The organism is Superficieibacter electus (genome assembly GCF_002915575.1).
Taxonomy (GTDB): Bacteria; Pseudomonadota; Gammaproteobacteria; order Enterobacterales; family Enterobacteriaceae; genus Superficieibacter; species Superficieibacter electus.
The window spans coordinates 230348-288018 of record NZ_PQGD01000005.1 but is presented as its reverse complement, the minus strand read 5'-3'; the positions used below and the strand labels follow the sequence as shown (position 1 = coordinate 288018).

The 57671-nt window shown below is 53.5% G+C and carries 52 protein-coding genes (2 of these 52 running past the window's edge); 25 read left to right on the top strand and 27 right to left on the bottom strand.

Translation table 11 applies throughout. The features are described from left to right. Positions 1 to 1114, bottom strand: partial view of a cysteine--tRNA ligase gene (gene cysS / locus CHU32_RS08150; protein ID WP_103675009.1) — the 5' portion only. 272 nt of this gene lie to the left of the window's left edge; the window shows 1114 of its 1386 coding nt (coding positions 1-1114); it begins with the start codon at positions 1112 to 1114; its stop codon lies off the left edge, out of view. Positions 1115 to 1290: 176 nt separating this feature from the next. Between cysS and ppiB the strand changes: the two genes are divergently transcribed. The 4 genes from ppiB to purK all read left to right on the top strand — a co-directional run bounded on the left by ppiB (position 1291) and on the right by purK (position 4205). Beyond that, positions 1291 to 1785: a peptidylprolyl isomerase B gene (ppiB, locus tag CHU32_RS08145; RefSeq protein WP_103675008.1), complete on the top strand. Its 495-nt coding sequence runs from the start codon at positions 1291 to 1293 to the stop codon at positions 1783 to 1785. Between the two features lie 3 nt (positions 1786 to 1788). Beyond that, positions 1789 to 2511, top strand: coding sequence for a UDP-2,3-diacylglucosamine diphosphatase (lpxH, locus tag CHU32_RS08140; protein ID WP_103675007.1), 723 nt, complete (start codon positions 1789 to 1791; stop codon positions 2509 to 2511). Positions 2512 to 2631: 120 nt separating this feature from the next. Next, positions 2632 to 3141: a 5-(carboxyamino)imidazole ribonucleotide mutase gene (purE, locus tag CHU32_RS08130; RefSeq protein WP_103750821.1), complete on the top strand. Its 510-nt coding sequence runs from the start codon at positions 2632 to 2634 to the stop codon at positions 3139 to 3141. Continuing rightward, positions 3138 to 4205: a 5-(carboxyamino)imidazole ribonucleotide synthase gene (gene purK / locus CHU32_RS08125; RefSeq protein WP_103675005.1), complete on the top strand. Its 1068-nt coding sequence runs from the start codon at positions 3138 to 3140 to the stop codon at positions 4203 to 4205. Before purE ends, purK begins: the two co-directional genes overlap by 4 nt. 312 nt (positions 4206 to 4517) lie before the next feature. On the opposite strand, the gene CHU32_RS08120 is transcribed toward purK, so the two are convergent. The 4 genes from CHU32_RS08120 to CHU32_RS08105 are packed head-to-tail and all read right to left on the bottom strand — an operon-like array spanning position 4518 to position 9170. Then, positions 4518 to 5411 (bottom strand): carbamate kinase, encoded by an 894-nt coding sequence (locus CHU32_RS08120; protein ID WP_103675004.1) that lies wholly within the window; start codon positions 5409 to 5411, stop codon positions 4518 to 4520. Between the two features lie 3 nt (positions 5412 to 5414). Further along, positions 5415 to 6224: an oxamate carbamoyltransferase subunit AllH family protein gene (locus CHU32_RS08115; protein ID WP_103675003.1), complete on the bottom strand. Its 810-nt coding sequence runs from the start codon at positions 6222 to 6224 to the stop codon at positions 5415 to 5417. A gap of 9 nt (positions 6225 to 6233) precedes the next feature. Further along, entirely contained in the window at positions 6234 to 7493 is a 1260-nt protein-coding gene (locus CHU32_RS08110; protein ID WP_103675002.1) for a YlbE family protein, read from the bottom strand. 9 nt (positions 7494 to 7502) lie between these two features. Then, entirely contained in the window at positions 7503 to 9170 is a 1668-nt protein-coding gene (locus CHU32_RS08105) for an acyl-CoA synthetase FdrA (protein ID WP_103675001.1), read from the bottom strand. 315 nt (positions 9171 to 9485) lie between these two features. Here CHU32_RS08105 and allD point away from each other — a divergent pair, with 315 nt between their 5' ends. The 3 genes from allD to allE are packed head-to-tail and all read left to right on the top strand — an operon-like array spanning position 9486 to position 12587. Then, positions 9486 to 10535: an ureidoglycolate dehydrogenase gene (gene allD / locus CHU32_RS08100; protein WP_103675000.1), complete on the top strand. Its 1050-nt coding sequence runs from the start codon at positions 9486 to 9488 to the stop codon at positions 10533 to 10535. Positions 10536 to 10556: 21 nt separating this feature from the next. Next, positions 10557 to 11792 (top strand): allantoate deiminase, encoded by a 1236-nt coding sequence (gene allC, locus CHU32_RS08095; RefSeq protein WP_103674999.1) that lies wholly within the window; start codon positions 10557 to 10559, stop codon positions 11790 to 11792. Positions 11793 to 11801: 9 nt separating this feature from the next. Continuing rightward, positions 11802 to 12587 carry a (S)-ureidoglycine aminohydrolase gene (gene allE, locus CHU32_RS08090; protein WP_103674998.1) on the top strand — a complete coding sequence of 262 codons (786 nt, stop codon included), beginning with the start codon at positions 11802 to 11804 and terminating at the stop codon, positions 12585 to 12587. A gap of 149 nt (positions 12588 to 12736) precedes the next feature. On the opposite strand, the gene glxK is transcribed toward allE, so the two are convergent. From glxK to allA, 9 genes are all read right to left on the bottom strand, one after another. Further along, positions 12737 to 13882, bottom strand: coding sequence for a glycerate 3-kinase (gene glxK, locus CHU32_RS08085; RefSeq protein ID WP_103674997.1), 1146 nt, complete (start codon positions 13880 to 13882; stop codon positions 12737 to 12739). A 22-nt stretch (positions 13883 to 13904) separates the two neighbouring features. After that, positions 13905 to 15206 (bottom strand): uracil/xanthine transporter, encoded by a 1302-nt coding sequence (locus CHU32_RS08080; RefSeq protein ID WP_103675060.1) that lies wholly within the window; start codon positions 15204 to 15206, stop codon positions 13905 to 13907. 58 nt (positions 15207 to 15264) lie between these two features. Beyond that, the gene (allB, locus tag CHU32_RS08075; RefSeq protein ID WP_103674996.1) at positions 15265 to 16626 is read right to left on the bottom strand and encodes an allantoinase AllB; all 1362 of its coding nucleotides are present in this window, start codon (positions 16624 to 16626) and stop codon (positions 15265 to 15267) included. 73 nt (positions 16627 to 16699) lie between these two features. After that, positions 16700 to 18154, bottom strand: coding sequence for an allantoin transporter (locus CHU32_RS08070; protein WP_103674995.1), 1455 nt, complete (start codon positions 18152 to 18154; stop codon positions 16700 to 16702). A gap of 107 nt (positions 18155 to 18261) precedes the next feature. Further along, a complete protein-coding gene (glxR, locus tag CHU32_RS08065; protein ID WP_103674994.1) occupies positions 18262 to 19140 on the bottom strand; it encodes a 2-hydroxy-3-oxopropionate reductase in 879 nt (292 codons plus the stop codon). 98 nt (positions 19141 to 19238) lie between these two features. Further along, the gene (hyi, locus tag CHU32_RS08060; RefSeq protein WP_103674993.1) at positions 19239 to 20015 is read right to left on the bottom strand and encodes a hydroxypyruvate isomerase; all 777 of its coding nucleotides are present in this window, start codon (positions 20013 to 20015) and stop codon (positions 19239 to 19241) included. 12 nt (positions 20016 to 20027) lie between these two features. Continuing rightward, positions 20028 to 21809 carry a glyoxylate carboligase gene (gene gcl, locus CHU32_RS08055; protein WP_103674992.1) on the bottom strand — a complete coding sequence of 594 codons (1782 nt, stop codon included), beginning with the start codon at positions 21807 to 21809 and terminating at the stop codon, positions 20028 to 20030. A gap of 82 nt (positions 21810 to 21891) precedes the next feature. Further along, positions 21892 to 22710, bottom strand: coding sequence for an HTH-type transcriptional repressor AllR (allR, locus tag CHU32_RS08050; protein WP_103674991.1), 819 nt, complete (start codon positions 22708 to 22710; stop codon positions 21892 to 21894). Positions 22711 to 22799: 89 nt separating this feature from the next. Beyond that, complete coding sequence (gene allA / locus CHU32_RS08045) at positions 22800 to 23282, bottom strand: ureidoglycolate lyase (protein ID WP_103674990.1); 483 nt, start codon at positions 23280 to 23282, stop codon at positions 22800 to 22802. Between the two features lie 213 nt (positions 23283 to 23495). Between allA and allS the strand changes: the two genes are divergently transcribed. Together allS and mnmH are read left to right on the top strand one after the other, a co-directional pair. After that, positions 23496 to 24413 carry an HTH-type transcriptional activator AllS gene (gene allS, locus CHU32_RS08040; RefSeq protein WP_103674989.1) on the top strand — a complete coding sequence of 306 codons (918 nt, stop codon included), beginning with the start codon at positions 23496 to 23498 and terminating at the stop codon, positions 24411 to 24413. Positions 24414 to 24481: 68 nt separating this feature from the next. Then, the gene (gene mnmH / locus CHU32_RS08035) at positions 24482 to 25564 is read left to right on the top strand and encodes a tRNA 2-selenouridine(34) synthase MnmH (protein WP_245880196.1); all 1083 of its coding nucleotides are present in this window, start codon (positions 24482 to 24484) and stop codon (positions 25562 to 25564) included. A 39-nt stretch (positions 25565 to 25603) separates the two neighbouring features. Here mnmH and CHU32_RS08030 read toward each other — a convergent pair whose 3' ends face one another. The 6 genes from CHU32_RS08030 to ybbA form a co-directional block, all read right to left on the bottom strand. Then, positions 25604 to 27619, bottom strand: coding sequence for a M48 family metallopeptidase (locus CHU32_RS08030; RefSeq protein WP_103674988.1), 2016 nt, complete (start codon positions 27617 to 27619; stop codon positions 25604 to 25606). A 657-nt stretch (positions 27620 to 28276) separates the two neighbouring features. Next, positions 28277 to 28936: a methionine ABC transporter permease gene (locus tag CHU32_RS08025; protein ID WP_103674987.1), complete on the bottom strand. Its 660-nt coding sequence runs from the start codon at positions 28934 to 28936 to the stop codon at positions 28277 to 28279. Next, on the bottom strand, positions 28929 to 29945 hold the full coding sequence (gene sfbB, locus CHU32_RS08020; RefSeq protein ID WP_103674986.1) for a virulence-associated ABC transporter ATP-binding protein SfbB: 1017 nt from the start codon (positions 29943 to 29945) through the stop codon (positions 28929 to 28931). The genes CHU32_RS08025 and sfbB overlap by 8 nt, the downstream gene beginning before the upstream one ends. Before the next feature lie 24 nt (positions 29946 to 29969). Further along, positions 29970 to 30803 (bottom strand): MetQ/NlpA family ABC transporter substrate-binding protein, encoded by an 834-nt coding sequence (locus CHU32_RS08015; RefSeq protein WP_103674985.1) that lies wholly within the window; start codon positions 30801 to 30803, stop codon positions 29970 to 29972. Between the two features lie 211 nt (positions 30804 to 31014). Further along, positions 31015 to 33429 carry a putative ABC transporter permease subunit YbbP gene (ybbP, locus tag CHU32_RS08010; protein WP_103750820.1) on the bottom strand — a complete coding sequence of 805 codons (2415 nt, stop codon included), beginning with the start codon at positions 33427 to 33429 and terminating at the stop codon, positions 31015 to 31017. After that, the gene (gene ybbA, locus CHU32_RS08005; RefSeq protein WP_103674983.1) at positions 33426 to 34112 is read right to left on the bottom strand and encodes a putative ABC transporter ATP-binding protein YbbA; all 687 of its coding nucleotides are present in this window, start codon (positions 34110 to 34112) and stop codon (positions 33426 to 33428) included. The genes ybbP and ybbA overlap by 4 nt, the downstream gene beginning before the upstream one ends. Between ybbA and tesA the strand changes: the two genes are divergently transcribed. The 6 genes from tesA to CHU32_RS07975 all read left to right on the top strand — a co-directional run bounded on the left by tesA (position 34083) and on the right by CHU32_RS07975 (position 39096). Continuing rightward, on the top strand, positions 34083 to 34706 hold the full coding sequence (tesA, locus tag CHU32_RS08000; RefSeq protein ID WP_133159230.1) for a multifunctional acyl-CoA thioesterase I/protease I/lysophospholipase L1: 624 nt from the start codon (positions 34083 to 34085) through the stop codon (positions 34704 to 34706). The genes ybbA and tesA overlap by 30 nt on opposite strands. Next, positions 34696 to 35505, top strand: coding sequence for an SDR family oxidoreductase (locus tag CHU32_RS07995; RefSeq protein WP_176691631.1), 810 nt, complete (start codon positions 34696 to 34698; stop codon positions 35503 to 35505). Before tesA ends, CHU32_RS07995 begins: the two co-directional genes overlap by 11 nt. A 56-nt stretch (positions 35506 to 35561) precedes the next feature. Continuing rightward, on the top strand, positions 35562 to 36416 hold the full coding sequence (locus tag CHU32_RS07990) for a co-chaperone YbbN (protein ID WP_103674980.1): 855 nt from the start codon (positions 35562 to 35564) through the stop codon (positions 36414 to 36416). A 72-nt stretch (positions 36417 to 36488) separates the two neighbouring features. Next, positions 36489 to 37406, top strand: a complete 918-nt coding sequence (locus CHU32_RS07985) for an SPFH domain-containing protein (RefSeq protein WP_103674979.1) — start codon at positions 36489 to 36491, stop codon at positions 37404 to 37406. Continuing rightward, a complete protein-coding gene (locus tag CHU32_RS07980; RefSeq protein ID WP_103674978.1) occupies positions 37403 to 37867 on the top strand; it encodes an NfeD family protein in 465 nt (154 codons plus the stop codon). The genes CHU32_RS07985 and CHU32_RS07980 overlap by 4 nt, the downstream gene beginning before the upstream one ends. Before the next feature lie 35 nt (positions 37868 to 37902). Next, on the top strand, positions 37903 to 39096 hold the full coding sequence (locus CHU32_RS07975; protein WP_176691630.1) for a hypothetical protein: 1194 nt from the start codon (positions 37903 to 37905) through the stop codon (positions 39094 to 39096). Here the strand turns inward: CHU32_RS07975 and cueR are convergent. After that, a complete protein-coding gene (gene cueR / locus CHU32_RS07970; protein ID WP_103674977.1) occupies positions 39093 to 39497 on the bottom strand; it encodes a Cu(I)-responsive transcriptional regulator in 405 nt (134 codons plus the stop codon). The two genes, CHU32_RS07975 and cueR, sit on opposite strands and share 4 nt — an antisense overlap. A gap of 109 nt (positions 39498 to 39606) precedes the next feature. Here cueR and copA point away from each other — a divergent pair, with 109 nt between their 5' ends. The 8 genes from copA (at position 39607) to CHU32_RS07930 (ending at position 48025) form a co-directional block, all read left to right on the top strand. Beyond that, entirely contained in the window at positions 39607 to 42108 is a 2502-nt protein-coding gene (copA, locus tag CHU32_RS07965) for a copper-exporting P-type ATPase CopA (RefSeq protein ID WP_103674976.1), read from the top strand. Between the two features lie 68 nt (positions 42109 to 42176). Further along, complete coding sequence (locus tag CHU32_RS07960; protein WP_103674975.1) at positions 42177 to 42971, top strand: TraB/GumN family protein; 795 nt, start codon at positions 42177 to 42179, stop codon at positions 42969 to 42971. 195 nt (positions 42972 to 43166) lie between these two features. Further along, entirely contained in the window at positions 43167 to 43646 is a 480-nt protein-coding gene (ybaK, locus tag CHU32_RS07955; protein ID WP_103674974.1) for a Cys-tRNA(Pro)/Cys-tRNA(Cys) deacylase YbaK, read from the top strand. Between the two features lie 278 nt (positions 43647 to 43924). Beyond that, positions 43925 to 44794, top strand: coding sequence for a metal ABC transporter substrate-binding protein (locus tag CHU32_RS07950; RefSeq protein ID WP_245880199.1), 870 nt, complete (start codon positions 43925 to 43927; stop codon positions 44792 to 44794). 3 nt (positions 44795 to 44797) lie between these two features. Beyond that, complete coding sequence (locus tag CHU32_RS07945) at positions 44798 to 45625, top strand: manganese/iron ABC transporter ATP-binding protein (RefSeq protein ID WP_103674972.1); 828 nt, start codon at positions 44798 to 44800, stop codon at positions 45623 to 45625. Then, a complete protein-coding gene (sitC, locus tag CHU32_RS07940; protein WP_103674971.1) occupies positions 45622 to 46479 on the top strand; it encodes an iron/manganese ABC transporter permease subunit SitC in 858 nt (285 codons plus the stop codon). Before CHU32_RS07945 ends, sitC begins: the two co-directional genes overlap by 4 nt. Then, a complete protein-coding gene (gene sitD, locus CHU32_RS07935; RefSeq protein WP_103674970.1) occupies positions 46476 to 47306 on the top strand; it encodes an iron/manganese ABC transporter permease subunit SitD in 831 nt (276 codons plus the stop codon). The genes sitC and sitD overlap by 4 nt, the downstream gene beginning before the upstream one ends. Positions 47307 to 47335: 29 nt before the next feature. After that, entirely contained in the window at positions 47336 to 48025 is a 690-nt protein-coding gene (locus CHU32_RS07930; protein WP_103675057.1) for an RluA family pseudouridine synthase, read from the top strand. A gap of 10 nt (positions 48026 to 48035) precedes the next feature. Here the strand turns inward: CHU32_RS07930 and CHU32_RS07925 are convergent, their stop codons facing one another. The 4 genes from CHU32_RS07925 to ushA form a co-directional block, all read right to left on the bottom strand. Continuing rightward, positions 48036 to 48512, bottom strand: coding sequence for a cold-shock protein (locus tag CHU32_RS07925; RefSeq protein ID WP_103674969.1), 477 nt, complete (start codon positions 48510 to 48512; stop codon positions 48036 to 48038). A 189-nt stretch (positions 48513 to 48701) separates the two neighbouring features. Further along, positions 48702 to 49592, bottom strand: a complete 891-nt coding sequence (locus CHU32_RS07920) for an oxidoreductase (RefSeq protein ID WP_103674968.1) — start codon at positions 49590 to 49592, stop codon at positions 48702 to 48704. A gap of 274 nt (positions 49593 to 49866) precedes the next feature. Next, positions 49867 to 51036 carry a hypothetical protein gene (locus tag CHU32_RS07915; protein ID WP_133159228.1) on the bottom strand — a complete coding sequence of 390 codons (1170 nt, stop codon included), beginning with the start codon at positions 51034 to 51036 and terminating at the stop codon, positions 49867 to 49869. A gap of 6 nt (positions 51037 to 51042) precedes the next feature. Continuing rightward, positions 51043 to 52695 (bottom strand): bifunctional UDP-sugar hydrolase/5'-nucleotidase UshA, encoded by a 1653-nt coding sequence (ushA, locus tag CHU32_RS07910; RefSeq protein WP_103674966.1) that lies wholly within the window; start codon positions 52693 to 52695, stop codon positions 51043 to 51045. A 169-nt stretch (positions 52696 to 52864) separates the two neighbouring features. Between ushA and CHU32_RS07905 the strand changes: the two genes are divergently transcribed. Beyond that, positions 52865 to 54085 (top strand): MFS transporter, encoded by a 1221-nt coding sequence (locus CHU32_RS07905; RefSeq protein ID WP_103674965.1) that lies wholly within the window; start codon positions 52865 to 52867, stop codon positions 54083 to 54085. Positions 54086 to 54317: 232 nt separating this feature from the next. After that, entirely contained in the window at positions 54318 to 56003 is a 1686-nt protein-coding gene (ybaL, locus tag CHU32_RS07900) for a YbaL family putative K(+) efflux transporter (protein WP_103674964.1), read from the top strand. A 210-nt stretch (positions 56004 to 56213) separates the two neighbouring features. Here the strand turns inward: ybaL and CHU32_RS07895 are convergent, their stop codons facing one another. Both CHU32_RS07895 and hemH read right to left on the bottom strand, forming a co-directional pair. Next, positions 56214 to 57518 (bottom strand): inosine/guanosine kinase, encoded by a 1305-nt coding sequence (locus CHU32_RS07895; RefSeq protein WP_103674963.1) that lies wholly within the window; start codon positions 57516 to 57518, stop codon positions 56214 to 56216. 64 nt (positions 57519 to 57582) lie between these two features. Then, positions 57583 to 57671, bottom strand: the final stretch of a protein-coding gene (gene hemH, locus CHU32_RS07890) for a ferrochelatase (protein ID WP_103750819.1). It continues 874 nt past the right edge of the window; the window shows 89 of its 963 coding nt (coding positions 875-963); its start codon lies beyond the right edge, outside the window; the stop codon is at positions 57583 to 57585.

Sequence of the window (57671 nt, the reverse complement as noted above, 5' to 3'; positions counted from 1 at the left end):
CCGTTTTCAGGCGGTTAACATCACGCGCCATATCAAACAGCACTGAATAAGCTTCCGGCGTGTTGAAGTCGTCGTTCATCGCCTCAACAAAGCGCGCTTCAAACGCCTCGCCGCCCGCAGCGGCAACCGATGCGTCCGTTCCGCGCAGCGCGGTATACAGGCGCTCCAGCGCCGAGCGCGCCTGTTTGAGATTCTCTTCGCTGTAATTCAGCTGGCTACGGTAATGACCAGACATCAGAAAGTAACGCACGGTTTCGGCGTCGTAATACTTCAGCACGTCACGCACGGTAAAGAAGTTGCCCAGCGATTTAGACATCTTCTCGCGATCGACCATCACCATGCCGGAGTGCATCCAGTAATTGACGTATTCCCCGTCGTGGGCGCAGGTAGACTGGGCAATTTCGTTTTCATGGTGCGGGAACATCAGATCCGAGCCGCCGCCGTGAATATCAAAATGCGACCCCAGTTGCTTGCAATTCATCGCCGAGCATTCAATATGCCAGCCCGGGCGTCCTTCACCCCACGGCGAGTTCCAGCTCGGCTCGTCCGGCTTAGACATTTTCCACAGCACGAAGTCCATCGGATTGCGCTTTACGTCCGCGATTTCAACGCGCGCACCAGCCTGAAGCTGATCCAGATCCTGACGCGACAGCTTGCCGTAATCTGCGTCGGTTTCGACTGAGAACATCACGTCACCGTTATCCGCTACGTAAGCGTGGCCGCGCTGGATCAGGCGCTCGACAATCTCAATGATTTCAGGAATATGCTGAGTCGCTCGCGGCTCGCTGTCCGGACGCAGGATGTTCAGCGCGTCGAAATCGGTGTGCATCTCTTTCACCATGCGATCGACCAGCGCAACAAAACTTTCCCCATTCTCGTTTGCACGCTTGATGATTTTGTCGTCGATATCGGTGATGTTACGCACGTATTTCAGCGTATAACCCAAAAAGCGCAGGTAACGAGCCACGACGTCAAACGCGACAAACGTGCGGCCATGCCCGATATGACACAGATCGTAAACGGTGATACCACACACGTACATGCCCACTTCCCCGGCATGAATAGGTTTAAATTCCTCTTTTTGGCGCGTCAGAGTATTAAAAATTTTTAACATCGATGATTCCATGTAGTAGACGTGTGTGGATCGTAAAGACCGTATAATACCTATAATTTAGCCATGAAGCAGCACACTTTGCGGGATGATCGAACCTCTCGCTTATGCTATAACATGCCTCTGGCTGTGGCCCGCTGTCGGGTCAACGCACCACTATAACGGAACAGGATGCAAAAATGGTTACATTCCACACTAATCACGGCGATATCGTAATCAAAACCTTTGATGATAAAGCGCCTGAAACAGTTAAAAACTTCCTGGACTACTGCCGCGAAGGTTTCTATAACAACACTATTTTTCACCGTGTGATCAACGGCTTTATGATTCAGGGCGGCGGTTTTGAACCTGGCATGCGTCAGAAAGAGACCAAAGAAGCTATCAAAAACGAAGCCAATAACGGCCTGAAAAACACCCGTGGCACGCTGGCCATGGCGCGTACTCAGGCTCCGCACTCCGCTACCGCACAGTTCTTCATCAACGTCGCGGATAACGACTTCCTGAACTTCTCCGGCGAGAGCCTGCAAGGCTGGGGCTACTGCGTGTTTGCCGAAGTCGTTGAAGGCCTGGACGTGGTTGATAAAATCAAAGGCGTTTCTACCGGTCGTAGCGGCATGCACCAGGACGTACCGAAAGAAGACGTGGTTATCGAAAGCGTGGACGTTAGCGAGTAATTAGTGGCGACACTCTTTATCGCAGATCTGCATTTGTCTACTGAAGAACCGGCGATCACCGCCGGTTTTCTGCGTTTTTTAGCCGCTGAAGGGCGTGAGGCCGATGCGCTCTATATCCTGGGCGATTTGTTCGAAGCCTGGATTGGCGATGACGATCCTGTTCCGCTGCATCGTAACATCGCTACCGCCATAAAATCTCTGGTGGATTCTGGCGTGCCCTGCTACTTCATTCACGGCAATCGCGATTTTTTACTTGGCAAACGCTTCGCCCGTGAAAGCGGCATGGTTCTGCTGGCGGAAGAAGAAGTCCTCAACCTGTATGGTCGCAAGGTGCTGATTATGCACGGTGATACGCTGTGTACCGATGATACTGGCTATCTGGCATTTCGGGCAAAGGTTCACCAGCCATGGCTACAAAAACTGTTTCTGGCATTGCCTCTGTTCGTACGCCAGAAGATCGCAGCGAAAATGCGCGCCAACAGCAAGGCAGCAAATAGCACTAAATCGCTTGAAATTATGGATGTGAATCCGCAGGCGGTGGTCAACGTTATGGAAAAACATCGTGTCCAGTGGCTGATCCACGGTCACACTCACCGCCCCGCCGTGCATGCGCTTACTGCCAATGAGGAGCCTGCGTTTCGCGTGGTATTAGGAGCCTGGCATAACGAAGGTTCGCTGGTTCGGGTAACGCCCGATGATGTGCAACTGATTTATTTTCCATTCTGATATTCTCCCCTTCCTGGCGCGCTTTCTCGTCCACGCAACCGTTTTCCTTGCCGTTTTTCCATGGTATTCTTGATGGTCTTAGCAGTCGTGTGCAGCACACCCACAGGAGTTTTCAGACGCATGTCTTCCCGCAATAACCCGGCGCGTGTCGCCATCGTGATGGGGTCCAAAAGCGACTGGGCTACCATGCAGTTCGCCGCCGAAATTTTTGATTCCCTGAACGTTCCACACCATGTCGAAGTTGTCTCCGCTCATCGCACGCCCGACAAACTGTTTAGCTTCGCCGAAGGCGCGGAGGCGAATGGCTATCAGGTGATTATTGCAGGTGCGGGCGGCGCGGCGCATCTGCCGGGGATGATCGCGGCTAAAACGCTGGTCCCTGTGCTTGGCGTGCCGGTGCAAAGTGCGGCGTTAAGCGGCATTGACAGTCTTTATTCTATCGTGCAGATGCCGCGCGGGATTCCGGTCGGTACGCTGGCAATTGGTAACGCCGGTGCGGCGAATGCCGCGCTGCTGGCGGCACAAATTCTGGCGCAGCATGACGCTGAGCTGCATCAGCGGTTAGCCCAGTGGCGCAAAGCACAGACTGACGAGGTACTGGATAACCCGGACCCGCGGGGTGCGGTATGAAGCAGGTATGCGTGCTGGGCAATGGTCAGTTAGGACGCATGCTGCGTCAGGCCGGTGAACCGCTGGGCATCCCCGTCTGGCCAGTGGGGCTGGACGCCGAACCGGAAGCGGTGCCGTTTGCACAAAGCGTAATTACCGCTGAAATTGAACGCTGGCCGGAGACCGCCCTCACCCGCGAGCTGGCGCGACATCCGGCGTTTGTGAATCGCGACGTTTTCCCGATTATTGCTGACCGCCTGACGCAAAAACAGCTGTTTGATAAGCTGGGTCTGGCTACCGCGCCCTGGCAGTTGCTGGCCAACCGCGATGAATGGCCTGCGGTGTTTGCGCGTCTGGGCGATCTGGCAATCGTCAAGCGCCGGGTCGGCGGCTACGATGGCCGTGGTCAATGGCGCTTACGCGCAGAAGAGACAGCGCAGCTACCGGACGACGGCTATGGTGAATGCATCGTCGAACAGGGAATTAACTTCAGCGGCGAAGTGTCGCTGGTCGGCGCACGTGGGCATGATGGCACCACAGTATTTTATCCGCTGACGCATAACCTGCATCAGGACGGTATTCTGCGTACCAGCGTCGCATTTCCTCGCGCCAACGCTGAACAGCAAGCGCAGGCTGAGACGATGCTTTCCGCTATTCTGCACGAGCTGAATTATGTTGGCGTGATGGCGATGGAGTGTTTTATTACTCCAGGCGGATTGCTGATTAATGAGTTGGCTCCACGGGTGCATAACAGCGGACACTGGACGCAGAACGGGGCTTCCATTAGCCAGTTTGAGCTACATTTACGGGCGATTACCGGGTTGCCGCTGCCACAGCCGGTGATCGACAACCCGTCGGTGATGGTGAATTTGATCGGCACCGACCTCAACTACGACTGGCTGAAACTACCGCTGATCCATCTGCACTGGTACGATAAAGCGGTGCGTCCGGGCCGTAAAGTGGGGCATCTGAATTTGACCGACAGCGATACGGATCGCCTGAGCGCCACGCTGGAAGCCTTAATGCCGCTGCTCCCCCCGGAGTATGCCAGCGGGTTGACCTGGGCGCAGGGGAAACTGGCGTAAGCCGGGTACGCGTAATGCCTGGCGGCGCTGCGCTTGCACAGGCCTACGTACGGATGTGATACCGGTGGAGGTAATGCCTGGCGGCGCTGCGCTTGCACAGGCCTACGTACGGATGTGATCCCGGCGAACGTAATGCCTGGCGGCGCTGCGCTTGCGCAGGCCTACCTACGGATGTGACACCGGTGAACGTAATGCCTGGCGGCGCTGCGCTTGCGCAGGCCTGTGGATATGGTTAACTACCTGATATTGATGATCTTGTAGGCCGGGTAAGGCGAAGCCGCCACCCGGCAATATTGGCTCAATGGCTGGAAATTATAAACGAATACAGGTCCCCGCCTGCCCCGCCAGCGTATCGTCAATCCGGGCTAGCGAGCCGATCCAGGCGGGTTTTCCCCGGCGCTGCACGTATCCGTTGACGGCAGCGACTTTGGGTCCCATCGATCCGTCCGCTTTTGCAAACGGAGCCAGTTCATCCGGCGTAGCCTCACGAATTGCCCGCTGTTGCGGCGTTCCCCAGTTTTCATAGACTGCATCTGCATCCGTCAGAATAAGTAAGCCGTCAGCATTGATTTGTTCTGCCAGCAATGCCGCCGCCAGATCTTTATCAATCACCGCCTCTGTGCCCTCTCCACCTTGTGCCACCGGCACGCCGCCACCGCCGCTGCAAATCACCACATGTCCTTCTTTCAGCAGCAGTTCAATCGCAGGACTCTCTTCGATACGCTTCGGCATGGGCGAAGGAACTACCCGACGCAAATATTTACCATCCCGTTTCATCTGCCAGCCATAGGTCGCCTCCAGCTCGTCCTGCCGTTCGGGCGCGTAGACCGGGCCGATGAATTTTTCCGGTGAACGGAAGGCCGGATCGTTTCTGTCAACCTGAATGCGGGTTAATACCGTGGTCACCGGCGGCATATCAGGCTCCCGGCCAAGCCGCTGCGCCAGCATATAGCCGATCATGCCCTGGCTTTCTGCCACCAGCACGTCCAGCGGATACGGCGCGACCTCTTTCCATGCCAGATTTTGCAGCGCCAGCAACCCCACCTGCGGACCGTTGCCGTGCACAATCGCCAGCCGATACTGCCGCGCCAGACGCGCCAGCGCCGGAACGGCACTTTCAATATTGCGGTACTGATTTTCCACGGTCAGCGCTTCCCCGCGCTGTAACAATGCATTGCCACCAAGGGCAACGACCAGCGTTTTCATGGTTTATCCTTTAATAATTTGTTGGCCAAGCCAGAAACCCAGCAGCGTGTCAGCGCCAGATGTATGCCCCAGCCCGAGCAGAGTCCGCACCGCGTCAGAGCACCGGTGGCGATGGCCTAATGCGTGAGTAAAGTGAAGCAGTGGCGAAGCGAAGCAGCCCAGGGCGGCATGGCGTAAGTAGCTTACGCTCACGAACGTCGTCATCCCGGACAGATCCCCACAGGCGCAAAAAAATTGCCGACTAACGGCGGCCGTTAGTACGCCAAAATACCAGCCCGCCAGTAACATTCCCGTCAGCGTGTCGTCATGACTGGGTGTCAACCCCGGCCCCTTTCCCAGCCACGGACGCCAGTCAACCCGCTCTCCGGCCAGTGCAGCGGCAAACCGCCGCTGAAACTGTGCCAGTTCAGGCTCCAGCGGCAGGCTAATAACGTGATCCAGCCGACCAAACAGCCCGGTCTCTTGCGCGTGCATCAATAGCAGCGCAGGCAGCCGCGGCGGCTGAGCGTAAGGTGTCAGACGCAAAGAACAATATTTGCGTGGCTGGCGCAGAAGAAATTCTCCTGACCGAATCCCCTCTGCGCTGGCCTGCAATTTTTCGTTGCTGCCTGACGCCTCACGAAGCGCGTCAAAATCCTGACAACGCAGTACCCATCCTCCGGGGCTGATCCCACTGCCCCGTCGGTGTAAGGTCAACAGCTCGCCGCTTGCGCTGCACAGATTTATTGACCGTCGCCAGACGCCCGCCAGATGCCACGCCTGGTGATAATCCGGCGCATGCTGGCTGGCAAGAATGGGTTGAATAACGTTCATCACGCGCCCTTAATTAACGCCCATGGCCTCAGCCAGCGCTTCCAGCGCCTGCTCAAAGCAGGCCAGCGGCGCACGTACTGTGCCTGCACCAATCTGGCCAATACCGGCGTCCTTATGGGCAATACCGGTATTAATCAGCGGTGTGATCCCGGTTTCCACCACCCGACGAATATCCAGCCCCAGGCACGCGCCCTGGAAATCCCAGCCGGGGATTTGCAGTTGCATATTGCGCTCAAGGAAAATTTCCGCCATCTCTTCGCAGACCGATTTTGCAGCTTCCATACCGCCCGCGCCGACGAAGCGGGTTACGCCCGGCGCGGCGATCATGGCTGCGCCACCGATGCCGAATGTCTCAGTAATGGCGCTGTCGCCCATGTCCGGGTTGGCCTGATCCTGAGTGAAACCGGTGAAAAATAACCCCTGCGGTGTATTCACAGGCGCGGTAAACCAGCGCTCGCCCAGGCCGCTTACCCGGATGCCGAACATATTGCCGTTACGGGTCATTGCCGTGACAATACTGCCCGCCCGGATTTGTGCCCCGGCATCCATCGCTGCTTTACAATAGGCCATCGCCAGGTTGAGAAAGAACTGATCGGTCACGCTGAGGAAATCCATCACCTCGGCAATCTGCTCTTTATTGTGCTCAAGTCGCGCGATATGCGGCGCGAGGGCACGCATCAGCAGCGCTGAGGTGGCGATGTTACGCTGATGGAATTCATCGCCCATGGTAATGCCCTGCCCCATCATGGCCGTCAGGTCGATGCCATGTTCCATCTTGTTCAGGGCTGCGCTCAGAACTGGCATTAACACATCACGCATCCAGCGCAAACGCACCTGTACATCCTCACCATAGGCACCAAAGCGCATTACCTTGCCAATACCTTCATTGAGGTTGCAATACGCCCGGTTGCCGTCGGTCGCATTCTCCACCACCAGCATTGGCATGCTTGCAGAGGTAATCCCGCCCATCGGCCCAACCGCATTCACGTGATGACAGGGAACAAACGTGACGTCGCCTCGTTCGAGCATATCCAGCGCGGCATTTTCATTGTCAGCCCAGCCTTCAAACAGGGCAGCGCCAATGCAGGCTCCTTTCATCGGGCCGGTCATGTCCGTCCAGCGCATCGGCGGACCCGCATGCAATAAGGTTTTTCCCTGATTTAACACGCTAATCAGCGAACCTGCGGGCTTTACATCCAGCCAGTGCGGACGCGCACAACGAATTTTTTCAATTACTGCGGCATTAGCTTGCGCCATTGATGTATACATAGGGACCTCTTATTGCAAACGTTCTAATAAACGAGCCAGTTTTTTATTGCCACCCGCGATGGGTGCCCACTGATAATGAATTACCGGCGTTCCGGCAGCCTGAAGATCAAGCGCAAAGCTGCGCAACCCGGCGTTTATCACCGCCACGCCTTCCAGCAATTTGGCAGGTTTGCGAGCAGGCGCACACAGAGGCAAGCGGATGAGTTCAACGGCCAGCAACGTGGCCTCAGGGAGCGAATTGACAACTACAATGCCAGCGTCTTCCAGGGTAGCGATTTGTTGTGAACGACTTTGCGGGTCGCTCTCGGTACCGGTTACGGTCGCGATGGCAACCAGCGGTTGTTCTGCATCACGCCCGGCGCAGGCGCGCTGGAATGCGTCGACCAGTGAAGCCGCAGGATCGGCCGTCGCGCCAAATCCGATCACGACATCCAGCAGCAGTACGCGCACCTGCGGTTTAAAGGCCAAATCGGCGATCAGTTGATTACGCAGCGAGGGGTCAATCATCGGATGCGGACGCCCCACCGTATAAAAATCATCGCCCAAATCCACCACCTGATGACCCGCCCAATCCAGCATCATGCCGTGAGGATGCGCAGCGTCGGTGGTAGCATTCAGATAGTCTGCCAGCAATCCTGCGGCTTCTGCCGCCAGCGTACCGCCGGTATACAGGCCACGGACAACGCCTCCACTAACCTCCGGGAGAGCCTGACGGCGATCTGCCACCCTCGCCAGCAGGCAGGCAAGGCGTGCCGCTTCATCCAGCGTTGTCGCAAACCAGACGTTCTCGTCACGCGACACGGGTGAGCGATAGCCAAGGAACAACGCCACGACAGGCTTACCGCTCGCTTTCATGGCGGTAATAATCCGCTGGCGTACCGCCCCGGCCGGTGGTTTGGAGACAAAGGCCAGCACGCGGCTTTTGTCATCTGCCGTCAGCATCTCCAGTGCCGTCAGCGCGCTAATACCGCCAACTTCCGCACTCAAATCGCGCCCGCCAAGGCCAATTGCATGGGTGATCCCTTCTTCATTAAGGGCAATTTGCGAGGCTAGTTCCTGGATACCGGTACCGGATGCGCCAATAATGCCGATGCAGCCTTCCGGCATGACATTCGCGAAGGCCAGCGGGGTTCCGGCAATCATCGCCGTGCCGCAGTCGGGTCCCATCACCAGCAGCCCCTTATCGCGTGCCCGGTTTTTAAGCTCTATTTCATCGTCAAGCGAGACGTTATCAGAGAAGATCATGACATTTTTGTCATGATCAAGCGCCTGATGCGCCAGCTCTGCAGCATACTCACCGGCGACTGAAATCAGCGTAACATTAGCCGTACTGAGCTTCTGGCAGGCACTTTCCCAGCGTCTGACCTGCTGAAGTGACTGTTCACCGCCCGTCCCCTGTGCCAGCGTTTTCAGCGCATCCTCCAGTTGCTGAAGAATGGTCTGCATAATCATTGTGTCGTCACTATCCGTTCGGACCGCAATACAAATATCGTTTGGTGTGGCAGAGGCAAAATCCGCGTGCCAGAAACCGGTGGTATCCAGCAGAGATTTATTCGCTGGCGTTCCCATCATTACCGATACATCATCAACGTTTTCCGATTCACTGAGTTTACGTGAAATAATCATTAAACTGACTGAATCCTGAAAACACCCTTTTTTTATAAAGGCATGGATCATAACGACTCCCCAATAATTGCACTCATTGCAATTGAACGAGCATTGTTAATGTGCATTCACGGTATACAGCTCAAAAAAGTAAGAAAGTGATTAACATCACACTCATTTTATTGGCAAAAGGATTTGAATAGTCATCTGACAATTGATGATTGTTTTTTAAAAATAGTGATTAGTTTAAATTCTCTACAAAACCTAAAACGATTATTAAATTAATTCTAACTATATTTATTTGCCTGTCTGGATCACATATTTAGTTTATTTTCCCGGTATGTTTACCGCAGTCATGCTCTACACCGTCGTAAAAAAGGAAGACAGATGAAAGTCAGTCGGGAAACACTCCATCAGCTTATTGAAAATAAGTTGAGCAAAGCAGGACTCAAACGTGAGCACGCCGCTACGGTGGCGGATGTACTGGTTTATGCTGATGCACGAGGTATTCACTCTCATGGCGCGGTACGCGTGGAATACTATGCGGAACGCATCTCGAAGGGGGGAACAAACTGTAATCCCACATTCCGTTTTGAACAATCCGGGCCCTGTACCGGCACGCTGCATGCCGATAACGCGGCTGGTCAGGTTGCCGCAAAAATGGGGATGGAGCACGCCATCACGATGGCACAGGAAAATGGCGTGGCGGTTGTGGGTATCAGCCGGATGGGTCACAGTGGTGCCATTTCTTACTTCACACAAATGGCGGCTAAAGCGGGCTTCATTGGCCTCTCTTTTTGCCAGTCAGATCCGATGGTTGTGCCGTTTGGCGGCGCGGAAATCTACTATGGTACCAACCCACTCGCCTTTTGTGCGCCGGCTGAAAATGGCGAGATCCTGACCTTCGATATGGCGACCACGGTTCAGGCGTGGGGCAAAGTACTTGATGCTCGTTCACGTAATGAGAGCATTCCGGAGAGCTGGGCGGTGGATATCCATGGTCATCCCACAACAGATCCTTTTGCCGTACATGCGCTGCTGCCAGCTGCTGGCCCGAAAGGGTATGGCCTGATGATGATGATCGATGTGCTTTCCGGCATTCTGCTTGGCTTGCCTTTTGGCCGCCAGGTCAGCTCAATGTATGATGACTTAAGCACTGGCCGTAATTTAGGTCAGCTTCACGTAGTCATTAATCCGGAATTCTTTGGCTCTGGCGCATTATTCCGTCAGCATTTACGCCAGACCATGCAGGAATTAAATGACATCAGCCCGGCCCCTGGCTTTAAGCAGGTATATTATCCTGGGCAAAATCTGGACATTAATGAAAAGCAATCTGATATAGAAGGTATCGAGGTTGTTAATAGTATTTATGACTATCTGGTTTCCGACGCGCTGTATCTGCGCTCTTATGAAACCGGAGATCCGTTTGCACAATAATGGCTGAAACAGGAATGCTACATGTTGAATCATTTTCGAAAAGCTATCGGAGAAACGTTGCCCTGGCTTTCATCAATGGGAGCCGATCCAACGGGAGGAATGACCCGGTTACTTTATTCCCCCGAATGGCTGGAAACCCAGCAGCAATTTAAAAAGCGGATGACTGAAAGTGGCTTTGAAACGCGCTTTGATGAAGTGGGAAATTTATATGGTCGACTGACCGGAACACAATTTCCCGATGAGGTCATTTTAAGCGGCTCGCACATTGATACTGTGGTCAACGGCGGCAATCTGGACGGTCAATTTGGCGCACTCGCCGCCTGGCTGGCGATGCGCTGGTTAAAAGAGACGTACGGTGCGCCACTACGCACGGTAGAAGCGGTGGCGATGGCGGAAGAAGAAGGCAGCCGTTTCCCGTATGTGTTCTGGGGTAGCAAGAATATTTTTGGCCTCGCCAGTCCGGCGGACGTGAAAAATATCAGCGATGCTCACGGCATTAACTTTGTGACGGCAATGAACGAGTGCGGTTTTACGCTCCCCGCCGCGCCGCTGACCCCGCGTCAGGATATTAAAGCCTTTGTTGAATTACATATTGAACAGGGCTGCGTGCTGGAAACTAACGGACAGGCGGTTGGCGTGGTGAATGCCATTGTCGGTCAGCGCCGCTATACCATTACGCTGAATGGCGAATCGAACCACGCGGGCACCACGCCGATGCGCTACCGCCGCGATACCGTTCACGCTTTTAGCCGTATCTGCTGCGAATCCATCGCCAAAGCTAACGCACACGGCGATCCGCTGGTGCTGACCTTTGGCAAAGTAGAGCCGCAGCCGAATACGGTTAATGTCGTGCCGGGCAAAACGGTCTTTACGATTGATTGTCGCCATACCGACCAGCAGGCATTGCACGCCTTTACCGGGGAACTGGAAGCGGACATGCGCGCCATCTGTGCAGAGATGAATATCGGTATTGATATCGATTTGTGGATGGATGAAGCGCCGGTGCCAATGGATGCGACGCTGGTAGCGCAACTTACCGCCCTGTGTGAAAAAGAGCGGCTGAATTATCGCCTGATGCACAGCGGTGCTGGCCACGATGCGCAGATTTTCGCACCACGCGTGCCGACCTGCATGATTTTTATGCCCAGCATAAAAGGAATAAGCCACAACCCGGCAGAAAGCACTTCTCTCGACGATTTGGCTGAAGGCGTTAAAACGCTGGCGCTCATGCTGTATCAACTGGCCTGGAAAAATTAAGGATCACTCATGGGATATCTGAATAACGTTACGGGTTATCGTAACGATCTACTGGCAAATCGTGCCATTGTTAAACATGGTAACTATGCGCTACTTACGCCTGACGGGCTGGTGAAAAATAGTATTCCCGGCTTTGAAAATTGTGATGCGACCATTCTGTCAACGCCAAAACTGGGAGCCACCTTCGTTGATTATCTGGTCACTCTGCATCAGGGCGGAGGTAATCAGGCGGGATTTGGCGGCGAAGGCATTGAAACCTTTTTCTATGTCATCTCCGGAAAAGTCACTGCCCAGGCCGACGGCAAAACTTTTGCCTTGACCGAAGGCGGTTATCTGTATTGCCCGCCGGGCGTTATCATGACGTTTACTAACGCTCAGAGCGCCGACAGCCAGATTTTCCTGTACAAACGCCGTTATATTCCGGTGGCAGGACATGCACCTTACCTGGTGAGCGGAAATACCAGCCAGCTGGAGCAGATTCATTACGAAGGTATGGAAGACGTGATCCTGATGGACTTCCTGCCAAAAGATCTGGGCTTTGATATGAACATGCATATTCTGTCATTTGCGCCTGGGGCCAGCCATGGCTATATCGAAACCCACGTTCAGGAGCATGGCGCTTATATTCTTTCCGGCCAGGGCGTTTATAATCTGGATAATAACTGGGTGCCAGTGCAAAAAGGCGATTATATCTTTATGGGTGCCTACTCTTTACAGGCTGGATATGGCGTTGGGCGCGGTGAAGCGTTCAGCTATATCTACTCAAAAGATTGCAACCGCGACGTTGAAATTTAATACCCCACAGTTTTGCGAGTAAAAGGTTTAGTTTAGCTATGTTGGATTTTGCCACGGTGAATACCGTGGCTTTTTTTTATCCGGGATATAACAGCGGTAAAAAAGCGGCTTTCCTTGTAAAGTACTCGCCGCAAACAGGAGATGATTAATTATGCCTGAAGGATATGGCCCATCTTCACCGCAACAGCAATATTACGGGCGCACTGTTTAAGATTGGTCTCTCCACTAGCCAGTACCTCAGACAACGGAGCCAGTCGCGGGAGAATACTGAACACCGCGTCAATACCATGCTGATGGATCACTTCCACGCCATCGCCCAACACGCCCGCAATTCCAATTACCGGAATATGATAGCGTTTAGCCACCTGGGCAACGCCGACGGGCGCTTTGCCCCCCGCCGTTTGTGAATCGATTCGCCCTTCGCCGGTGATCACCAACGTGGCGTCACGCACTGCTCCATCAAGGTTAACGGCATTCAGGACGATCTCAATACCCGGTTTTAAGACTGCATTGAGAAACACACCGGCCGCCACGCCCATGCCACCTGCGGCCCCGCCACCGGGGATCTGCGAAACATCACGCCCGGTCAGTTGCTGCACAACCCCGGCAAAATTGACCAGTCCGCGCTCCAGTGTATCAACCATCGCGGGCGTCGCCCCTTTTTGCGGGCCAAACACCGTCGCCGCACCGCGGGGGCCAATCAGTGGATTATCTACATCGCAGGCGACTTCAATCAGGCATTCATCAAGACGTGGATCGCGATCGCTCATTTCAATACTGGCCATCCGGATCAGCTCGCCACCACCCGCAGTCAGTTCGCATTTATGGGCATCGAGAAAACGAATGCCCAGCGCCTGCGCCATGCCGATCCCGCCATCAACGGTCGCGCTGCCGCCAATACCGAGAATAATGTGGCGGATGCCTGCATCCAGCGCATGGCGGATCAGCTCCCCGGTGCCGTAACTGGTTGCCAATAACGGGTTGCGGGCTTCAGGTGCCACCAGCATCAGTCCGCTGGCCGCCGCCATTTCAATGACGGCGGTTTTCCCATCTCCCGTCAGACCGTAAAATCCGTTGATCGGGTGCCCCATTGGGCCGGTCACTGGCAGAGTAATAAGGCGACCTCCCGTTGCCGCGACCATGGCGTCTACCGTTCCTTCCCCGCCGTCGGCAATGGGTAAGCAACAATATTCCGCATCGGGGAAAACCTCAGAAAAACCGTCTTTAATTGCCAGCGCACACTTCTGCGCGCTTAAACTTTCTTTAAATGAATCTGGCGCAATGACTATTTTCATTTTGCATCCTTTTAACATGAAATCAGGGGAGCCGCTGCCACGGAATAAGATTTTCCATCGCGACCGCCAGTAAAATGCCCACCAGCAGCCCATTGCTCAGTAATGGGCGTAGCGTCAGAGGTAAATCCTGTAAATAGACGGGGGAGAGCCCCATCAGAAATATTCCGCTAAATAGCGGTAGTGCCAGCCGGTAAATATTCCGGCTGGTCAAGGAAATCTGCTGGCTAAACGACAGGCTTGAAAAAAGTAACGGTAAATAAGATACCAGCATGACGGCGCTGCTAACCGGCAGCGGTAGCGTACAAAAAAGTTGGGTTAAGGGGGCAATAATACCGACCAACAGACAACATACGCTGCCCAGCACAAACGCGCGTCGTGAGCTGTCGCCAGTTTGAGTAATCAACCCAATGGAGGAAACAAACGGTGAAAATGGCACAACGCTGAGCGGCACCGTTATCAGGGTAATTAGCCCCGACATAATAAAACTCCCCCGCCATGTCTGACGCGTGGCGGGTGCCGCTGAATAAAAACATTCCGTGCCGCGAATCGCGCCGTAGGTATTGGAAATATTGACCAGCCCGGCCAGAACCGCTGTCAGAATAATGCCTGGACGCAACGCCCCGCCGCTTCCCAGCGGAAACCACTGCCAGTGAACCTCACCGGTCAGCGAGAGCGGAATCGGAAAGCAAAGGCGGTATAACGCCCAGCCGACCAGGGTTCCTATCAGTAGCGCATAGCGGCTTGTTCTGGCGGGTAAAAAAACGATCATCGCAATGACCAGCAGTGCCACCGCCGCTGCCAGCGCAAAGTGTGACATCTGCACGGTCACGCTGCCACTGACCACACCAAACGGCAGGCCCAGCATGCCTTTAAAAAAGATGGTTGTTAGCTGTGCCCCCAGCAATAGCATAAACACCACCATGACCGCCGGACTGAACAGGCGCGCCAGCCGCCCACCCAGGCCGCTGATGCCAATGGCAATGGTGATGATGGCCGACAGCGCAATTCCTGCCGCCAGGCTTGACGCGATACTGGCAATCGGTGTTCCTCGCGCCGCTTCTGCCAGAGTGACCGTCAGGATAGTCCCCCACCATAAACCGGTAGGCCCCTCCATAATGGCGCGCCTGTGGCCGAAAAAAGCCTGTGCCAGACAGGCAACGCCGGTGGTAATAAATGCATATTGAGTCAGGGTAAAAAGCGCATCAGCGGGTAATTGAAAAGCAGAAACTAACGTGGGTGGAACCACAACGGTGTTGCAGAAGATAAAGAAAAACCATTGAAAACCTGAAAATACGCCCTCACGGCTACCAGAAGAGGCGAGCATAAACATCCCCAGTAATAAATAATGCCCGTCCATAAGACGGGCATTGATTCACAGTAACTTACTGTTTGTTCTTAAGAATGAACTGGCCTTTCGGTGCAGCCGCAAAGCCTTGTTCGATGTCATAAATCACATCGCCGCGCAGGATGGTTTTAGCAATCCGCGCACCAATGGTACGGCCAACGTACGGGCTGACTTTGTGACGATATTCAAGATCTTCATTTTTCAGCACATAGCTGCTGTTTGGCTGAATGAAGACAAAGTCAGCATCTTTCCCTGGGGCGATGCGGCCTTTGTTTTCCAGGCCAAAAATATCGGCAGCGTTGGTGGCCATCAGTTTGGCAAACATCGGCAGTGACATGCCACGCTTCTGTACCGCTTCATCAAACATCACGTCCATGCAGCTCTGCAAACCGGCAATACCGCCCCACGCCTGCATGATGTTGCCTGCTTTCATATCCGGTGGGCACGGAGAGTGGTCGGAGACCAGGCAGTCGATTTCACCGTTAAACAGTTTTTCCCACAGACCTTTCTGGTTTTCCAGATCGCGGATCGGCGGTGAACATTTTGCCAGGGTACCAATCGCTTCGAACTGATCGGTATCCAGAACAAAATAGTGCGGGCAGGATTCGCAGGTTACGTCCTGGCCTTCCTGACGTGCACGAGTGACTTCCGCCACACCTTCCGGGCTGCTGACGTGGCAAACGTGCAGGCGGCAACCCGCGACTTTTGCCAGGTAGAGTACGCGACGGATGGCTTCCACTTCGGTGAATACCGGACGTGACGCCACATAATCGTGCGCGGTAACGCGACCTTCACGTTTGGCTTCCTCGCCCAGTTCGTCACAGATCAGCGCGTTTTCACAGTGCACCAGTACCGGCTGGCCCAGCTCAGCCAGTTTTTGTGCACCTTTGAAGAACTGCCAGTCGTTAACATCACGGAAATCGTTATCAATACCGCGATCGCCACAGGTGGCGACAAAACATTTGAAACCGACAACGCCGACCTCATCCAGCTCGTGCAGGCGATCGAGGTTATAAGACACCAGGCCGCCCAACTGCGCTGCATCAATGGTCAGTTTGCCCTTTGCCGCATCAAATTTAAGCTCAATGCTGGCGCGGTCAACCGTTGCCGGAAGCTGGTTGAGCGGCATTTCGATCATGGTGGTGATGCCGCCTTTTGCCGCTGCGCGAGTTCCGGTTTCATACCCTTCCCAGTGAGAACGACCTGGTTCGGAGATATGCGTATGCGCATCGACCATTCCCGGAGAAACGATCAGGCCAGACGCATCCATAACCTTCTTCGCATCGCCAAGATTCGCGCCAATAGCAGCGATTTTTCCACCCTGAACGGCGATATCGACCACCCGGGCTTCATTTTCTAAAATAACCGTGCCGTTTTTAATAATCAGATCAAAAGACATAATAAATACTCCATGTATAGATACAGTTTTTGACTACGGGTCGTCCGTGAATTAAAAAATCCCTGGTAAGACGTTAAATTGCATTGTTTTGCGGATGATTATTTACCGCAACGTTACGCTTTTTCAGCAGAGCGTAAGCCGCGAAAGCGAAAATAACACCAACAAACCATGACACTCTGGATAATGGCTCCATCACCGGGATGAATTTCCCGCCGAGTGAAAGCACAACGGCGACCAGCGTGACTGAAAATGCGGTCAAATTAAAGCCGTTATCGTAATATTTAAAATCACCTGCTGCGGTATACAGTTCATCAAGGTTAATTTGACTGCGCATGACCACAAAGTAATGCGCCATCATTACCCCAATAACCGGACCTAACATACCACCGATAATATCAAGGAATAAATAAATACTATCCTGGTTTTCCATGAGTTTCCATGGACAAATAATCAGACTAATAATACTGGCAATTAATACACCATTTTTATAAGTTAATTTCGTTGGCGCAATAGCGGCAATTTGATAACCCGCAGGAATAATATTACCGGTTGCGTTAGTGGAAATGGTTGTCATCAAAATCACCAGTACGGCGAAGAATGAGGCGAAAAGGCTATCCCATTTCTGGACAATATCCAGCACGTTCCAGGTATCCATACCATAATGGATACTGGCCCCGGCGATAATGCAGACCCCGGCGATGGCAAACAGAACATACGCTACGACCAGACCCAGCGTTTGCCCCCATGCCTGCTCGCGGAAAGATCGTGCGTTCTGCGTGAAATCGGAGGCGCTTACCGCTGGTGCCGCCCAGACGGCAACTACCGCATTAATGACCACCAGAAACAGAAAACCACTGTTCTCAGACTTCTGCACGCCGGAAGGCAGATAGTCCAGGATAGGACCAATACCGACCAATGAGATTGCCCAGATAGCCATGCCACCAAAGACGATATAGATGCACGGATTCAGCACTGCGGTAAATTTATTCAGTACCTTGCCGCCACCAAAACCAATCCCGACATTGATGAGCCAGAAGATCAGAAAGGCAATGAGTCCCGGTAACGATAATCCCAGCAGATTAAAATCACCACCTAACGTCAAAAATGCAGGCCAAATTTTTCCTAATAATATCAGGAAAGCTAACGACCCCGCATAGCATTGCAAGCCAAACCACATAATGGCCGCAATACCACCGCGCAATAACCCCGGAAATAAAGCGCCACGGACACCATAGGAAGCTCGCAGGATCATGGCGAAAGGGACACCATATTTACTGCCAGCAGCACCATTCATTACCATTACGAATGCAATAAAAAATGCACTCAGAATGATTGCCAGCATAATACTAAATGTTGACAGGCCGAGAATAAAAAAGCCACCTACCATAACGTAGTTAGGTACGTTATGTACCGATCCCATCCATAACGTAAAATAGTTAAATGTTTTCCAGGTTCGTTGTTCCTCTATCTTGGGTAGTAAATCTTCACTGTAACCGCGTTGTTTATAAAGTGTTCTCTGGTGTTCCATAATTCCCTCTTTTCACGTATCGAAATAACGCTTTATAGGTTCAGCTATGAGGAACAAAAAATAATTCTTATGTAAATTCCCGCCGTCATATTGCGGCGGGTTTTATATTAACTAATTTTATGATTTGCCATTAATTCCAGCGCCTGAATGAGCGAGGAATGATCAAGTTGGCTACCGCCATTGGCTGCACATGAATTAAATAACTCCTGGCAGGTCGCAGTATTAGGCAGACTTAACGATAACGCTTTGGCACTTTGTAATGCCAGATTCAGATCCTTTTGATGAAGGGCAATCTTAAAGCCCGGATTGAACGTGCGTTTGATCATGCGTTCACCGTGAACTTCCAGAATACGCGATGAAGCAAAACCGCCCATCAGCGCCTGACGTACACGTGCTGGATCGGCACCGGCTTTTGAAGCAAATACCAGCGCTTCTGAGACGGCTTCAATATTCAGGGCAACGATAATTTGGTTCGCCACTTTACACGTCTGGCCGTCACCGTTACCGCCCACCAGAGTAATATTTTTGCCCATCAGTTCGAATAGCGGTTTAACGCGGTCAAATACAACCTGCTCGCCGCCAACCATAATCGACAAAGTGCCTTCACGCGCGCCAATCTCGCCACCTGACACCGGCGCATCCAGATAGTCGCCACCCAGTTCATTCACCTGACGTGCGAAACGTTTGGTTTCAATCGGGGAAATGGAACTCATATCAACAATGGTTTTGCCTTTCAGCGCCGCTTTAGCACAGCCGTTGTCGCCAAACAGCACTTCCTCTACCTGCGGAGTATCAGGGACCATAATAAAGATAATATCTGAATTTTCAGTGACCTGACGCGCACTCTCAGCATTCACTGCGCCCAGGGTCAATAACTCCTGTGCCACCGGACCGATAGTCGTAACGTGCAGTGAATGACCTGCTTTTGCCAGGTTGATGGCCATCGGTGTGCCCATAATACCCAGACCAATAAATCCCAGTTTCATAACAATCCTCTTTCTGGAAACGTGCTTTTCCCGAATTCAGGCAACAGCTATCCCTTCCGTTAAAACGAAGAAATAAATGCTGCCTGAACAGTTACTAATTAAAGGTAACGATTAATCCATTTTATTCCGTCTTCAGTGGTGGTCAGGGGTTTATATTCACATCCCACCCAGCCATCGTATTCTGACGTTTTAATGGCATTAAACAGATACTCGTAATTAATCTCACCGGTACCCGGTTCACCCCGACGCGGATTATCCGCGATTTGCAGGTGGCCTATTTTATCGGCATGAGATTGCATGGTTTGGGCTAATTCACCCTCCATACGCTGCATATGATAAATATCATACTGGATCTTGATATTGTCAGAGCCAATGTCTTCAATCAGTGCCAGCGCCTGATGCGTCCCGGTGAGGTGGAAACCGGGCATATCAAAGTGATTAATTGGCTCAATCAGCAGCAGAATATTTTCTCGCGCCAGCATGGTTGCGGCATAGCGCAGGTTCTCCACCAGGGTAGCGTGGATTTTTTCAGCACTGTAACCCGCAGGCGTTTTACCGACCAGGCAGTTAATTTTGCGATTGCCCAACGCACGCGCATAGCGCAGCGCAGCATCAACCCCTTCGCGAAATTCTTCTTCACGACCGGGAAGACAGGCAATGCCTCTCTCCCCTGCAGCCCAGTCACCGGCGGGTAAATTGTGCAGCGTATGTTCGAGATTATTGCTCGCCAGTTTATTTTTTAAAACGTCGATGTCGTAATCATACGGAAACATAAATTCCACGCCGCGGAAACCGCAGGCCGCCGCTTTATCAAAGCGCTCAAGGAAATCATATTCTGTAAACAGCATCGAAAGGTTGGCAGAAAAACGTAGCATCATTCGCCTCACTTACTCATATTGCATAAAACAGGTTTCAGTCGGTGCGTCGGCAGCGTTATCAGCAATTTCTTCAAACTCCGCCACGTTATCCAGTTCGCTGCCCATCGAAATATTGGTCACACGTTCAAGGATAACTTCCACCACTACCGGCACGCGGTACTGCGCCATCAACGCTTTTGCCTGCTCGAATGCCGGGGCAATGTCTTCAGGTTTAAAGACGCGAATCGCTTTACAGCCCAGACCTTCCGCGACTTTAACGTGATCGACGCCGTAGCCGTTTACTTCGCTGGAGTTGATGTTTTCAAAGGCCAGCTGGACGCAGTAGTCCATATCAAACGCGCGCTGTGACTGACGGATCAGGCCCAGGTAGGCGTTGTTAACCAGCACGTGGATATATGGAATATTGAATTGTGCGCCCACTGCCAGTTCTTCAATCAGGAACTGGAAGTCAAAGTCCCCGGAAATGGCAACCACTTCACGTTCAGGATCGGCAACACACACGCCGAGCGCGGCAGGAATCGTCCAGCCCAGCGGGCCGGCCTGACCACAGTTGATCCAGTGGCGATCTTTAAAGACATGCAGCATTTGCGCAGCGGCGATTTGTGACAGGCCGATGGTAGTGACGTAGCACACATCGCGGCTGAACGCCTTGTTCATTTCTTCATATACGCGCTGCGGTTTCACCGGTACGTTATCGAAATGGGTTTTACGCAGTAGCGTGCGCTTACGCTGCTGGCAGTCGGCAACCCACGCCTTGCGGCACGGCAGACGCCCGGCTTTCTTCATCTCTTCTGCCACTTCCAGCAGCAGCGTCAGCGCTGCTTTCGCGTCAGATACGATGCCCAGATCCGGGCACAGTACGCGACCGATCTGCGTAGGCTCAATATCGATATGTACGATTTTGCGCCCTTCGGTATATTTTTCGACCGAACCGGTATGACGGTTGGCAAAACGGTTACCAATACCGAATACCATGTCAGACGCCAGCAGCGTGGCGTTACCGTAACGATGCGCCGTTTGCAGGCCAACCATGCCCGCCATCAGTTCATGATCGTCCGGAATGCAGCCCCAGCCCATCAGCGTCGGGATCACCGGTACGCCGGTCAGCTCGGCAAAACGTTGCAACAGATCTGCCGCATCAGCGTTAATCACACCACCGCCCGCGACAATCACCGGACGTTCAGCGGCGATCAGCATGTCCAGCGCACGCTCAACCTGCGCACGGGTTGCCGCCGGTTTGTAGACCGGTAACGGCTCATACATATCCGGATCGAACTCGATTTCAGCAACCTGTACGTCAAACGGCAGGTCAACCAGCACCGGGCCTGGACGGCCGGAGCGCATCAGGTGAAAAGCCTGTTGCAGCACGCGCGGCACCAGTGCCGCCTCGCGCACGGTGACGGCCATTTTGCTGACGGGTTTGGCGATGGCTTCAATATCAACCGCCTGGAAATCTTCTTTATGCAGACGGGCACGCGGTGCCTGGCCGGTGATGCAGAGAATAGGAATGGAATCCGCAGAGGCAGAGTACAGTGCCGTGATCATATCCGTACCTGCCGGGCCAGAGGTGCCCAGACAAACGCCGATATTTCCGGCAGTTGCACGGGTATACCCTTCCGCCATATGAGATGCGCCTTCAACATGACGCGCCAGCACATGACGAATCCCACCGTGTTTACGCATTGCGGAATAGAAAGGGTTAATCGCCGCGCCCGGTACGCCAAACGCGGTGTTCACGCCCTCTTTTTCCAGAACATACATTGCCGCATCCACGGCTCTCATTTTTGCCATTTTCTCCTACCTCATTTTCTTGGAAAAACTTTCCAACTTAAATTTACGCCAAAAAAGCCCCGCTCCTGCGAGCGGGTTCGGCTTACATCCGGGGCGCTTTTAGCCCTAATGCTTTGCTGATATCTCGCGCGGTGTCCCGTACCAGCTCTCCCTGACTCAGGAACCGCTCCGGCGTTAGCCTTGAGGACGGTCCGGAAATGGAGATGGCGGCAACCACTGTACCCACATCATCAAAAATGGCTGAAGCAATACAGTTAAGCCCGACAACATGCTCTTCCTGATCGATGATGTAGCCTTGCTCCATTGCCTCTTCCAGCGCCTTTTGCAGAACAGGTAAATCCACCATCGTCGTGGGCGTAAAACGCTGTAAGCCGGTCTTTAAAATCGTATCAAGCAGTTCCTGCTCAGATAACGGGTAGAGTAAAGCTTTTCCTGCGCCGGACGCGTGTAAGGGTAATCGGCTGCCCAAAGGCGCGCACATTCTGACCATGGATTTACACTCCTGCTGCCCGATCAGTACCGCTTCGTTACCGTTGCGGATAGCGACATTGACCGTTTCCCCGGACATCAGCATCAGCCGCCGCATAAAGGGTCCGGCCACCGATAACACATCACGGTTATGGATGTACGCCGCCCCCACATTAAAGACGCCAAGCCCAATATGCCACCAGCCTAACTGGTTGTCCTGGGAGACAAAATCCGCGCTCTCCAGCACTTTCAGCAAACGAAACGTGGTGGACAAAGGAAGATCCAGATTAAGAGAGATATCGCTCACTGAAGAGCTGCCTCCGCTCTTCTCCAGATATTGTAAAATCGCAATCCCTCTCTCCAGCGCCTGCGCGCCCTTTTGCGCCACAGGCTCCGCCTGACCTGGCCTTCCCCGCCTTCTGACTTCTGTCATTCCTGTCTAAACTCCGGCTCACACTCTGAGCATAGCGATGAAAAATGCCCTCATCTTAAGCAAGAAGTCCAGAAGCGTCACGCGTTACCTCATGCAAAGCACAGTTCGTGTGCGGCAATATTCAGTACATCACAGTTATCGCTACCGCCACGATCGACGGTCAAAAAGTTGGTAATCGTCTGCCAGGCAAAAAGCGGATGATGCCAGACGTTACGGTGATAATTGACGCCCTGCTGGCCGTCGGTAATAAACGCGCGTAAGGTGCTCAGATCTGGTGCATCGTTGCCCAGCGCGACTACCACAACAAACTTTTCGCCGTTCATCGGAATAAACGCCTGGGTACCCAGCGGATGACGCTCCAGTTCAGTAACCACAATCGGCAATGCGGCTGGCTGGGCCCTGTTAATGCTGATCAGAGTGCGGTCCTGTTCCAGGATTTCAACTTTCGCCAGATCGTGATACCGCTCAACTTTTCCGCCATTGATGTGAAAAAAATCGCGATCCCGGGTCGTAATAACATCGCCATACGCCTGGAACGCGTGCTGACTCAGCGGGAGTACCTGAAGTTTCATCATAGTTTCCTTATAACCAAAATCCTTTCACCCTGCCTGAAGGCATTAACGGCTTATCTGCCATGCAATCTAAAACCTTCTGGCGTCGACATCAACCATAAAGTTGGAATATTTTTCCAAAACAAGATTTAGTCCACATTTTCTATCTGCCATTTATGCAAAAATGCTTATAAATCATAGACAAATACATTTCAGCAACCGGAGCCATTTCACATGCTCGATCAAGAAACGCTGCGCACCTTTATCGGTGTGGCAGAAACGGGAAGTTTCTCAAAAGCCGCTGAAAGGTTATGCAAAACCACGGCCACAATCAGTTACCGGATTAAATTGCTGGAGGAGGATATGGGTGCGGCCCTGTTTACCCGCACCACACGCAGCGTGACGCTGACGCCAGCTGGAATGCATCTGCTCACGCAGGCGCGGGAGTGGCTGGCCTGGCTGGAAAGCGTACCGGGTGAACTTCAACAAGTGAATGATGGCGTCGAACGCCAGGTAAATATTGTGGTTAATAACCTGCTCTATGATGCCAGTGCCATTGCCCAACTGTTGGCCTGGCTGACGCAGCGTTATCGCTTCACCCAGTTTCATTTTTCGCGGCAAATTTATATGGGCGTCTGGGATACGCTTTTGCACGATGGATTTTCGCTGGCCATTGGCGTGACGGGTACCGAGCCGCTGTCAGAAACCATCGCGCTGGAGCCTTTAGGTGACGTTGAGTGGCTTTTCGTGATGGCACCGGATCATCCTCTTCATCAACCCGGGGCGATATTGACTGAAGCACAACTGAGGCGCTATCCCGCAGTCAACGTTGAAGATACTGCCAGAACCTTAACCAAGCGCGTTGCCTGGCGGCTGCCGGGACAAAAAGAGATTATTGTGCCGGACATTGAAACAAAGATTGCCGCGCATATTGCGGGTGTCGGCATCGGCTTTTTGCCCCGTTCGCTCTGCCAGCCGCTGATCGACAGGCGGGCACTGGTGAGTTTAACCATTCCCTCTATGCGTCCCCCCTCCCCGCTCAGCCTTGCGTGGCATAAGCACCATTCCGGTAAAGCGGTCACCGACATCGTCAGGCTATTTCAGCAGCGCCAGCCGGAAATCAGCGGCTTTCTCACTACGCTGGATTGCTAATAAAAATCAAATTATTGCGGTCGCAGGAGCGTAGAATGGCACGCTAACCAGTTCGAGGTGTTTTATTCATGATGCAAGAATCCCGGCTGCGTGCGCTTCTCGCCGCAGATACCCCTTTGATTGACGTACGTGCGCCGGTCGAATTCCAGCAGGGGGCTATGCCTTCTGCGCGCAACCTGCCTTTAATGTTTGATGATGAACGTGCGGCGGTAGGGACCTGCTATAAGCGCGAAGGCCCGGAAGCCGCGCTGGCGCTGGGTCATCGCCTGGTGCAGGGTGAAACGCGAGCACAACGTGTCGCAGTCTGGATAGACGCCGTGAAGCTCGCGCCCGAGGGATATTTATGCTGCGCGCGCGGCGGGCAACGCTCGCATATTGTGCAGCAATGGCTACATGAAAATGGCGTGGACTATCCACTGATCCCCGGCGGGTACAAGGCGCTACGCCAGGCAGCAATGCAGGCGACGCAAGAACTTGTTCAGTACCCAATGGTGTTGGTTGGCGGCTGTACCGGCAATGGTAAAACGCAGCATGTGCGTCAGCATGACAGAGGGATCGATCTGGAGGGTCTGGCGCATCATCGTGGCTCCTCATTTGGCCGGACCGTGCAGGCGCAGCATAAACAAGCCACATTTGAAAACCATCTGGCCGTTGCATTGCTGAAAAAAGCGCAGCAGGACCCCGTGCGTTGGGTTCTTGAAGATGAAGGCGAAATGATTGGTGCCAACCATCTGCCGGAATGTTTGCGTCTGCGAATGCAGAAAGCGCCAGTCGTGGTCGTGGAAGACCCTTTTGAACTGCGCCTGGAACGGCTACGGGAGGAGTATTTCACCCGCATGTATCACGACTTCACCCGTGCATATGGTGAAGAGCCAGGCTGGCTGGCCTACAGCGACTATTTGCACCACGGCCTGTTTGCTATCCGCCGCCGCCTTGGCCTTCAGCGCTTTGCAGAATTAACCGCACGTCTGGACATCGCGCTCGCCAGCCAGCAAGCAAGCGGCAGTACCGACGCCCATTTCGCCTGGCTGGTACCGCTGCTCGAAGAATACTACGACCCGATGTACCGCTATCAGCTGGAGAAAAAGGCGGAAAAGATTGTGTTTCGCGGGAATGGACCAGAGGTCAAGGCGTGGCTGGGGGCGTGGTGAGTGTATTGTCGGGGCTGACGGGCCGCCCCGACGGTGACGTTAATCAGAATTAATCTCCTGGCGAGCATAAGCTGAGATGAAATATCCGTTAAGCAATTCCTGCGTTTGCGCAGCATTCATGCTTACTTTCCTGTTCCCCTCCTCCCGACGTAAATAACCAGTAACGGAAATTGAAATTCGCTGTTTTCCTGCTGAGATATCCACATCGCTGAAAGCGCTACTTGTCTCTGCCATGGCTGGTACTGGAGCACCGTCGCGCCAGTAAAAGTGGATATTAAAAGCACCACCAGCCGTTTCGGCTACTTCGCAGGTCACGATATCGGTCAAAGCGACCGGCGCGGCCAAATCTTCACTGCTGAGGAACTGGCGATCGATGGAAAATAACGCCTTGTTTCTGTTGCGGAACATTGTCCAGCCGCCAAAACAGAGCAACAAGCCGAACGCTAATAATCCCAGAATAACGGTGATAGCGATACCAGTAAAAGAACCAATAGTCAGCAGTAAAAAAATGAATGCTGTCGCCACACATAAGACGCCTAAGCCCCAGCTCCACATCCACAATGTATTTCCGGCACCATAAAAAGTGAAGCTTTCTACATTGCGCGTTGCCTGAAGAGCCTGCTCTTCGTAATACTTCTCTTTTTGTTCACTAACTTCATGCGCTATTTCCTGAGTCATAGCGACAAATATGTCCTGCGAGCCAGTAAACAGGGACATTATACTTTGATAATCTTCCTCACTGGCCGGGCGGGATGCCAATAATAACAACGTCTCATCAATTGGAATGTGTAATGCTTCGAGGCGCAAACGCGTTAAGGGATGGCTATCCGTTGGGTGCTGTACTTCATTCTCTACACTGGCATTAACATCCAGACTACCCTTGATTTTTGCGGCCTCCAAAAGCGTGGCTACCCAGTTCTCCTGTGGGACTTTATTGTCCAGTAGCAACGTAATATGTTGCCATATAATATCGCTGAGTGCAGAAATACGTAATAATGCTGATGCCAACGCCAGCGGCGTTCCTGTTCGGGCACCCGCCTCATCGGCGGCATGCTCACGGAGCCGACTCCAGTAACTTACCGTTTCGTGAAACTTCTCGAGGAACCAGCATCCCATATATAACGATGGATATAATACTACTTTGTCGGTATACGACACGCCTCTTGCATTGCCAGCCATCTGTTCAAGGTTATTTCTTAATCCTGCATAGAGAGGCGCAAAGCGCAGGCTATATTCCGTATCCTTGCCGGTAAAATGCCCTAACTCATGACCAATGACGGCGGCCACTTCATCTTTACTCATAAGTGAGGCATAGGTTAAGGGAAAATAGAGCGTGTTACCGGTTACGCGTTCGCCGTCAATGATTCTGACAGCGTTAGCGGTGACATAAAAACAGTCAAAAAAACCAGTCACAATATTATCGGGAATGACAACATTGCCGCGCACGGCCAGCTCCTCAATCCACCGCCAGAGCGCTGGAGCCTGCTCCCGGGTAATATTTCGTCCGCGAATTTCGTTATCAGTGGGATGGAATAATGCAAAGCATTTTTTTAACGAAAGTAAACTTTTTAATAGCATCCAGAAAATGGAGCCAATCCCACATACGATGATTAACAATACTTTTGCACTACCACCGTTTAATTTAATATGTGAAAAACCCCATACTAACTCAGATAATGCCAGGCTAATTACCGCCAGGCCACATAAGATCATCTGAGCGACCATAATGAAGGGAAGCAGCTTCTGGCAGCGGCTAAACATCTTTATCAACTGGTCCTGTGATTTTCGAGAGCTTATTGCACTTGTATGACAAAGTCCCATAGCTAAGCCACTCACAACGATAGCCAACGCGCCCAGCATAATACCGGTTTTTGCCAATAGGCTTCGAAATATTATACCTGCGGCTTCAGCACTGTGCGCATGCCATGCAAGATCAATTATGTCACTCACGCGCCAATATTGCCATAGGGCATAAAAAACAATTAGCGCTGGCATAATAAAAATATAAAAAAAGATATTCACCCTCATATATAAAATCCATTTTATTAAAAGCATTAATTCATTCGTTTTAGTATTTTACGCTTTTACTTGAGGGAGGGAATCATCAGGCTATTCCGTATTCGTACTTAATGATGGGCGTAAGACTCCATACCCGTGATCATTGAAGATGCATCCGAAGGCTGGAGGCACTATGTATAGCCGGGCACCATCAGGAGCTATCGGCCCACCATCACAATCATTTTCATCTCTGGCTATAACATCATAGTAAGCTTTTGATTTCTCTTCATAACCTTCTGGTTTTCTGGTGGAATAACATCATTATTACCATCCTTTTCTTCTGCTCATTTTTTTAATCTTCATAGCACCCTGCCTCATCTATCTCTTTTAATGACATCACGCAGCTTTGTTCGTAACCAGCCTCTTATTGTGTACTTACGCTTATTCTCTGCGTCTTTCCTGTCTCCAGCTGGCAGAGCATGGACATTCTTCTGCTGTCACCTGTCTCTTCTTAAGAAAGGATTATTTTTTGGAAACATCATTATTAAAAATTTAATTCGAAATGAATATATTTATAGCAAGAATATTAAAAGCGAGAAAAACGGAGTTCAGGCTTAAATTAATAAAAATAATAAATGAATTACCACGGATAACAGCCCTGTAAAAAGATTTTAATGTCTGGCCCGATCGCCTGTTCAGGCCAGACACCCTTCCCTAATGACGTTCCCGTTTATCCGCCCGTTGCGCCAGCCAGTCGCCGAGCATCTGGACTATCTGCACCAGAATAATCAGCGCTACGACGGTGACAATCATGACTTCCGTTTCATAGCGATAGTAGCCATAACGGATTGCCAGGTCCCCTACCCCGCCGCCGCCGACAATACCCGCCATTGCTGAGTACCCAATCAGGCTCACCAGCGTGATGGTCAGACCACGCAGCAGCCCGGCGCTGGCTTCCGGCAACAGAACGGTGCAGATGATGCGCATCGGGCTGGCACCAAACGCTTCTGCCGCCTCGATAATACCTTTGTCCACCTCGCGCAGCGCGCTGTCTACCAGACGAGCATAAAAAGCGATTGCGGCCACCGAGAGCGGAACGGAGGCCGCAATCGGCCCGATAGTATTCCCCAGCAGGAACTGGGTGAGCGGCAGCAGGAGCACCAGCAGGATCACAAACGGTACTGAACGGATAATATTGACCAGCACCGAACTGAGCAGATAGACAAAACGGTTTTGCCAGAACAGATGGCGGTCGGTAACAAAAATTAAAAAGCCGAGCGGCAAACCGCCGATAATGGCCAGTAGCGTCGAAATGCTGAGCATCTGGAAGGTTTCATTAAACGCCAGCGTCAAATCAGGCAACATGTCATCCACGGATCACCTCCACTTGCGCGGTACGTTGACGAATATGCGCTACCGCCGCCTCCACGGCTGAGGGGTTATGCGGCGCAGTAAGCTGCACCACCAGAATCCCCAGCGCACGTTCGGCGATATACTCAATTTTGCCGTGCAGAATATTTACCGCCACGCCAAATTTAACGGCGACGTCGGAAAGTACCGGTTGCTCGGCGGAATCGCCGATAAACAGGATTTTTAGTAACTGCCCCGGCAGATGCTGGTGCAACCGTTCCGGCAGTGTCAGGTTAAGCGTATGCGAGACCAGTTGCTGCGTAAAAGGATGCTGCGGATGAGCAAAGACGTCAAAGACCTCGCCCTCTTCCACCACGTTGCCGCCTGACATCACCGCTACGCGGTCGCAGATAGTTTTTATCACATCCATCTCGTGGGTGATCAGTACGATGGTGATCCCCATTTGCTGGCTGATCTGTTTTAGCAGTGCGAGGATAGTGGCTGAGGTTTCAAGATCCAGCGCTGAGGTCGGTTCATCGCACAGCAGCACATCCGGATGGTTGGCAATCGCTCTGGCTATGCCGACACGTTGCTTTTGGCCACCACTGAGCTGGACCGGAAAACGGTTCGCTTTGTCGGCCAGTCCAACCAGGGAGAGAATTTCAGCCACGCGTGGCGCAATTTTGCTGCGCTCCCAGCCAGCGGCTTTCAGGCTGAAGGCGACGTTTTGCGCGACGGTACGGGTATGCATCAGGTTAAAATGCTGGAATATCATACCGATGCGCTGACGCGCCTTACGCAATTCCTGTCCTTCCAGCGCCGAAATCTCAACGCCGTTAATCTTAACGTAGCCCTGACTGGGGCGCGTCAGCGCATTCAGCGTGCGCAACAGCGTACTTTTGCCCGCCCCACTGGTGCCAACGATGCCGAAGATTTCGCCGGGGGCGATACGTAAACTGACCTCATCCACCGCGCGGGTGGAGGGTCCACGGCCTGCGCGAAAGTCGACGCAGACCTTTTCTATTTCAATCATCTCAGACCTCGAAAATACTCACCGTTACTGCTTTTCAGCCGTCATCCATTCAGGCTTCTGGAAGGCGCTGTAGATATTTTTTGGATCGTCGATCACCGCACGATAAGCCGGCGATTTCACGACAGTGACAATATCTTTGGCGAACGGTTTGTCCGCGTCTTCACTGCGCACGGCGATGATATTTTTCAGGTTCTCGTCAAGGTGTTCTTGTTTAATGGCGCTGGAGAGATCCAGCCCGGCCGCCACGGCGAAGTTGCCGTTAACCAGCGATGCGGTTACGCCGTCCAGCGTACGCGGCAGTTGCGCCGCTTCCAGCGGTTTGAATACCAGCCCTTTCGGGTTAGTGGCAATATCGCGCTCGGAGGCTTTGGTTGGATCGATATTCGGCTTGATGGTGATCAAATCCAGCGACTGCAGGAAGCGCAGGCCGCGCGCGAGGTTGGTCGGATCGTTAGACAGGGTGATCACATCGCCTTTTTTTAGCTCATCAAGGCTTTTAATCTTCCGCGAATAGAACCCCATCCCGGCGGTAGGCACGCTGATAAGGTTACTTAGCTTCAGTCCTTTATCGGCGGTGAATTTGTCGAAATAGAGCGAGTGCTGGAACAGGTTGGCGTCAATGCTGCCGTTGGACAGCGCCATATTCGGCTGCACGTAGTCGCTGAACTCGCGCACGGTGACTTTATACCCCTTCTCTTTCAGCGACGGCGCTATCGCCTGTTTTACCATATCACCATAAGGTCCGGGTGCGACGCCAAAAACGATGGTGTGTGGATCGCTGTTCGCGTGGGCAAATTGTAAACCGCAGGCCAGCAGTAAGGCTCCGGTCGCTATGCGGAGGCTGTGACGCATTCCCATATTTTCTCCTGGTATAAATGTTGTGTTGCCGTGCATGCGCCGTGCAGTGCGGCGCTGTTGTTTTTCACCCGCTAAAGGCAGGGACATTCTAAGATGGCATACTCAGCCAGCCTGCGTAATTGAAATTATTTCATGATGTTTTGAAATGTGTCACTGACTGGCGAGGGATTATGCAGTATGCGTCGGTCCGGCGACCGACGCATCATGATGATTAGCCGCTGAACTGGCGAAACAGCGCCCGGCCTTTTAGCAGCCGGACACCCAGCCAACCGCCGCAGAGGGAAAGTAATACTGCCCCACTAAACGGTAGTACGATCCACAATCGCCAGTCCGGTTCCCACGGGAAGTCGAAGACGCGGGTCTGCAGTACCGCCAGCGCCGTTTCGGCACCGATAGCCGCGACCAGTCCCGCCACCAGCCCCAACAGGGCAAATTCACACCACAGCGTGGTGCGCAGCAGGCGCTTGCCTGCGCCCAGGGTGCGGTACACCACCAGTTCCTGATGACGCTGGCGCATGCCGACCTGAATTTGCGCCATCAGGAGCAGCACGCCACACAATGTTACCAGCACGACCATCACCTCCAGCGCCCGGCTCACCTGCTGTAATACCTGACCGACCTGTTTTAAAATAGCGCCGATATCCAGCAGGCTGATAGTCGGAAACGAGCGGTTAAGTTCCGTCAGCAAACTGTTGCCGTTATCCCAGCGAAAGCTGGTCAGCCAACTCTGCGGCTGTCCGTCGAGTGCGCCGTCCGGGAAAATAAAGTAGAAGTTGGGACGCAGGCTCTCCCAGTCCACCTTGCGCAGACTGGTCACTTTGGCGGTGAAATCCTGAGTATCGCCGGTAAACGTCACGCTATCGCCGAGCGAAATATCCAGCCGTTTCGCCAGCTCCTGCTCCATAGAGACTTCCCCGGCGGCGGGCGGCCAGTGGCCGGCGGTAATCGGGTTATGATCCGGTTTCTGGCTCAGCCAGGTCAGGTTCAGCTCGCGGTTAAGCGCTTCATCCTTGTTCCCCTCCGTCGGCTGACCGTTAATTTGCGTCAGACGGGCGCGGACGATGGGGTAAAATGTCGACGGGCGCACCTGATGCTCAGCAAGGAAGTCTTTAACTGGCTCGACCTGCTCAGTGGCAATGTTGATCAAAAAATAGTTCGGGCTTTCCGGTGGTAACTGCTGCTGCCAGCGATCGAGCAAATCTCCACGTAGCACCAGCAGCAATGCCAACAGCATAAAGGAGAGCGAAAATGCCGCCAGCTGGCTAAGGGTTGCCCACGGCTGACGCAGCAGACGGTTAACCGCCAGACGTAACGGCAGCGCATTAATGGTCAGACGCTTAAGAACATTAAGCAGCATCCACCCCAGCACGCCGCACAATAACGCCAGCACCAGTGCGCCGGCCAGCACCGCCCATAACAACGTACTGCCGCCCATCAGCCACGCCAGCAGTGCGACTACTACCACCGTGATAATCGGCAGATAGATTTTCAGTGGCCAGACGTTAGCCACCACATCCCGACGCAGCACGCGTAACGGCTGCGTCGCCAGCAGCAGCCGGTACGGGCGCAATCCCACCAGCAATGAAATCGTGGTCATCGCCCCGGCGGACCACAGCCACGGCCACAGGCTGGCGGCGGGCAGCGCGACCGGCAGCACCGGCTTGAGCAGGATAATCAGCACCTGCTCAAACGCCAGTCCCAGCACGCCGCCGGTGATGATGGAAAGCAGCATCAACAGCAACCACTGACCGATGATCAGCTTGCGTAGCTGTGCCCCGCCAGCCCCGAGGGTTTTCAGGATTGCCACCAGATCGTAGCGGCTGCGGCAATAATGGCTCATTGCCACCGCCACGGCGGCAACCGCCAGCAACAGCGTTAACAGTGCGGAAAGCAGAAGGAACTGTTGCGAGCGTTCGAGGGATTTGCCCAGCGCACCTTCGTCCTGTTCAAGACCGTACCAGCGATGCTCGGGTTTTAACTGTGGCAGCAGCCATTTTTCATACGCCGCCAGCTGCGACGGCGTACCAGCGAACTTATAGCGCCAGCTCACGCGGCTGCCCGGCCCTGTCGCCCCCGTTTTCGCCACATCGGCAATGTTCATCAGCAGCCGTGGGGCCATCTGGAATGGATTAAATCCGGCGTCCGGCTCCTGAACGACTTCACCGGCAATGCGCAGCGTGGTGTCGCCGACGTCAATGGCATCACCGGGCTTCAGGTTGAGTAGCGCCATTAAGCGTGGGGCCAGCAACGCGGTGCCCACCGCGGGTTTTAACCCCGGCGGATCGGTTTGCAGCTCGCCGTACATCGGATAGAGGTCACCAACGGCCTTAACATTAGCCAGTTGCGGGGTATCGCGGGCAAATGTCATAGTGGCGAAGGTGATTTGCTCATCCACCTTCAGGCCCAGTTTGCGCGCCTGCGCGATCCATTCCGGCGATACCTCGCGCGAACTACGCAGCGCCCGGTCACCGGCCATAAACTCACGGCTTTGCTGACTAAGCCCCTTCTCCATCCGGTCGCTGATATTGCCCAGCGCCAGCACACAGGCCACCGCCAGGCTGAGCGCCAGCCAGACAATCAGCAGCGACGGCGAGCGCCATTCGCGCCAGAACCAGCGGGCAATCATGCTTCCTCCTGCAACTGGCCGTTTACCAGCCGCAGTCGGCGGTCGCAGCGCGCGGCCAGTTGCGGATCGTGCGTCACCAGAATTAATGTCGTGCCATACTCGCGGTTGAGAGAGAACAGCAGATCGGCAATTTTATCCCCGGTCTGGCGATCAAGATTGCCGGTCGGTTCGTCGGCAAACAGCAGGCCGGGACGTCCATTAAAGGCCCTGGCCAACGCCACGCGCTGCTGTTCACCGCCGGAAAGCTGCGCCGGGAGATGATCCAGCCGCTTGCCAAGTCCAAGCTGCTCCAGTAATGCCTTCGCCTGTGTGCGACTCTCCCGGCTATTTTCACCGCGCAATAGCGCTGGCAATTCAACGTTTTCCAGCGCGTTAAGCGTGGGGATCAACATAAATGACTGAAAGACAAAGCCGACATGCTGCGCGCGCAGGGCAGCCCGGGCCTCTTCATCCATTTTATGTAGCGGTTGACCCAGCAGCGACACTTCGCCACTACTCCCGTCGTCCAGCCCGGCAAGAATGGCCAGCAGGGTTGACTTACCGGAACCTGACTCGCCGATAAGCGCGATAGTCTGCGATGGTTTGACAAGCAGCTCAACTCCGGTAAGGATGGAGAGTTCATGCTCCCCCTGACCGACGGACTTCTTAAGACGATGAACTTCAACAATGTTTTCCGCTGGCATTTGCCGTTCCTGTTTTTGGCTCTGTTAAGCTTTCGCGCTGCCGCAGCAGACACGCTGTTGATTCTGGGCGACAGTCTTAGCGCCGGTTACCGAATGGCTGCCACCAGTGCCTGGCCTGCGCTGCTCAATAAAAAATGGCAGCCGCAAACCAGTGTGGTGAATGCCAGTATTAGTGGCGATACCTCGCAGCAGGGCCTGGCGCGACTTCCCGCGCTCCTTACTCAGCATAAACCACGTTGGGTGCTGGTGGAGCTGGGCGGCAACGATGGCCTGCGCGGTTTTCCGCCACAGCAAACCGAAGCGACGCTGCGTAACATTTTGCAGGCGGTGAAAGAGTCGGGTGCAAAGCCGCTACTAATGCAAATTCGCCTGCCCGCTAATTACGGTCGTCGGTATAATGAGGCCTTTGGCGCGATGTATCCGGCGCTCGCTAAAGAGTTTGATATTCCTCTGGTTCCGTTTTTTATGGAAGAGGTTTATCTGAAGCCTCAGTGGATGCAGGACGATGGTATTCACCCTAACCCCGATGCGCAGCCGTTTATCGCCGACTGGATGGCGACACGTCTGGCACCTTTAGTAAACCATGAGTCTTAATCGTAGAGGGGCATACCCAGGTAAAGTTATGCAAAAATCAGTCTTAATAACAGGATGTTCCAGCGGGATCGGCCTGGAAAGCGCGCTCGAACTCCAGCGCCTGGGTTTCCGGGTGTTTGCTGCCTGTCGTAAAGCGGATGACGTGGCGCGAATGAACAGCCTGGGGCTGACGGGAATTTCACTTGATCTTGATAAGCCAGAAAGCGTCGATCGCGCTGCCGACGAAATTATTGCGCTGAGTGAAAACCGCCTTTACGGCATATTTAATAACGCGGGCTACGGCGTTTATGGGCAACTGACAACAATCAGCCGTGCGCAGCTTGAACAACAATTTTCCGCCAACTTTTTTGGCGCGCATCAACTTACGATGCGCCTGCTTGCGGCCATGACGCCGCACGGCGAAGGGCGCATCGTGATGACCTCGTCGGTAATGGGTCTTATCTCCACGCCAGGCCGGGGGGCCTATGCCGCCAGCAAATACGCTCTCGAAGCATGGTCTGACGCACTGCGCATGGAGCTGCGGCATAGCGGGATTCAGGTCAGCTTGATTGAACCTGGCCCCATCCGAACTCGCTTCACGGAAAACGTTAATCAAACCCAACAGGACAAGCCGGTGGAAAATCCTGGCATTGCTGCACGTTTTACTCTCGGCCCGGAGGCAGTTGTCGAAAAAGTGCGCCATGCTTTTACCAGCGAACGGCCTAAAATGCGCTATCCCGTGACCTTAGTGACCTATGCGGTGAATGTATTGAAACGCCTGCTGCCGGGCCGCCTGATGGATAAAATTTTGCAGGGGTGAGTTGAAGCTAACGTACTGACCCCCATGTAATAAAAAAATACTGAAGAGAGTGCACTATGTCCGTACAGAATATCGTCAATATCAACGAAACGAACCTGCAACAGACGCTGGAACAGTCGATGACCGTGCCGGTGCTGTTCTATTTCTGGTCCGAACGCAGCCAGCACTGTGAGCAGTTGACCCCGGTACTTGAGCGCCTTGCCGCGCAGTACAACGGGCAGTTTATTCTGGCTAAGCTGGATTGCGACGCCGAGCAGATGATTGCCTCGCAGTTTGGCCTGCGGGCCATTCCAACCGTGTATCTGTTCCAGAACGGCCAGCCGGTAGACGGTTTCCAGGGACCGCAGCCGGAAGAAGCCATTCGCGCCCTGCTGGAAAAAGTGCTGCCGCGTGAAGAAGAGTTGAAAGCCCAGCAGGCGATTGCGCTTATCGAAGAAGGCAAACACGCAGAGGCTTTGCCACTGCTTAAAGAGGCCTGGCAACTTTCTGCACAGAATAGCGAAATCGGTCTGCTGCTGGCGGAAACGCAAATTGCCCTCAACCGTTCAGAAGACGCGGAAGCGGTGCTGAAAACCATTCCGCTTCAGGATCAGGATACCCGCTATCAGGGGCTGGTTGCGCAAATCGAACTGCTAAAACAGGCCGCAGATACCCCTGAAATCCAGCAGCTACAGCAGCAGGTTACAGATAATCCGGACGATGCCGCGCTGGCTTCACAGCTGGCGCTCCAGCTACATCAGGTAGGTCGTAATGAAGAGGCATTAGCGTTACTCTTTAGCCATCTGCAAAAAGATCTGGCGGCAGCGGACGGTCAGGCGCGTAAAATGCTCCAGGAAATCCTCGCCGCACTCGGCACCGGTGACGCTCTTGCCAGCCAGTATCGCCGTAAGCTTTATTCGCTACTGTATTAAGTCTGTTCCCGGACAATGGGCCGACGGCGGATAAAGGATAGACTGAGTCAGTCATAACAGGAGGTTTGAGTAATGTTGATTGTGATTCCCGTCGTCATTCTGGTGGCGCTCATTGTGGTTTTCGCCGGGGTAAAAATCGTTCCCCAGGGTTATCAATGGACGGTGGAGCGCTTTGGTCGTTACACCACCACTTTGCAACCGGGTCTGAGCCTGGTCGTACCGTTTATGGATCGTATTGGTCGCAAGATCAACATGATGGAACAGGTGCTGGATATCCCGTCTCAGGAGGTTATCTCCAAAGATAACGCCAACGTCGCTATTGATGCGGTCTGTTTTATCCAGGTCATTGACGCGCCGAAAGCGGCGTATGAAGTCAGCAACCTGGAGCTGGCGATTATCAACCTGACGATGACCAACATTCGTACCGTGCTCGGTTCAATGGAACTCGATGAGATGCTCTCCCAGCGCGATAACATCAATACCCGCCTGCTACACATCGTCGATGAGGCCACTAATCCGTGGGGTATTAAAATCACCCGTATTGAGATCCGCGACGTGCGTCCGCCCGCCGAGCTTATCGATGCGATGAACGCCCAGATGAAAGCGGAGCGTACCAAACGCGCTTACATCCTCGAAGCGGAAGGGATTCGCCAGGCGCAAATCGTTAAAGCCGAAGGCGAGAAACAGTCAAAGATCCTGACGGCAGAAGGCGAACGTCAGTCCGCGTTTTTACAGGCGGAAGCGCGTGAACGTTCGGCGGAAGCTGAAGCCCGCGCCACTCAGATGGTCTCAGAGGCGATTGCTGCCGGGGATATTCAGGCGGTGAACTATTTCGTGGCACAGAAATACACCGAAGCGCTGCAAAAAATCGGTTCGGCAAATAACAGCAAAGTGGTGATGATGCCGCTGGATGCCAGCAGCCTGATGGGCTCCATTGCGGGTATCAGTGAACTCATTAAGGACAGCGCCAGCGAGCGCAAACGCCCATGATTGATCTTATCCTGACCCATCCACATGTTTTCTGGCTGAGCCTCGGCGGCCTGCTGCTGGCGGCAGAAATGCTTGGCGGTAACGGCTACCTGCTGTGGAGCGGCATTGCCGCGGTGGTGGTCGGGCTGGTGGTCTGGTTACTGCCGCTGGGCTGGGAGTGGCAGGGTCTGATGTTTGCCCTGCTGACGCTGCTGGCCGCATGGCTGTGGTGGCGCTGGCTGGCAATGCGGGTCCGCGAGCAAAAACCAGCCGACAGTCAACTTAATCAGCGAGGAAGGCAGTTGATTGGCCGCCGGTTCACGCTGGATAACGCGCTGGTTAACGGCCGCGGTCATATGCGTGTCGGCGATAGTTCGTGGATGGTCAGCGCTGACAGCGATCTCCCTGCGGGAACCCCGGTCGAAGTGGTGGCGGTCGAGGGCATTGTGCTGCGCGTCAGGGCGTCTGCTTCTGCCGTCTGAGCGTCGTCGTTTTCGTTACAGGAATAAATAATCCAATGGCTTTCTGGCAACAGAAAACGGTCGTCCTACCGGTAAAACCAACGCCAGCAGGTCTTATCTTTGCCGTTCGTCACGGTAAAGGGCTGTTGCAGGAAAAATGGGGGCCGGGGCTGTGCTCATTGACGTGGCAGGACACGCCACTCATTAATCTCTGGCCAGATGAATGCCCGACCTGTGCGGGAATGGTCTCCGCCGGGTTCGGTGCTGACAGAAAAGGGGCTGCGCAATTTCTCTCCGCCATGGCGGAGTGGAATCAGCCCTTTCACGATCTGCCGACGTCCCTCTCCCACCTTGAACCGCTGCTCATGCTCCTGCCGTCCGGCTATTATCTGCTGGAGGATCGGGAATTGTACCCTACCGACGGCAACGGCCATTTTTTCTGGGACGTCAGTCAGCAAAAGAGCCTGAACCCGGCGACGGTCAGCGTGATGGATCGGGAAATGCAATACTCTACGCCCGGGCCGCTGTATCTGTTACCCACCCAGTCTCCGGCGCATTACAATGCAGAGCGAGCGGCGTATTACCGTGATAAACCCGACACCCGCGCTATTGCCTGGTATTTTAACGACGCTTATCTTTGCGCGCTGCTGGACGGTCACCATAAGGCCAGCGCTGCCGCCCTTGAAAAGCGACCGCTGAAAAGCCTGGTGATTGCGCCAGTCAGCAGAAGCACTAAAGAAAGCCTGACCTTTTACAATGGCGAGTCCCTGTCGGCAACGGCGTTTATTAAAGGAATCCCGAAGGCTATCCACTACTCCCGCCTGAACAGCGAACAATATCAGGCCTGTACATCATCCGTACACAACGACACATTTTCCTGGCCTGAGGAATTTGCGCATTGTGCTGCCGTCTTTCCCGATGTGGCGACAGCCAGCACGATCCTTGAGGCCGGGGATATAAGCGAGAAGCGTATCCAGCGCATTATCGAAGGGCAAACCCTCCTGCAAGATGAGGACGTGCCCCTGATCCTTGAGGCGCTGTATTACACCCACTCCACGCAGTTTATGCCGTTCGCCCGTTTCGTCTATCAGCACGATTGCGGGAGAACTTACTGTCATCTGGCGTTTACCCTGCTGGCGCAACAACCCTGCCAGCAGGTAGATGACTTTTTTGTCGAATTTTTAATAGATGACGATGCTTATCGCCCTGATTTAACGAAGATTGTTGATGATTATTTTCGCCAGCGCTAAGCGCGACGGTGGCAACACCCGGCAAGGTTATCAATAATGGGACAGGCTGCCCCGTCATCGCCAGGGCAACTTTCTGCCAGCGTCAAAAGCTGCTGGCGCATCTCCTGCAACTGAACAATGTGCTGCTCTATCTCAGCCACTTTCTCCAGGGTACGCTTCTTCACATCGGCACTGTGACGCGCGGGATCATTGAACAGATCCACCAGCTCACCACACTCCTCCAGATTAAAACCCACCAGCCGCGCCTGGCGCAGGAGAGTCAGCTCGTCCAGATGCTGCTGCGTGTAGCTACGATAGCCATTTTCACTGCGCAGCGGCGGTGTAACCAGCCCTTTCTCTTCGTAAAAGCGTATCGCCTTACTGGTGAGACCCGTTTTTTTCGCTACATCACTGATATTCATGATTCCCCCTTGACCTTCCCCTTGCGGGAAGGTTTAACCTTAGCAATAGTTAGCGAAAGTCACTACTACGATCGCTATTTTTTACGATCCAGAATACAGGAGTTCCACCATGTCTCACACAATCGACCTGACGCTGGACGGCCTTTCCTGCGGCCACTGCGTTAAGCGCGTGAAGGAAAGCCTTGAACAGCGTCCCGATGTTGAACAGGCTGAGGTCACCATTACCGAAGCGCACGTAACTGGCAGCGCCAGTGCCGAGTCGCTGATTGAAACTGTTCAGCAGGCCGGGTATGGCGCGGAGTTAACCCACCCAAAATCTAAACCGCTGGCGGAGTCATCAATCCCGTCGGAAGCACTGACAGCGGTTTCTTCTCAGCTTCCGACAGCACAGACCAGCGATGACAGTCAACAGCTGTTATTAAGCGGTATGAGCTGTGCCAGCTGTGTGTCCCGGGTACAAAAAGCACTACAAAGCGTACCGGGCGTGACACAGGCGCGGGTCAATCTGGCGGAGCGTACTGCCCTGGTCATGGGGCATGCCTCTGCCGCTGAATTAGTACAGGCGGTGGAAAAAGCAGGCTATGGCGCGGAAGCCATTGAAGATGACGTCAAACGTCGTGAGCGCCAGCAGCAAACCGCCATCGCCACTATGAAGCGCTTTCGTTGGCAGGCCGTGGTTGCGCTGGCAGTGGGTGTGCCGGTGATGCTCTGGGGAATGATCGGCGACAATATGATGGTGACTCATGACAACCGTAACCTGTGGCTGGCTATCGGCGTGTTGACGCTCGCAGTCATGGTCTTTGCTGGTGGTCATTTCTATCGTAGCGCGTGGAAAAGTCTGCTTAACCGCACCGCCACGATGGACACGCTGGTTGCCCTTGGTACCGGCGTCGCCTGGCTTTACTCCATGAGTGTCAACCTGTGGCCGCAATGGTTTCCGATGGAAGCGCGGCATCTCTATTATGAAGCCAGCGCGATGATTATTGGTCTGATTAACCTCGGCCATATGCTGGAAGCGCGGGCGCGTCAGCGTTCGTCAAAAGCGCTGGAAAAACTGCTCGATCTGACTCCCCCTACCGCCCGCGTGATAACGGATGAAGGCGAAAAGGATCTGCCGCTGGCTGACGTGACGCCGGGCATGACGTTGCGCCTGGCCACCGGCGATCGTGTGCCGGTTGACGGCAAAATTACCCAGGGCGAGGCGTGGCTGGATGAAGCCATGTTAACCGGTGAGCCGGTACCGCAGCAGAAAGGCAATGGCGATGAAGTGCATGCAGGGACGGTAGTCCAGGACGGCAGCGTGCTGTTTCAGGCCAGCGCAGTAGGCAGCCAGACCACGTTATCTCGTATTATTCACATGGTACGCCAGGCGCAGAGCAGCAAACCGCAAATCGGTCAGTTGGCCGATAAGATTTCCGCTATTTTCGTGCCGGTGGTGGTTGCCATCGCGCTGTTTAGCGCCGCGATCTGGTACTTCTTCGGCCCCGCGCCGCAAATTGTTTATACGCTGGTGATTGCCACTACCGTGCTGATTATCGCCTGCCCCTGTGCGCTTGGTCTGGCAACGCCGATGTCGATTATTGCTGGCGTCGGGCGCGCGGCCGAATTCGGCGTTCTGGTGCGGGATGCGGATGCCCTTCAGCGCGCCAGCAATCTGGATACGCTGGTGTTCGATAAAACCGGCACACTCACCGAAGGAAAACCAGAGGTCGTGACGGTGAAAACCGTGGCCGGTATTGATGAAGCGCAGGCACTACGACTGGCGGCCGCGCTTGAGCAAGGATCACGTCACCCGCTGGCCCGGGCGATCCTCGACAAAGCACAAACTCAGACGCTGCCAGAGGTAAAAGCGTTTCGTACCCTGCGCGGTCTGGGCGTCAGCGGCGAAGCAGAAGGTCATACTCTGCTACTGGGCAACCGGGCGCTGCTGGATGATCAAGGGATCGCCACAGACGCGCTGCATGATGAGATAGATCGGCAAGCGTCACAAGGTGCAACACCCGTGCTGCTGGCGATTGACGGCAAGATTGCCGCGCTTTTTGCCATCCGGGATTCTCTACGTGAAGATAGCGTGCCGGCACTCCAACGCTTACATCAGGCAGGTTATCGGCTGGTTATGTTGACTGGCGATAACGAAACCACCGCCCGCGCAATAGCCCGGGAAGCGGGCATTGATGAGGTGATCGCAGGCGTCCTGCCCGATGGCAAAGCGGAAGCGATTAAAAAATTGCAACGCGAAGGACGGCAGGTAGCGATGATTGGCGACGGTATTAACGACGCGCCCGCGCTGGCACAGGCAGACGTCGGCATCGCGATGGGCGGCGGTAGCGACGTGGCAATTGAAACCGCGGCGATCACCCTGATGCGTCACAGCTTAATGGGGGTAGCAGACGCACTGGCGATCTCCCGCGCCACGCTGCGTAACATGAAACAGAACTTGCTGGGGGCCTTTGTCTATAATTCGCTGGGCATTCCCGTCGCTGCCGGCATTCTCTGGCCGTTGACCGGTACGCTGCTTAACCCGGTGGTTGCCGGCGCGGCAATGGCACTGTCGTCAATAACGGTGGTGAGTAATGCCAACAGGCTGCTGCGGTTTACGCCGAAAGAATAGCGAGTGCGTCCTGTTTACGCAGCAGGACGCTGCGCGATAGCATAGGATTTTACGCCAGCGGAGTGTGTATGGGTCTGTATAACCGATTAAAAGCGTGGTGGCACAGTCTGCGCGGCAACACGTACAGCTGGCCTGCCATTGATATTTCACTTCCCGACGGGCGCGAGTTTCACCTCGTCGGCAGTATTCATATGGGCACACAGGATATGTCCCCCCTTCCCGCGCGGCTGCTGCAAAAAGTACAGCAGGCCGATGCGCTGATTGTTGAAGCCAACCTGTCAGGCAATGAAGCGCCCTTTCACGATCTGCCAGCGTTTCCGCCACTGGAAGAGCGTCTTAGCGACGCCCAACTGGAACAACTGACTAACAAGGCCGACGAACTGGGTCTGTCTCTGTCGATGTTTACTCTCCAGCCACTATGGCAAATTGCCATGGCGCTTCAGGCGACGCAGGCGCAACAGCTGGGACTACGCCCACAGTACGGTATCGATCTTCAGCTTATCAGGGCGGCGCAGGCAGACCATCTGCGCATTGTCGAACTTGAAGGCGCAGCGCAGCAAATTGCCCTGCTCAGCGAGCTGCCTGATAATGGTATGGCGTTACTGGAAGATACGCTTACCCACTGGCATATCAACGCGCGGCTATTGCAAATGATGATTAGCTGGTGGCTGGAGCGCCCACCAGCGGCCCGGGACGTTAAGCTGCCGAATACGTTCAGCGAAGGGCTGTATGATGTTCTGATGCATCAACGTAACCGCGCCTGGCGTGATTTTCTCTGCGGTTTACCGGCGGGACGTTATGTGGTGGCGGTGGGGGCGCTGCATCTGTATGGCGAAGGCAGCCTGCCGGAGATCATGCGTTAAAAAAGTGGCCAATATTGCTATTGGCCCGTCAAAGAGGAATTTCATCTTTATTATTATGCCGGAGCGAACTCCGGTTGATGAATTGTCGCTCAAAGCATCCTTACTGCCAATACCAATAAGCAAGATAATACTATTTTTTCGTATGGTTTCAGGCGTAAGCTTGCAGCATCGTTAGCTTTAGAGTTTAGAAATATCATGACCCCTGCCGTCAAACTGCTTGAAAAACAGAAAATTTCTTTCCAAATCCATACCTATGACCACGATCCCAGTGAAACCAATTTCGGGGATGAGGTGGTGCGTAAGCTTGGCCTGAATCCGCAACAGGTATACAAAACATTACTGGTCGCCGTGAATGGCGAAGCCAAAAACCTGGCGGTAGCGGTAACGCCTGTTGCAAGTCAGCTGGATTTGAAAAAAGTGGCTAAAGCGCTGGGCGCGAAAAAGGTTGAAATGGCCGATCCTCAGCTCGCCCAGCGCACCACCGGCTACCTGGTCGGGGGCATCAGCCCGCTGGGACAAAAAAAGCGCTTGCCGACGCTGATTGATGCTCCCGCCCAGCATTTTGCCACCATTTTCGTCTCTGGCGGCAAACGCGGATTAGACATTGAGCTGACAGCAAACGATCTGGCGAAAACCCTTGCGGCCACATTTGCGGATATTGCGCGGCGCGATTAAACCTCAGCAAGCCAGAAATGCACAGCCACAGGTGAGACCCCGGGCATACTTTAAACATGCGCCCCGGGTCTGAAAGGGCGCGCTGATATCCTCTCTACCGTATTCTCCCTCCCCTCCCTCCTGCCCCTTGCATAAAATAATAATGATAATTATTTTCAATAAAACATAGCCTGTGCTATATAAAATAGCACAGGCTAATTTTGATCATCTTTTAATCGCCAATGGAGACTCTCGTCATGCGCCCTCTGAAAGGATTAAACACACTACTGTTCAGCACAATGCTGATTACCGTCATGACACTGCCCGCTGCGGCGGCAGAAAAATTTAAAGTTATCACAACGTTTACCGTGATTGCCGATATGGCAAAGAACGTGGCGGGCGATGCGGCTGAAGTCACTTCTATTACCAAACCTGGCGCAGAAATTCATGAGTACCAGCCGACACCAGGTGACATAAAGCGTGCGCAGAATGCGCAACTTATCCTCGCTAACGGTCTTAACCTGGAACGGTGGTTCGAGCGCTTTTATCAGCATCTGGAAGGTGTGCCGGAAGTTATTGTTACCGAAGGCATTGAACCCATGGGTATTACTGCCGGGCCATACGAAGGAAAACCCAATCCGCATGCCTGGATGTCTCCTGATAACGCGCTGATTTACGTGGATAATATCCGCAATGCGCTGGTGAAATACGACCCGGCCAATGCTGAAACGTACCGTCACAATGCAGAAATTTATAAACGTAAGATCACCGGGGCCCTTGAGCCATTACGTAAGCAAATTGAGGCGATCCCTGAAAATCAGCGCTGGATGGTCACCAGTGAGGGGGCGTTTTCCTACCTGACGCGCGACCTCGGGCTGAAGGAGCTTTATTTGTGGCCGATCAATGCCGATCAGCAGGGAACGCCGCAGCAGGTACGTAGCGTGATTGATGCCGTTAAGAAAAACCATATTCCGGCCGTTTTCAGTGAAAGTACCGTTTCCGATAAACCTGCGCGTCAGGTCGCACGCGAGACCGGTATTCATTATGGCGGTGTCCTGTATGTCGATTCTCTCAGCGCGGATAACGGCCCGGTGCCCACTTACCTTGATCTGCTTAAGGTCACCACCGGCACGCTGGTGCAGGGTATTCAAGATGGCATGAAGGAGTAAATCATGGCGCAGGCTACCAGTATTATCGTGAACGGCGTAACCGTGACCTGGCGTAATGGCCATACGGCATTACGTGAAGCCTCTTTTCACCTGCCAGGTGGGTCAATTGCCGCGCTGGTAGGTGTAAATGGCTCCGGAAAATCGACGCTGTTCAAAGCGATCATGGGATTTGTCCGCCTTGCTGCCGGAAACATCACCATCCTTGGGATGCCGACGCAACAGGCGCTGCGAAAAAATCTGGTGGCCTACGTGCCTCAATCGGAAGAGGTCGACTGGTCTTTTCCTGTTCTCGTAGAAGACGTCGTCATGATGGGGCGCTATGGCCATATGGGAATGCTGCGTATTCCCAAAATGCGGGATCGCCAGCATGTTACCGAGGCGCTGGCGCGCGTCGACATGCTGGCATTTCGCCATCGGCAAATTGGTGAGCTTTCGGGCGGTCAAAGAAAACGCGTATTTCTGGCGCGTGCTATCGCCCAGCAGGGAGAAGTGATCCTGTTGGATGAGCCTTTTACGGGCGTGGATGTCAAAACAGAAGCGAAAATAATCGATCTGCTGCGGGAAATGCGCGCCGAGGGGAAAACGATGCTGGTTTCTACCCACAACCTCGGTTCCATAACTGAGTTTTGCGATTATACCGTCATGGTCAAAGGCACGGTTCTGGCGAGCGGACCGACGGAGACAACGTTCACGGCGGAAAACCTTGAAGCTGCCTTCAGCGGCGTGCTACGCCACGTCATCCTGGATAATGCGGGGAAAGGCGTGTTCCTGAAGGGTTCGACCGATCCGGTTCCCTGCACTCTGTCAGCCGACGGGCAGGAGAGACTATGAACACGATCCTTGAACCCTTTAGCTATGAATACATGCGCAATGCGATGTGGGTTTCTGCGATGGTCGGCGGGCTTTGTGCCTTTTTGTCCTGCTATTTAATGCTGAAAGGCTGGTCGCTGATAGGCGATGCCTTGTCGCACGCCATCGTACCGGGCGTAGCGGGCGCATACATGCTTGGCCTTCCCTTCTCCCTGGGAGCGTTTTTATCAGGTGGTCTCGCTGCAGGCAGTATGCTTTTTCTCAATCAACGTAGCCGCCTGAAAGAAGATGCCATTATCGGGCTTATCTTCTCGTCTTTTTTTGGTCTCGGCTTATTTATGGTGTCGCTTAACCCGACGTCAGTAAATATTCAGACGATCGTGCTGGGCAATATCCTGGCCATTGCGCCTGCGGATATTCTGCAACTAACCATTATCGGCCTGGTTTCTGTCATCGTACTGTTTTTTAAATGGAAAGATCTTATGGTGACCTTTTTTGACGAAAACCATGCCCGTGCTATAGGGCTACGTCCGGGACGCTTAAAAGTGCTTTTCTTTACCTTACTAGCCGTATCCACCGTGGCGGCCCTGCAAACCGTCGGCGCATTCCTGGTTGTCTGTCTGGTCGTTACACCGGGCGCGACAGCCTGGCTACTGACCGACCGTTTTCCTCGTCTTCTTATGATTGCCGTGGCTATCGGCAGTATTACCAGTTTTGTTGGCGCATGGGTTAGCTATTATCTGGATGGTGCAACCGGCGGCATTATTGTAGTGGCACAGACCCTGTTATTTTTACTCGCCTTTCTCTTTGCCCCACAACACGGGCTGCTGGCTCAGCGCCAACGCACGCGTCGTGCCATCAAGGAGGCAGCATGATGGCATTCTTGCTTGAACCGTTACAGTTTGCTTTTATGAAGTATGCACTGCTGATTTCGGTGGTGGTGGCTATTCCATGTGCCCTCCTGTCGGTATTTTTGGTACTGAAAGGCTGGGCGCTAATGGGAGATGCGATGAGCCATGCGGTTTTCCCCGGCATTGTCCTCGCCTGGATGCTGGGCCTGCCGCTGGCAGCGGGTGCTTTCGCGGCAGGCTTATTCTGCGCTGTCGCCACAGGGTACCTGAAAGATAACAGCCGGATTAAGCAGGATACCGTCATGGGGATCGTATTTTCCGGGATGTTTGCTGCCGGGCTGATTCTCTATATTGCTCTCAAGCCAGAGGTTCACCTCGATCACATCCTTTTCGGCGATATGCTCGGGATCACTCGCGGGGATATCATTCAGACAGCAACGATTGCCGGGGTTATTGCGTTACTTATCGGGACGAAATGGCGGGATTTTTTGCTGTTTTGTTTTGATTATCAGCAGGCGCGCGTTAGCGGATTGCGCACAAGCTGGTTGCATTACGGCCTTTTATGTATGGTCTCACTCACCATTGTGGCAACCCTAAAAGCCGTAGGGATCATTTTATCTATTTCTTTGCTCATCGCTCCCGGTGCGATTGCTGTGCTTCTGACGCGTCGCTTTCATATTGCGCTGATTCTGGCAATGGCTATCTCTGTCACCGTGTCGCTCACTGGCGTGTGGCTTTCCTTTTTTATCGATAGTGCACCAGCGCCGACAATTGTTGTCTTATTTGCCATTGTTTTTATTATCACTTTTACCGCAACGACAATTCGCCAGTCTGCTGAAAATCCGTTATGATCCGCCCTGTTTTTCAGCCGGATAGCCAGATGTCTGTCATTGTTGATACTTTTATTGCCCCACCGTGCCCTGAAAAAATAGAGATCCTCTATCAGGATGAGCATCTGCTGCTGATTAATAAACCCAGTGGGCTGCTCAGCCTGTCGGGTAAAAATCCGTGGAATATCGATTCAGTGCATCATCGGCTGGTGCAACTATTTCCCGATTGTACTCTGGTTCATCGCCTTGATTTTGGTACATCCGGGTTGATGGTGATTGCACGCAATAAGGGTATTAACGCCTCCCTCTGCCAGCAGTTTAGTCAGCGAACCGTGACGAAAGTGTATAGCGCTCTGCTCTGCGGTCATCTGGAAAACAATGAGGGAATAATTGACGCGGCCATTGCCAAAGATCCGGCGCAATTTCCGCTGATGACGATTTGCTCACGCCAGGGCAAACCTGCGCGTTCGCGCTATCGGGTTGTTGAACGTTTTTATCATGCGCAGACGCAACTGGCGTTAACCCGTGTACAACTCATTCCGGAGACCGGGCGTACTCATCAATTGCGCATTCATTGTCAGCTAATCGGACACCCGATCCTGGGTTGCGATCTGTACGGCGGACGCCTGATGCCAGGAACCGAACTCACCCCACGCCTGATGTTGCATGCCAGTGAGTTGCATTTTGTTCATCCTGTCAGCGAAACCGCAATCGACGCGCATAATGCCAGCCCGTTCTGAAGGCGGAAAATCACACTTTCAGCAATTTTACCGTGGCAGCAATATCGATTTCATCTTCTGAGAAAATTAGCGTCGTACCCTGAAATGTGGTGATTGCCAGTTTTTTCAGGGTGCGCATTTCACCCGGCTTCGCCTCGGCTTTCGGCCTGATACTGCTCATCAGAATACCAACAGACAGCACCGCGTTGTCTTTATCAATCCGGGTATCGGCAGGGACTTCTTCGCTGTACACCACCCAGGACTTGATCGACGTTAGCTTAAGGCGTTCGCCAGCAATGTAGAGGTGTTTCCCTTCCGGGATCACTTTTACCGCATAGGCGGATAAGCCTTTATTATTGGTGCCAGGCTCGAAGGTCACCGCCGCATCTTTCTTAATCAGATCAGGATTAGCGACCTTAATCACATGAAAATAGCGATTTTCGCCGTTTTCATCTTTGATAAATCCAAAGCCTTTATCTTTAAACCACGTTGTGATCGTTCCGTTCATCGCCTTACCGCCTGATTAATCGTTTATCTACTGCATTTTTGCAGCGCGCAGTGTAAAACACAATGCCTGCACAGACTATGTCTTTGGGTTACGTCCGGGTGATAAATTTCCGCTCTGCGAGGTAAACAAGCAAACGCGATAGCCAGACATCGTCGAGCGCCTTCATGTTCAGGCCGTGATTTTAAGGTCTCAGCCGGGCCCTTCGCTCCCGGCTGCCAGCAGCGGCACCAGCACATCACTAATCGGGGTGGCAATGCCCTTTGAGCGACCGCAACGCTGAATGACGCCGTTACGAATATCCCACTCCAGCGGACGATTCGCCTGACGATCGGCGAGAATAGACGTGCCTAAATCCGCCGGAGCGCGATGAAAACCGTCGACGATCTCCTGGGGTACAGCATCGCTTAATACTGCGCCTTCTGCACGCGCTACCGCCAGACATTCTCGCAGATACACCAGCGCCAACCCGGTAATATCCGCCCGTGAAAACATACCGGCACGACGATTCGCCAGTACCATCAGGCCAGCGACCGCATTTTGCAGTAGCTTGCGCCAGGCAATGGAAACAAAATCCTCCGACAGTTCCACAGCGCAGCGTGTATCGCTAAGCGCCTGCGCGACCCGTCTTGCCTGCGGCACGTCTGGCAGCGTCAGACGCGGTGTAGCGCGCAGCCAGACCGACGCATCCGCCTCGCGCTGGGCCGGAAACCATACCACAGAAGGCAGTACGGTTGCGCCGTTGACATAAGGCTCCAGCAGGCTTTGTTGTTCAACGCCATTTTGCAGCGCGCAGACGATGGTATTTTCATTGCACAGCGTGTTCAGCCAGGCGGCGCTGTCAGCTACCTGAGTGGTTTTCACTGCGACAAATACCAGATTGACCGGGTGATCAATAGTGGCAGGGTCGCTTAACACCGGGCCGGGTACGATAATTTCACCGTCATCATGGCGCAGAATCAAGCGTGGATGCGCCGTACGCCCACAAAGAACCGGCGTGCAATGAACCTCGTGCAGCACGGCAGCAATCGTTGTACCGATGGCTCCCGGTCCCAACAATGCAATTGCAGGATGGTCAGACATATTGAGTTCTCCTGATTTGATTAATCACCAGTGCGCCCAATACCCTCACCGTGTACATGCGTTACGCAGGAATGGCTCACTCGTCTTCTGTGTGGTAGTTAACAACATCATTGATATGTCGGCAATGCAACCTTTACGCTCTGGCGAATGTCGTGCGCCAAAAAAGCGCGACGACGTGGCAACGATAAAATCCAGTATGGCTTTTCAAGCGGCGTTTTGAGATCCCGCAATCCATCATTTCAGAGACAAACTCAGCAGAAATAATATGTTCAGATCAAAAGCTACCCACTCTGACTTTATTGACCATATTCTCATTCACCCGTTTATAACGGTTTCCGTCTTTATCCAGGTGGCAGCTAAAATAGAGCCCCCCGGCGAAACTGATTGACCAGCCCTTGACCTTCTCTCTTTTCCCTGTAATTTTCAACACGCCAACTTTTGCATGATTAGCCACGTTCAGCATCCCTGCCCACTTCATACTTTTATCATCCGAATGGTCGCTGTATAACGCTAACACTTCCCTTTCATTACTGAATGAAAGATTAGAAAATAACAGGCAAAACTTCAGGTTAAACTTTCTGTCTTTAAGCGAGAATTCACAATCGTTATAAGAAATAGCTTGCCAGACGCTGCGTCCTGCTTTATGCGCAAAACTTTTCTCCTGGCTTAAATATTTCACTTCGATGCCGAATGGCGCAGGTTCAAAGCCTTCCTCAACCAAATGAGCGCGGGGATAGAAAACATAATCGATTCTGACATTGATGCCCTCAGTAACGTGAACCCCAGTAACTTCCTGATAAATATAAAAATCACTTTTAAACAGGTTAACCATCCATGCTTTCAGTTCTGTTTCTGATGAAAACAGCGAGGGGTTTAGTTCGGCATGTTCTTGTTTTACCTTTTTTATTCTCCTCTGTTGTTGGGACAAGGCCAGCAGGGTTTTGTCGATATCGAAGGATTCAATAAAGGTGTCCAGATGTTCTGATAACTTTTGAAAGGCCTCACGGTATTTTTTCTCTTGTTCTACATACAGAGGGTCGACACCCCCATTTAACGCTGAAAGCAACTGAATTTTTTCGCGTGAAAGTAGGGATAATTTTTGATGGCGTATTGTTAATTCGCGATTATATTCTTCCTCCAACGCGGGATCGAATGCGCGGGCAGGCTGGCCATCAAGCTCCGTCAACGCATCGGGGGCTTTGAGCGCGCCGCCCTTCTGTCTGCCACACTGATTGCACTGGCGAACATAGTGTTCTCCCCCGCCAAAATGACGAATTTTTACTTCCAGATTACGCTCACACTGGCATGGCTTATGCCTGAGCAGGGTTATTTGTTGTTCGATTTCATCCAGTCGGGAGATAAGTAAATCCGTGTTCATAAGTGATTTGGTCCACATCGACGGGCAGTCCGGCGCTAAACTTCGCGCCGGACTGCGTTTAGCCATGCAATATTATTCCCAGCGCGCCTCGTCTTTTGGCGCATAAGCATTCGCATCAAGCGGAGAATTCTGCTGGATAAACTGCTTGAGCACTTCGGCGTCAATAAAACCGGTATTCACGTAGCCGGGTTTATCGTCAAGACGCGGGTAACCATCGCCGCCGGTTGCGTTAAAGCTGAGTGTTGCCAGACGATATTTCTTCGCCGGATCGATCGGTTCACCTTTGATTTTAAGATCGTTTAGCTTGCCCTCTTTCGCCACGAAACTGACATTCGCAAACTGCGGATACGCCCCGGAATCGGGTTTCATCTGCGCGACGGCGGTCAGATAATCAATGACCTCCTGCCCGCTCAGATCGGCATATACCACAACGTTGCCAAAGGGCTGCACTTTGAGCACATTTTTATAGGTAATATCACCTGCCTCAATCGAATCACGAATGCCGCCGCCGCTCATCACGCCGAAATCGGCATTGGTACGGGCGATTTGTGCGGCGAGGATCAGATGCCCCAGATTGGTCTGCTCGAAGCGGACTTTACTGCGATCGCCTTCAAGCCTGCCGTTCACATTACCAATTTTTACGCCCAACTGTGCTTTGCCTTTATTCTGGAAAGGGGTCAGCATCGACAATACCTGCGGGTTCTCGGCGATTTCTGGCGTGTAGAGCACGCGCTCGCTCTCGCCATTATCCCAGGTCACTTTTTTCTTCAGGTTAACCGGAATAAGCTGATAGTTGACCAGTTTCATTTCACCATTGCGGAATTCAAAATCCGCCCGGCCCACGTATTTACCCCACTCATGCGCCTGCACTATCCAGATGCCGTTCTGCCGATCTGGCGCGCACGGTGTACCCGGCACGTAGTCGACCTGTTTTTTATTTTCAGACGCCATACAAACCGGGTCCTGGGAGTGGCCGCCGACAATCATCGCCAGCGATCCGGCGGGCAGGCTGCGTGCCATTTCAACATCACCCGGCGCATTCGAGCCGTGCTCGCCGTTGTCGTAGTGACCCATGTGGGTGGCGGCGATGATAAAGTCTGGCTTTTCCGTCTCGTTGAGTTCCTGAATTACCAGTTTTGCTTCCTCTGCCGGTTTGCGAAACTCAATGTCGGTGAAATATTCCGGGTTGCCGATTTTCGCCGTATCGTCGGTGGTTAAGCCAATGACGGCGATTTTCAGATCCTGGCGCTTGAACAACGCCCAGGGTTTAAACAGCCGCTCCCCGGTGCTTTTCTGGTAGATATTGGCGGAGAGGAACGGAAATTTAGCCCACTTCTCCTGCTGGCGCAGAACACTCAGCGGATTATCAAACTCGTGGTTGCCCACCGCCATCGCGTCATAGCCTATCAGGTTCATGCCGCGAAAATCGGGTTCAGCATCCTGCAAATCGGATTCCGGCACGCCGGTATTGATGTCGCCACCGGAGAGCAGTAGCACGCTGCCTCCCTCTGCTGCCACCTCTTTACGTATGCCGTCCACCAGCGTCTTTTGCGCCGCCAGACCGTATTCTCCGTATTCGCTGCGCCAGAAGTGCCCGTGGTGATCGTTAGTATGCAGGATGGTAATTTTATAGGTTTTATCTTTTTCATATGCCTGAGCCGACAGGCTTGCCAGCGTGCAGGCAGCCAGCACGGTCAGCGCAATGCCACGTTTTAAAAACGTCATATTTCTCTCCCTGACTAAATGTGTAATGGCGAAATTACCGCGTAATCAAATAGTAGACAACTTTGTTTGCATAATGCGACTTCCTTCGCCGCTTTCAGACAGGTATCTTAGCCACATAATTATTACTAACCTGCTTATCCCCTGCATCGAACCAATATAAGTGAAATTTATGGCAATCAGTGAAACTCGCTCTCTTGAGCAGGGGGCCTCAGCGCCGCCGCCAAAGTCCCGCACCGCGTTTGGTATACTGGGGGCAATCAGCCTCTCTCATTTATTAAATGATATGATCCAATCGCTGATCCTCGCGATTTATCCGCTTTTACAGGCTGAATTCTCCCTCACTTTCGTGCAAATCGGTCTGATTACGCTGACCTTTCAGCTGGCTTCATCGCTGTTCCAGCCGATAGTCGGCTACTGGACAGACAAACATCCAATGCCCTGGTCTTTGCCTGTCGGCATGTGCTTTACGTTAAGCGGGCTGGTATTACTGGCACTGGCGGGAAGCTTTGAGACAGTCCTGCTGGCAGCGGCACTGGTGGGTACCGGTTCGTCGGTGTTCCATCCGGAGTCCTCGCGTGTGGCGCGCATGGCCTCGGGAGGCCGGCACGGGCTGGCACAGTCTATTTTTCAGGTGGGCGGCAATTTTGGCAGCTCGCTGGGACCGTTGCTGGCGGCGGCGATCATTGCCCCTTATGGTAAAGGCAACGTAGCGTGGTTTGTGCTGGCGGCCCTGCTGGCCATCATCGTACTGGCGCAGGTCAGCCGCTGGTATGCCGCGCAGCATCGGGTAAATAAAGGGAAAACTTCCGCTGCGGTAATGAATTCGCTGCCGCGAAATAAGGTTATCCTCGCCGTCTGCGTCCTGCTGATACTCATTTTTTCAAAATACTTCTATATGGCGAGTATCAGCAGCTATTACACCTTTTACCTGATGCATAAATTTGGTCTTTCGGTACAAAACGCTCAGCTTCATCTGTTTGCGTTTCTGTTCGCCGTTGCGGCAGGAACGGTGATTGGCGGGCCTGTCGGCGATAAGATTGGCCGTAAGTATGTGATTTGGGGCTCTATCCTTGGCGTTGCGCCCTTTACCCTGCTTTTGCCCTGGGCCAGCCTCTACTGGACCGGCATTCTGACGGTGATTATTGGTTTTATTCTCGCCTCGGCTTTTTCGGCAATCCTGGTGTATGCCCAGGAGCTTTTGCCGGGCCGTATAGGAATGGTGTCAGGCCTGTTCTTTGGCTTTGCCTTCGGCATGGGGGGTCTCGGTGCCGCCGTACTGGGGCTGATTGCCGACCATCACGGTATTGATTTGGTTTATAAAATCTGTGCTTTCCTGCCACTTCTTGGGATCTTAACCATATTCTTGCCTGATAATCGGCATAAGGCATAGTTTCCCGCGGCCAAAACCGTTTTTTGGCCGCGCTCTTTCCGCGCGTTAACTGTGCTGGCCCGTGCTTGTATCCCTCATTTTTCCGTTCTGTGCCTTTTCTGCGCCAAATCCCATTTTTTTTCAAAATTCAACAATAATTCATCAACATGATGATTAATTTTGTCATAAACTATTACTCGGGTTTTTGGTTTCCTGCCAAAAATGGAGCCACGCATAAACGAAAGGAGACGGAATGCATCACGCCACACCGCTTATCACCACCATTGTCGGCGGCCTTGTGCTTGCCTTTATTCTCGGCATGCTTGCCAATAAATTACGTATTTCTCCACTGGTGGGATATTTGTTAGCGGGCGTCCTGGCCGGACCGTTTACGCCAGGTTTTGTGGCAGATACCAAACTGGCTCCTGAACTGGCGGAACTGGGCGTGATCCTGCTGATGTTCGGCGTGGGGCTGCATTTCTCTTTAAAGGATTTGATGGCGGTAAAGTCCATCGCCATTCCCGGAGCGATAGCGCAGATAGCGGTCGCCACGCTGCTGGGGATGGGACTCGCTGCGCTGATGGACTGGTCGCTGATGACCGGTATCGTTTTTGGTTTGTGTCTTTCGACCGCCAGTACTGTGGTGCTGCTGCGCGCGCTTGAAGAGCGGCAGCTGATTGACAGCCAGCGCGGACAAATCGCCATCGGCTGGCTTATCGTCGAAGACTTAGTAATGGTGCTGACGCTGGTGCTGCTGCCAGCGGTAGCCGGCATGCTGGAGAAAGGCAACGTCGGCCTGGCATCGCTGTCGCTGGATATGGGTATTACGATTGGCAAAGTGGTCGCCTTTATCGCCATTATGATGCTGGTGGGCCGTCGTCTGGTGCCATGGATCATGGCACGCAGCGCGGCTACCGGTTCTCGTGAACTCTTTACACTTTCCGTTCTGGCGCTGGCACTGGGTATTGCTTTTGGCGCAGTAGAGCTGTTTGACGTCTCCTTCGCGCTGGGGGCTTTCTTCGCCGGAATGGTGCTCAACGAATCCGAGCTGAGCCACCGCGCGGCGCACGATACCCTGCCGCTGCGCGACGCGTTTGCGGTACTGTTTTTTGTCTCAGTAGGCATGCTGTTCGATCCGATGATCCTGCTCGATCAGCCGCTGGCCGTGCTGGCCACGCTGGCGATTATTATTTTTGGTAAATCGGTCGCGGCGCTCTTGCTGGTACGTATGTTCGGACACTCCCAGCGTACTGCACTAACCATCGCCACCAGCCTCGCGCAAATTGGTGAATTTGCTTTTATCCTCGCAGGCCTGGGGATGGCACTCAATCTCCTCCCGCAGGCAGGGCAAAACCTGGTGCTGGCAGGGGCTATTCTGTCGATTATGCTCAATCCGGTGCTCTTCGCGCTGCTTGAGCGCTATCTCGATAAGACCGAAACGCTGGAAGAGCAGACGCTGGAAGAAGTGACTGAAGAAGAAAAACAGATCCCGGTTGATATCTGCAATCATGCTCTTCTGGTCGGTTTTGGCCGCGTCGGTAGCCTGCTGGGTGAGAAACTGATGGCGCAGGGCATCCCGCTGGTGGTGGTGGAAACCTCCCGGACCCGGGTTGATGAACTGCGCGAGCGCGGCATCCGGGCGGTGCTGGGAAATGCGGCCAATGAAGAGATCCTCAACCTGGCGCATCTCGACTGCGCCCGCTGGCTGCTGCTCACCATTCCCAACGGCTATGAGGCGGGAGAAATTGTCGCCTCGGCGCGTGAAAAATGCCCGAATATCGAGATTATCGCTCGCGCGCATTATGACGATGAAGTGGATTACATCACCGAACGTGGAGCCAATCAGGTGGTGATGGGCGAGCGGGAAATTGCGAACACGATGCTGATGCTGCTCGGCAAACCACCGATGGAAGAAGCGGTGACGAACAGTGTCGGATAGCACGGTGTTTTAACGCGTTCAGTAATATGCATCATGCCGGGTGGCGATCCGGCATGCTCCACTCTGCCCGTTAATGCCAGGTGGCGCTGCGCTTACCCTGCCTGCCCCCGGAAACAGGTCGACCAGCATCGACGTACTGTCGTTGAGTGCAACACGTAGGCTCGTGCAAGCGCCAGCGCCGCCGGGCATAACACCGGCAATCGGGCTGAATCAGCGCTCCCAGTACGACTCTTCCAGGCTATCTTCCCGTTCCGGCAGCCCGCGCGTCAGGCGCGGGGAGTGCTGGTTAAGCACCTGATAACTAACGCGGTTAGCGTATTTGCAGACCTGCGCCAGCGAAGAATAGGTGAGCCAGCTGTATTTATGCTTACTGGAGTTTGGCACGTTGTTACGGTGATAGTTGTTGGCGGTAATATCGTGCAGCAGCGCAGCCAGCGCGCCGTCGCCCGCGCCGTTAGTGTTCATGATCTTCTCAGGGCCACCCATATAAGGCGCGATGTGCGAGAAAATACGCAGCGGGTTAATACAATCCTTATGGCGCATGGCGCGGCTAAATTCATACTGGTTAAATTCGGCAATTGCGCCCGGCAGCAGCGGATGCTGGGTCTTGCGTTTGGCTTCCTCTTCGGTAAAACCGGCCATATACAGACCAACCGGACCGGCCGTACACAGCACCAGATCCACCCAGTCCAGCGCTTTATCGGATGCCAACAGCGGATCGCTCAGCCCGGTCAGCGCTTCGGCTTCTTCCTCATTCATGGCGAGGATCGACACGTGTTCTTTAAGAAATGCCTGCCACCATTGCGGATTATCAGCGATCACAAATTTGGTGCCCAGCGTCAGCACCACCGGCACGTTGTGCTTTTTAGCGTATTCAATGGCCTTCATCGTCGCATCAGGCATCGGCTCACCTGCATTACAGCGCACGAGGTAAGAAGTCAGCACCAGCGCGGACGCGCCGGCAATGACCTCTTCCGGAACGCTTTCGGCGCGAAACTGGTTCATATGCCCGGGGCTGATGGCAAACGTGCGCTCGCCGCTGTCGCTGATAAGCGTAAAGCAGCGTCCAATCGGCCCGTCTACACCTTGTAAGTAGTTGAGATCCGTGCGGCTGGAGGTATTACACAGGTAGCGGTAGGCATAGCCGCCGATTTCAATATTGCGGCACATCACGCCCAGCAGCACCGACCGGTCATCGGCCAGCACCGAGTAGTTATGCATGGTGTTACCAATGGTGCCGCCTGCAAATTGGTGGGTAATCAGATTGTCGCGCATCAGTTCCTGATAAACCGCCTCCGCCACATCATCGTCAATCACCAGCGAATGCCCGGCACTGAGGCCATACCGCACCACAAATTCATCATCCACTTTGGCTTCGATATCTACCAGCGTCTGGTCAATACCGACGATCCACGACGTGCCGGTTTCGCTTTCAGGCTGGATTTGCTGCAAAAGCGGATCGCGGGCGTTGACGGGAAAATAGTGTTTGGACTTGCGTTTACCAGGAAATTTCATGCGCGGGATTCAGATGGCAATTAACAGGCGGAGAATAGTAGCACACTCGCCGCCTGCGACGCGATTAGCGATAAGGGCGGGTAATATCATCCATCATTGCGATATGATCTACTGAATCATTAAGTGCGGGAATGTATTCATATTTTTCACCAC

Excerpts from the sequence above, each read along its gene's own strand:
- CHU32_RS07945 (WP_103674972.1), top strand. The coding sequence starts at position 44,798 with ATGGCGCAGGCTACCAGTATTATCGTGAACGGCGTAACCGTGACCTGG.
- CHU32_RS07950 (WP_245880199.1), top strand. The coding sequence starts at position 43,925 with ATGCTGATTACCGTCATGACACTGCCCGCTGCGGCGGCAGAAAAATTT.
- allR (WP_103674991.1), bottom strand. The coding sequence starts at position 22,710 with ATGACAGAAGTCAGAAGGCGGGGAAGGCCAGGTCAGGCGGAGCCTGTG.
- purK (WP_103675005.1), top strand. The coding sequence starts at position 3,138 with ATGAAGCAGGTATGCGTGCTGGGCAATGGTCAGTTAGGACGCATGCTG.
- cueR (WP_103674977.1), bottom strand. The coding sequence starts at position 39,497 with ATGAATATCAGTGATGTAGCGAAAAAAACGGGTCTCACCAGTAAGGCG.
- glxR (WP_103674994.1), bottom strand. The coding sequence starts at position 19,140 with ATGAAACTGGGATTTATTGGTCTGGGTATTATGGGCACACCGATGGCC.
- allC (WP_103674999.1), top strand. The coding sequence starts at position 10,557 with ATGTTGAATCATTTTCGAAAAGCTATCGGAGAAACGTTGCCCTGGCTT.
- ybbP (WP_103750820.1), bottom strand. The coding sequence starts at position 33,429 with ATGATTGCCCGCTGGTTCTGGCGCGAATGGCGCTCGCCGTCGCTGCTG.
- mnmH (WP_245880196.1), top strand. The coding sequence starts at position 24,482 with ATGATGCAAGAATCCCGGCTGCGTGCGCTTCTCGCCGCAGATACCCCT.
- CHU32_RS07985 (WP_103674979.1), top strand. The coding sequence starts at position 36,489 with ATGTTGATTGTGATTCCCGTCGTCATTCTGGTGGCGCTCATTGTGGTT.
- sitD (WP_103674970.1), top strand. The coding sequence starts at position 46,476 with ATGATGGCATTCTTGCTTGAACCGTTACAGTTTGCTTTTATGAAGTAT.
- sfbB (WP_103674986.1), bottom strand. The coding sequence starts at position 29,945 with ATGATTGAAATAGAAAAGGTCTGCGTCGACTTTCGCGCAGGCCGTGGA.
- CHU32_RS08120 (WP_103675004.1), bottom strand. The coding sequence starts at position 5,411 with ATGAAAACGCTGGTCGTTGCCCTTGGTGGCAATGCATTGTTACAGCGC.
- CHU32_RS07975 (WP_176691630.1), top strand. The coding sequence starts at position 37,903 with ATGGCTTTCTGGCAACAGAAAACGGTCGTCCTACCGGTAAAACCAACG.
- ybbA (WP_103674983.1), bottom strand. The coding sequence starts at position 34,112 with ATGCCAGCGGAAAACATTGTTGAAGTTCATCGTCTTAAGAAGTCCGTC.
- ushA (WP_103674966.1), bottom strand. The coding sequence starts at position 52,695 with ATGACGTTTTTAAAACGTGGCATTGCGCTGACCGTGCTGGCTGCCTGC.
- sitC (WP_103674971.1), top strand. The coding sequence starts at position 45,622 with ATGAACACGATCCTTGAACCCTTTAGCTATGAATACATGCGCAATGCG.
- CHU32_RS07930 (WP_103675057.1), top strand. The coding sequence starts at position 47,336 with ATGTCTGTCATTGTTGATACTTTTATTGCCCCACCGTGCCCTGAAAAA.
- gcl (WP_103674992.1), bottom strand. The coding sequence starts at position 21,809 with ATGGCAAAAATGAGAGCCGTGGATGCGGCAATGTATGTTCTGGAAAAA.
- CHU32_RS07990 (WP_103674980.1), top strand. The coding sequence starts at position 35,562 with ATGTCCGTACAGAATATCGTCAATATCAACGAAACGAACCTGCAACAG.
- allA (WP_103674990.1), bottom strand. The coding sequence starts at position 23,282 with ATGAAACTTCAGGTACTCCCGCTGAGTCAGCACGCGTTCCAGGCGTAT.
- CHU32_RS07925 (WP_103674969.1), bottom strand. The coding sequence starts at position 48,512 with ATGAACGGAACGATCACAACGTGGTTTAAAGATAAAGGCTTTGGATTT.
- ppiB (WP_103675008.1), top strand. The coding sequence starts at position 1,291 with ATGGTTACATTCCACACTAATCACGGCGATATCGTAATCAAAACCTTT.
- allB (WP_103674996.1), bottom strand. The coding sequence starts at position 16,626 with ATGTCTTTTGATCTGATTATTAAAAACGGCACGGTTATTTTAGAAAAT.
- CHU32_RS07895 (WP_103674963.1), bottom strand. The coding sequence starts at position 57,518 with ATGAAATTTCCTGGTAAACGCAAGTCCAAACACTATTTTCCCGTCAAC.
- allE (WP_103674998.1), top strand. The coding sequence starts at position 11,802 with ATGGGATATCTGAATAACGTTACGGGTTATCGTAACGATCTACTGGCA.
- CHU32_RS08080 (WP_103675060.1), bottom strand. The coding sequence starts at position 15,206 with ATGCTCGCCTCTTCTGGTAGCCGTGAGGGCGTATTTTCAGGTTTTCAA.
- hyi (WP_103674993.1), bottom strand. The coding sequence starts at position 20,015 with ATGCTACGTTTTTCTGCCAACCTTTCGATGCTGTTTACAGAATATGAT.
- glxK (WP_103674997.1), bottom strand. The coding sequence starts at position 13,882 with ATGAAAATAGTCATTGCGCCAGATTCATTTAAAGAAAGTTTAAGCGCG.
- purE (WP_103750821.1), top strand. The coding sequence starts at position 2,632 with ATGTCTTCCCGCAATAACCCGGCGCGTGTCGCCATCGTGATGGGGTCC.
- CHU32_RS07920 (WP_103674968.1), bottom strand. The coding sequence starts at position 49,592 with ATGTCTGACCATCCTGCAATTGCATTGTTGGGACCGGGAGCCATCGGT.
- CHU32_RS08105 (WP_103675001.1), bottom strand. The coding sequence starts at position 9,170 with ATGATCCATGCCTTTATAAAAAAAGGGTGTTTTCAGGATTCAGTCAGT.
- CHU32_RS07905 (WP_103674965.1), top strand. The coding sequence starts at position 52,865 with ATGGCAATCAGTGAAACTCGCTCTCTTGAGCAGGGGGCCTCAGCGCCG.
- CHU32_RS07960 (WP_103674975.1), top strand. The coding sequence starts at position 42,177 with ATGGGTCTGTATAACCGATTAAAAGCGTGGTGGCACAGTCTGCGCGGC.
- allS (WP_103674989.1), top strand. The coding sequence starts at position 23,496 with ATGCTCGATCAAGAAACGCTGCGCACCTTTATCGGTGTGGCAGAAACG.
- ybaL (WP_103674964.1), top strand. The coding sequence starts at position 54,318 with ATGCATCACGCCACACCGCTTATCACCACCATTGTCGGCGGCCTTGTG.
- CHU32_RS07980 (WP_103674978.1), top strand. The coding sequence starts at position 37,403 with ATGATTGATCTTATCCTGACCCATCCACATGTTTTCTGGCTGAGCCTC.
- copA (WP_103674976.1), top strand. The coding sequence starts at position 39,607 with ATGTCTCACACAATCGACCTGACGCTGGACGGCCTTTCCTGCGGCCAC.
- CHU32_RS08015 (WP_103674985.1), bottom strand. The coding sequence starts at position 30,803 with ATGGGAATGCGTCACAGCCTCCGCATAGCGACCGGAGCCTTACTGCTG.
- CHU32_RS07995 (WP_176691631.1), top strand. The coding sequence starts at position 34,696 with ATGAGTCTTAATCGTAGAGGGGCATACCCAGGTAAAGTTATGCAAAAA.
- ybaK (WP_103674974.1), top strand. The coding sequence starts at position 43,167 with ATGACCCCTGCCGTCAAACTGCTTGAAAAACAGAAAATTTCTTTCCAA.
- CHU32_RS07915 (WP_133159228.1), bottom strand. The coding sequence starts at position 51,036 with ATGGCTAAACGCAGTCCGGCGCGAAGTTTAGCGCCGGACTGCCCGTCG.
- tesA (WP_133159230.1), top strand. The coding sequence starts at position 34,083 with ATGAACTTCAACAATGTTTTCCGCTGGCATTTGCCGTTCCTGTTTTTG.
- CHU32_RS08070 (WP_103674995.1), bottom strand. The coding sequence starts at position 18,154 with ATGGAACACCAGAGAACACTTTATAAACAACGCGGTTACAGTGAAGAT.
- CHU32_RS08115 (WP_103675003.1), bottom strand. The coding sequence starts at position 6,224 with ATGAACGTTATTCAACCCATTCTTGCCAGCCAGCATGCGCCGGATTAT.
- CHU32_RS08110 (WP_103675002.1), bottom strand. The coding sequence starts at position 7,493 with ATGTATACATCAATGGCGCAAGCTAATGCCGCAGTAATTGAAAAAATT.
- CHU32_RS08030 (WP_103674988.1), bottom strand. The coding sequence starts at position 27,619 with ATGCTTTTAATAAAATGGATTTTATATATGAGGGTGAATATCTTTTTT.
- allD (WP_103675000.1), top strand. The coding sequence starts at position 9,486 with ATGAAAGTCAGTCGGGAAACACTCCATCAGCTTATTGAAAATAAGTTG.